This window comes from Actinomycetospora chlora, from assembly GCF_039542135.1.
Classification (GTDB): domain Bacteria; phylum Actinomycetota; class Actinomycetes; order Mycobacteriales; family Pseudonocardiaceae; genus Actinomycetospora; species Actinomycetospora chlora.
The window spans coordinates 1-54,684 of sequence record NZ_BAABHO010000031.1 but is presented as its reverse complement, the minus strand read 5'-3'; the positions used below and the strand labels follow the sequence as shown (position 1 = coordinate 54,684).

Below are 54,684 nucleotides of genomic sequence, written 5' to 3'. Positions count from 1 at the left end.
CGCGCGGCACGGCGCCCGCGCGGGACGAGGCGCTCGACGCGCGCCGGCAGGTACCAGCCCGCGCGGCGCTTGCCGAGCTGGACGATCCAGGGCCACACGACGTCGGGCTCGCGCGGGAGCGTGAACGCCCGGTCCATGACGACGTCGGCCGGCGTGACGAGGTGGTCGCCGCGGCGTGACTCGTGCTCCTCGGCCGGGGTGGCGGCGACGGCGTCGAGGAGTCCCACGGACCCATCCTCGCGCGGCCCGTGCGTCCACCCTGACACCGGATGTCAGGAACTCCCCCCGCTCGCCTTCCGGCGGGCGCGGTAGGCGGCGACGTTGGCGCGGTTGCCGCACAGGTCGGGCATGCAGTAGCGCCGCCGGCCGGGGCGGGTGGTGTCGATGAAGACGCCCGAGCACGTGTCCGAGGCGCAGTCGCGGAACCGTTCCGGGCCGAGCGCCCGCAGCGCCCCGAGCGCGCCGAGGCCGCCGAGCAGGGCGAGCCTGTCGGCCAGGGACGCGTCGGGACGCGGCCGTGCGCCCCACTGCAGCCGCCCCCGCCCGTCGGGGTCCAGGCCCACGGTCCCGAGCCCGCGGGCCACCAGCGCGGACGCGCCGGCGGCGAGGTCGCCGGCGTCGCGGTGGTCGAGGACGGCCCGGAGGCGGGCGCGCACGTCGTGGACCGCGGCGAGGTCGCCGGGGCCGACCTCGTCGGTGACGCCGTGCTCGGCGAGGAACGAGGCCAGCGCCGCGTCGTCGTCGAGCTGGTCCTCGCCGTGCCAGACGCCGGGCGCGGTGTTCACGAGCTCCGTCGCCAGCCCCGCCGCCGCCACGTAATCGTCAAACAAGGCTTGCATCCCTTACACGCCCTCTCCTACGGTAAGGCTCACAGCGATACTTTAGCCCTGTGGAGGAGGAGCTGTGCCGACCGACCTCGCGCGCTGGGCACTGCGCGACCGCGTGGCCCTGCCCACCGGCACGATCGCCGTCGACGTGCTCGGCGCCGACCGTCCCGGGACCCCCGTCGTCCTGACCCACGGCACGCCGTCGTGGTCCTACCTCTGGCGCCGCGTCGCACCCGCGCTCGCCACCGACCGCCCCGTCCACCTGTGGGACCTGCCGACCTACGGCGACTCCACCGGTACGGGCATCCCCTCGGTCGCCGGCCACGCCCGGACGCTCGCCGCGCTCGTCGAGCACTGGGGTCTCGACGCCCCGGTGCTGCTCGGCCACGACATCGGCGCCGCGACCGTGCTGCGCGCCCACCTGGTCCACGGCACGCCCGCGAGCGCCCTCGTGCTCGCCGACGCGGCGGTGCTCTCGCCGTGGGTGACCGCCACCGCCGCGCACGTGCAGGCGAACCTCGAGGTCTACCGGTCGATGCCGAACGGCCCGTTCACCGCGATGATCACTGCGCACCTGCGGACCACCGTCGCCGGCACCCTCGCCGACGACGCCGAGCGCGCCTACCTCGAGCGCTACGCCGGCCCCGAGGGGCAGCAGCGCTACCTCGACCAGGTGTCGGGGTTCAGCGAGCACGACACCCGCGACGTCGTCGCCCGCCTCGGCGAGATCACCGTGCCGACCGACGTGGTGTGGGGCGCCGAGGACACCTGGCTCCCGCCGAGCGCCGCGACCACCCTCGGCGAGACGATCCCCGGGGCCCGGCGACACACCGTCCCCGGCGCCGGCCACTTCCTCACCGAGGACGCGCCGGAGGCGTTCCTCGACGTGCTCGCGGAGGTGCTGCCGTGATCCACGGGGAGGTCAGGATCACAACCCCGAGCGGGAAACCGATCAACGTCACAGGCGTCTTCCTCTCTGTAACACCCACGTGTCGCCGGTCCAGCACGGCGACCGACCTGGAGCACTGCACGATGAGCTCGATCATCCGCCCCGCGCCCTCCGACACCACCGCCCCCGCCGCGCGACCGAGCTCCGAGGACCACGTCCTCGTCGTCGCCGCGCGCCCCGACTCCACCGGCCTCGCCGCCGCCCGGGTCCTCGCCGAGCGTCTGGGCGCCGACGCCACCCACGCCGGCGCCACCGGCCTCGACGCCGCGGTGCGCGAGGCGGCCGAGGTGATCGTGCTCGACCCGAGCCTGCGGGCCCGGCTCACGCGCGACCCGGCGTTCACGGCCAAGGCCGACCCGGCGTCGCGGCGCGACCTGCTCTCCCGCCTCGCGCCCTACCAGGACCGCGTGCGCTGGATGAGCCGCCCGGCGTAGCGCGGAGCGCACCTCACAGCCGGCGGTTGGCCAGCACCGGCAGGGCCTTCCGGACGTCGGGGATCTGCTCGGGGTCGACGTCGACCACGAGCAGCCCCGGCTCCGCGCCGAGCTCGTCGACCGTCACGCCGAACGGCGAGGCCGCGAGGCTGTGCCCGACGCCGCGGGGGGCCTTGCCGGCGTCGATGCCCCGGCTGGCCGGGTCGGCCTGGTCGGCCGCGAGGACGAACGTCGTCACGTCGAGCGCCCGGGCCCGCACGAGCAGCTGCCACTGCTCGACCTTCCCGGGCCCCGCACCCCAGCTCGCCGGCAGCAGCGTGATCGTCGCGCCCTGGTCGGCCAGGGCGCGGAACAGCTCGGGGAAGCGGATGTCGTAGCAGGTCGCGAGCCCGAGCGTGGTGCCGTCGACGTCGATCGTCAGCGGCTTGGTGCCGGGCGCGACCGTGTCGGACTCGGCGAAGCCGAACGCGTCGTAGAGGTGGATCTTGTCGTAGGCGGTGTCGACCCCGCGGCCGGTGACGAGCAGCGTGTTGGTGACGCGCCCGTCCTCGGTCGGGGTGAACATCCCCGCCACGACGAGGACGCCGTGCTGGGCGGCGATCCGCCGGACCTCGCTCGCCCACGGCCCGTCCAGCGGCTCGGCCACGGGCGTCAGCGACACCCCGAACCGGCACATGGTCGCCTCGGGGAACACCACGACCGTCGCGCCCTGCTGCGCGGCGAGCGCGGTGTGGTCCCGGACGATCTCCAGGTTGGCCGCCGGGTCGTCGGTGGCGAGGATCTGGGCCAGGGCGACGCGCATGACCCGTGTATACCGGGCGCGTGGACGCGACGGACTACCTGGCGCGGATCGGTGCCGCGGCCGACGACCCGCTCGAGGTGCTCACGGCCCGCCACCTCGAGGCGGTGCCGTTCGAGAACCTGTCGGTGCACGAGCGCGACCACGTGCCGCTGGACGACGAGGCGCTGGTCGCCAAGGTCGTCGACCGGCGCCGCGGCGGCTTCTGCTACGAGCTCAACGGCGCGTTCGCGTGGCTGCTGCGCGAGCTCGGGCACGACGTCACGTACTGCTCGGCCCGGGTGGCGACGCCCGACGGGTTCTCGTTCCCCGGCGACCACATGGCGCTCATCGCCGGCGGCCGCACCCTCGTCGACGTCGGGTTCGGACGCTTCGCCGTCGGCCCGCTCGACCTCGACTCCCGCGACGACCAGCCCGACCGCGCCGGGACGTTCACCGTCCGCGACGCCCCCGACGGCGAGCTCGACGTGGCCTGGGACGGCAGGGTCACCTACCGCCTCGACCCCCGCGCCCGCGCGCTGGCCGACTTCGTCCCGATGGCGTGGTGGCACCGCACGTCGTCGACGTCGCCGTTCACGCGGGAGGTCACCTGCTCCCGCCTGACGCCCACGAGCCGCGTCACGATCTCCGGTCCGCTGTTCATCGAGACCCCGGACGGCGGCGTACGCACCGAGCGGACCCTGTCCCCGGACGACCAGCTCGCGACCTACCGCGACGTCTTCGGCATCGCCCTCGACGCCGTCCCGGCGCCGCTGCACCCGCGGGAGTGATCAGCGCGCGGTGCGCACCCGCGCCAGGAGCCCGTACACCTCGCAGCCCAGGCAGAAGCCGAAGGCCGCGTTGAGGAACGCCGCGGCCAGCGCGAACGCGGTGGCGACGATCCCGAGCGCCGTCGCGCCCGACAGGTAGCCGACGGCGGCCACCACCGTGAACAGCAGCCCGACGGCCTGGGAGAAGCGCACCGGCGCCGCGTCCTCGCGGTCGCTGGGCGGGCCGAGGCGCGGCGCGATCAGGACGCGGTAGAGCGCGCCGTAGGGCGACCAGCGCATGCCGGCGACCACCGGTACCGCGAACACCAGCGCCTGCAGCGCGGCGAGCACGCCGCTGCCGGTCAGCAGCACGATCGCCAGCACGACCGTGGTGACGGCGGCGGCGAAGCGGACGCCGCGGGGGTCGAGTCGGTCGGTCACCGGGTCTCCTCGAGGGGCAGGGCGGCCAGCAGGTCGGCGCGCCGCGGGACGCCGCCGACCCGCAGCAGCTCGGTGCCGTGGCGATCGAACGCGACGGTGGTCGGCGTGCGCATGACGTGCAGGGCGCGGGCGACCTCGGGGCGCTCGGCGATGTCGACGTCGACGTGCCGGAGCCCGTCGTGCTCGTCGGCCAGTGCCGTGAGCTGCTCGCGGGTCCGGTCGCACGGCGTGCAGATCGGGGAGGAGAGCTGGAGGAGCAGGACGCGGTCGTCGGTCCCCGGGCCGACACCGGCGAGGTCCCACCCGGGCGCCGTCGACGGCGCCGTGCTCGCCCGGACGCGCCCGGCGCGGCGCTGCAGCACCAGCCCGATCGCCGTCGCGACGACGAGGACGACCACGAGCACGACGGCTCCCACGACGCTCACGGTCGCCGCAACCTCGCCGACACCCCCGGTTGTTCCCTGATCGCGCGCCTGCTGCTGTCCCGACCCACCCGCCCGGCCCGCCGCGGTCCTGCCCTACACTCGTCGCCACTGCCGCCTTAGCTCAGTCGGCCAGAGCAGCTCACTCGTAATGAGCAGGTCGTCGGTTCGATTCCGACAGGCGGCTCCGCAGGTCAGGGCCGGTTCGGACCACTCCGGGCCGGCCTTTTCCGTTCCCTCGGTGGGACCGTCGCCCACCGCCCCACCGACGATCTCATCCGCGACGGATGAGGTCCCGGGGTCGGTCGGACGCCAGCGTGGTGCGGGATGCGGTCGTCGCGGCGACCCACGCGCTCGGGTGATCGGGGGGAGATCGGGTGGAGGAACCGCGGCTCGGGGTCGTCTACGACATCGACGGCGTCCTGCGGGTCGCGCCCCTCTACCGGCAGTGGGGTCGCCTGCGGGTCCTCATGAGCCGGGGACCGCGGGACCGCCGCTCCTTGCTGGGGATGCAGCGTCTGCTGCAGACCGTGGCCGCCGACGGGCCGGCCGACGTCTCCTTCCTGACCGTCCTGCCGCCCGCGCTGTCCCGCCTGCTCCTGCGCGCCCTGCGCCACGACCACTACCCGCCCGGCACGCTGCTGACGGCCGGGCGCGCCCTGTTCTCGGGTTGGCTGGTCGGCGCGGGGCTGGCCCGCAAGCGCGCCGTGCTCGACCGGCTCGCCGCGGAGCGCCCCGGGACCTCGTGGGTGCTCGTCGGCGACGACGCCGGCCACGACCCGCAGCTGTTCGCCGGCTTCGCGCGGGACCACCCGGGCCGGGTTGCGGCGATCGCGATGCGCCGGCTGATCGACGTCGACCGGGTCGTCCGGCACCTGCACCCCGACGATCTCGCGTCCGGGGCGCCGCCGCTGGTCGAGGCCCCGAACGGCGAGGAGCTGCTGCCGCGGCTGCGGGCCGTGCTCGGCCTGCGCGCGGAGGCCGGGACGCCGCGACCCGAGGACTGGTTCCTCACCGCCGACGAACGCGGCAACCCGGCGACACGCCTGCGGCCGTGGACCGAGGGCAACGCGGTCCGCCTGCGGGTGCACGGCGGCGCCTACTACGCCGCGCTCGCCGACCGTCTGGCCCGCACCGGCGAGGGAGACCTGCTGCTCGTCGCGGGCTGGCGCGGTGACGGCGACCAGGATCTCGGTGACGACGGGCCGACGGTCTCCGAGGCGCTCGCCGCGACGGCGCGGCGCGGCGCCCGGCTGGCCGTGCTGCTGTGGCGCTCGCACCTGGAGGCCTTCGGCTACCACGTCGCCCAGAACCGCCGCCTCGCCGCGGACCTCCTCGGGGTCGGGGCCGAGGTGCTGCTCGACCAGCGGATCCGGCCGCTGGGCAGCCACCACCAGAAGCTCGTCGTCGTCCGCCGCGACACCGGGGCCGACGACGACGTCGCCTACGTCGGCGGCATCGACCTCGTCCTCGGCGCCCGCGACGACATCGTCCACCGCGGCGACCCCCAGTCGGCCGCGAACGCCGACGAGTACACCCGCAGCCCCCGCCACGACGCCATGGTCGAGCTGCACGGCCCGGTGGTCCGCGACCTCGAGCAGGTGTTCCGCGAGCGGTGGGAGGAGCCGACGCCGCTGGTCCGGCTGCCCTGGCACGTCGTGCCCGACCTCGTCCACCGCCTGCCCCGGCGCGGGTCGTCGCTCCCCGGGCCCGTGCCCGATCCCGCGCCGGCCGGGCGGTGCGCCGTCCAGGTGCCGCGCACCTATCCGCGCCGCCGGCCGCCGCACCCCTTCGCGCCGCGCGGGGAGCGCAGCATCGCCCGCGGACTGATCAAGGCGCTCGGCCGGGCCGAGCGGCTGGTCTACGTCGAGGACCAGTACCTGTGGTCCGCCGACGTCGCCCGGGTGTTCGCGGCGGCCCTGCGCCGCGCGCCGCGGCTGCACCTCATCGCCGTGGTGCCCCGGCCCGAGCGCGACGACCGGCCGGGCCCGGCCGTCCTCGGGCAGGGCGAGGCGCTCGCGATGGTGCACGAGGCCGGCGGTCCGCGGGTGCAGGTCCTCGACGTGGAGAACGAGGAGCAGCGCCCGGTGTACGTGCACGCCAAGGTCTGCGTGATCGACGACGTCTGGGCGACCGTGGGCAGCAACAACTTCAACAGCCGCTCCTGGACCCACGACTCCGAGCTGGTCGCGGCGATCCTCGACGAGGAGCGGGACGCCCGCGCACCGGCGGACCCGGCCGGTCTGGGCGACGGCGCCCGGGGCTTCGCCCGGCGCCTGCGCCTCGAGCTGATGCGCGAGCACCTCGACCTGCCCGACGACGCCGACCTGCTCGACCCCGACCACGCTGCCCGGACCGTGCGGGCGCGCGCGGCCGCGCTCGACGCCTGGCACGCCGGCGGCGCGCGGGGGCCGCGGCCGCCCGGTCGCCTCCGCCGCCACGTGCCCGGCCACGAGCAGGTCCGGCTGACCCTGCGTCGCCGGTGGCTGATCGACCCCGCGTACCGGAGGGTGCTGGACCCCGACGGCCGTCCCCTCGGCGCCAGGCTCCGCCGGATCTACTGAGCCGCCGCGCCCGGTCCACGCTCACGCTTGAGGATGCCGCGGGGGCATCGTTTCCCCTGTCCCCATGACCCGCTCTCCCGTCCGCCCCGAGCCCGTCCCGGCCGAGGAGCTGTTCGCGCCGCCCGACCACGCCCGCCCGTCGATCTCGCCCGACGGGCGGTGGCTCGCCTTCCTCGCGCCCTGGCGCCATCGGCTCAACGTCTGGGTGCTGTCGCTCGACGGCGACGAGCCCGACCTCGCGCGGGCCCGCCGCGTCACCGCCGACGACCGGCGCACCGTGCTCGACCACCGCTGGGCCGACGACCCCCGCTACCTGCTCTACCTGCAGGACGACGACGGCGACGAGAACCACCACGTCTACCGGGTCGACCTCGAGGACCCGGACGCGTCCGCCGTGGACCTCACGCCCTACCCGGGCGCGCGGGTGTGGGAGATGACCCGGGTGCCCGGCCTGGCCGGGTCGATCATGGTGAGCCTCAACCACCGCGTCCCCGGCCGGATCGACCTCTGCGAGATCGACGTCGCCACCGGCGAGCTCACCGTCCTCGCCGACGGGGCCGAGGGGATCTCCTGGTTCGCGACGAGCACGCGCGACGTGTACGGCGTCGCCGTCACCGAGCAGGGGTGGGAGCTGCGGCAACGGCTCCCGGACGGGGAGCAGCGCCGGGTCGCGGCGTTCGCCGGCGACGACTTCCCCTACGGCCCGCTGACCCGCCCGGCGCCGGACGGGCGCACCCTCTGGATCGGCACCTACGGCGACGGCGACCGCCTGCGGCCCGCCCGCCTCGACCTCGCCACCGGCGCGGTGATCGAGATCGACCGGCACCCGACGCACGACCTGGACACGACCTCGGTGGTGGCCCCGCTGCTGCCGTCGCCGTTCGTCACCGACGCGGGCACCGGCGAGCTGATCGGGGTGCGCTACTCCCGCGAGCGCCAGGTGGTCCGGCCGCTCACCGAGGGCTTCGCCGAGGTCCTGGCGGCCCTGGAGGGGCTGGCCGACGGCGACCTCGGCGGGGTGTCGTCCGACCGCACCGGACGGTTCTGGGTGGCGTCGTTCAACGACGACCGCGACCCGTCCTCGTGGCTCCACGACCGCGCCACCGGCCGGGCGCACCTGCTCTTCCGCCCGCTGGGACGGGTGGACCCCGGCACGCTGGCGCCGACCGTGCCCGTGTCGATCACGGCGCGCGACGGGCTCGAGCTCCCGTCCTACCTGCTCCTGCCGGTGGGCCACGACCCGGAGGAGCACGCCGCCCCGCCGCTGGTCCTCATGCCGCACGGCGGTCCCTGGGCCCGCGACGTCTGGGGTCTCGACCTCTACGCGCAGTACTTCACGACGCGCGGCTACGCGGTGCTGAAGCCGCAGTTCCGCGGCTCCACCGGCTTCGGCCGCGCCCACCTGCAGGCGGCGATCGGGGAGTTCGGGGGCGCGATGCACGACGACCTCGTCGACGCCGTCGAGTGGGCGGTCACCCATGGCCACGCGGACCCGGCACGCGTCGCGATCTTCGGCGGCTCGTACGGCGGCTACGCCGCCCTCGTCGGGGTCACGGCGACTCCGCACCTGTTCGCCGCGGCGGTGGACTACGTCGGCGTGTCCGACCTCGCGGCCACGATGCGCAGCTTCCCCGAGGCTGTGCGGCCCGGCCTGCGGCACAACTTCCACCGCTACGTCGGCGACCCCGACGTCCCGGAGCAGGAGGCCGACATGCGGGCCCGCTCACCGATCACGCACCTGGACCGGGTCGTCACCCCCCTGATGATCTTCCAAGGGGCGAACGACGTGCGGGTGCAGCGGTCGGAGTCCGACAACGTCGTGGCGACGCTGCGGGCCCGCGGGGTGGAGGTGGCCTACCGCGTCTTCGACGACGAGGGCCACGCGTTCCTCAACCCGGAGAACCTGGTGACGATGTTCCGGGAGGCGGGGGAGTTCCTGGCCCGGCACCTCGGGGGTCGGCCCTGACCCGGGCGCGGGTCTTCTCGCGCAGGCGCCGCAGGACGTCGAGCTGGGCGGGGTTGAACACCTCCGCCGACACCTGCTCGACGGTCCTGCGGTAGCGGCGGGGGTCGGCCGCGCCGAGGCGGTCGACCCCCGGGTAGCGCTCGCGGAGCCGGGCGAGGTCGTCCGCCATCCGCCCGGCCAGGTCGTCGCGGGTCGCGTCGTCGGCGTCGCCCGGCAGCGCGTCGAAGTCGTCGTCGGACGGCGAGCGCGCCTCGTCGGAGAGCAGCTCGGCGTAGATCTCCCGCTCGTCGTCGGTCAGCAGCCGTCCCATCACCGCTGCGAAGTGACGGTCGGGCCCGGAGAGCGCACTGCGCCCCACGACGGCGAACTCGCTGGGCAGGTCGGTGGGCAGGCGCTGCTCGAGGATGTCGGCGAGCTCCGCCCGGACGCGCTGCAGCCGCTCGATCTGCGCGGCCACGTCCGCGTCGAGGGCGCGCAGGGCTTCCTCGGGGTGCTCGTCCCGGTCGCCGAGCTCGGCGATCTGGGACAGGCCGAACCCGAGGTCCACCAGCCGCTTGATGCGCAGCAGGCGGATCAGGTGCTCCACGCCGTACTGCTTGTAGCCGTTCGACCGCCGCTCCGGCTCGGGCAGCAGCCCGACCTGGTGGTAGTGCCGCACGCTGCGCAGCGTCGTGCCGGCGAGGTCGGCGATCTCCCGGGTGCTCCAGGTCATCGCGGTCCCTTCGGGGCCGCCACCCGCGCCGGGGTGACGAGGCGAGTGGTGCTGCGGCGGAACGCCCAGAGGACCACGATCGCGACCAGTGCCGTCAAGGGGACGCCGAGGACGAGCCGGGCGAGCGCGAGCCCGGCGGTCGCGTCGAGCCACCACAGCCAGCCGGAGACCGCGGCGCGCGCCGCGAACATCGTCGCGGCCGCGACGGTCGCCACGACGTGCGCGCGCCGGGACGGGCGGTCCGCCCGCCACGGGTGCCCGCCGCCGTGGACCGCGTTCCAGGCCAGCGCCGTCACCGGCCGGCCGGCGGCCAGCGAGACCAGGCAGCCGACGAGGGCGAGCGTGGACGCGACGATGCCGACCAGGAAGTAGTCCGCGGCCGACCCGGTCCACAGCGCGATGCCGGCAGCCACCGCGACCCCGAGCACCCCGCCCAGCGCCGTCGACAGCGGCTCGCCCCGCCACCTCCGGGCCACCGCGAGGACCGCCGCGACGGCGAACGCGACGCCCGCCGTCACCGGCAGCGTCGTGACGTTCGACAGGAGGGCGAACACCACCTGCGGGACGCCGGTGCCCACCAGCCCCCAGGGGCCGCCGAGACGGTCCAGCAGGGTGAGCGGCGCCTCCGGTGCCGGGGTGGGCAGTGGGACGGTCGGGCTCTGCTCGACGGGGTCGTCCTGGTCGCGGTCCGCGCAACGCATCTCCGGTCCTCTCCGTGGATCGACGGCGAGGACACGCCATGACGCGGCGGCACACTCAAGCCCGGCGTCAGAGGTCGATGACGACCTTGCCGGGCACGTGCCGGCCAGGCGCCTGCTCGACCTGCTGATGGACGGCCTGCGCCCCGTCCCGTCCCCGGGCGCCGGTGGCACCCGGGGACGGGAGGGGTCGGTCTCGCGTTAGCTCTCCTGCTCGCCCTCGCCGTCGCGCTGCTCGACCTGGTGGGACAGCGCCACGCCGGACTCCGTGGACGGCGACGTCTCCGGGATGTCGGAGGCGTGCTGGCCGTCGTTGCCGCCGTGGCGGTGGTCGCGGCCCTGGTCCGTGCTCTTCTCGTCCGTCATGTCCTGCTCCTTGGTCCGGCATCCGCCGGGTCGTCGACGTCGGCGACGTCGTCGCAGACGGCCGACGTCCTCGTCGGCTGTGATCTGCGAACGGTGGGGCTAGCCGGTGGGGCGCGACCGGGAAACCCCGCCCCCACTTCTCAATGTTGACTACTTGGTTAGTATTGTGCGAGTCTCGGTCCGTGCGAGCGGTGCGGGTCATCGGGTTCGAGGGGCCGGCGGGTGTGGTCTGCCGGAACGTCGACGAGCCGGAGCCCGGCCCGGACGACGTGGTGGTCGAGGTGCGCGCGGCCGGGGTGGCGTTCCCCGACGTGCTGCACTCCCGCGGCGCGTACCAGGAGCGCCACGAGCCGCCGTTCACGCTCGGCGGCGAGTGCGCCGGGGTGGTGCGCAGCGCGCCCGCCTCGGCGCCACACCGGCCGGGCGACCGGGTCGCGGTGCTGCTCCCGATCGGCGCGTTCGCCGAGGTCGTGGCGGTGCCCGCGCACCTCGTCCTCCCGCTGCCCGACGCGGTCGGGTTCGACCAGGGCGCCTGCCTGCCGATCAACTACCTGACCGCGCACTTCGCCCTCGGCGAGCGGGGCGGGCTGCGCGCCGGCGAGACGGTGCTCGTGCACGGCGCGGCCGGCGGGGTCGGCACCGCGACGGTCCAGCTCGCGGCGGCGCTCGGCGCCCGCGTCGTCGCCGTGACGTCGACGCCGGAGAAGGCCGCGCTCGCGCGGGAGGTCGGCGCCCACGACGTGGTCGACGCGGCGACGTTCCGCGCGGAGGTCGCCGACCTGACCGGCGGGGTGGGCGTCGACGTCGTGGTCGACCCCGTCGGCGGTGACCGCTTCACCGACTCGCTGCGCTGCCTGCGCCACCGCGGCGGCCGGCTGCTCGTCGTCGGCTTCACCGCGGGCGACATCCCGACGGTGAAGGTCAACCGCCTGCTGCTGACCAACACCGACGTCCGCGGCGTCGGCTGGGCCAGGCCCGGGTTCGGCGAGCCCGGCTTCGTCGCCGCGCAGTGGGAGGACCTGCTGCCGCACCTGCGCTCGGGGGCGCTCGCCCCGCCGGTGTCGGGCACGTACCCGTTCGCGCGGGCCGCGGAGGCCCTCGTCGCGGTGGACGAGCGCCGGGTGCTCGGCAAGGTCGTCCTGCACCCCGACGAGAACTGAGGAGGAAGCGATGCGCTGGGGTGTCTCTGTCGCGTACTGGCCGTGGTTCACGTGGGACGAGCAGGTCGCGCTCGCCCGCCACGCGGACGCGGCGGGTGCCGACTCCGTCTGGGTCGCCGAGGGCTACGGGCAGGAGGCGGTCGCGCTGCTCGGGGCGCTGTCGGCGCTGACCGAGCGGGTCCGGCTGGGCTCGGGGATCCTGCAGATCCCCGCCCGGGCGCCCGCCGCCGCCGCGACCGCCGCGGCCACCCTCGACCGCATCTCCGGCGGGCGCCTGCTGCTGGGGCTCGGGCTGTCCGGGCCGCAGGTCTCCGAGGGCTGGTACGGCGTGCCGTTCACCGCGCCGCTGCGGCGCACCCGCGAGTACGTCGAGATCGTGCGCGCGGCGCTGTCGGGCGAGCGCCTGACCTACGCCGGGCGCGAGTGGACCCTCCCCACGCCGGAGGGGCGCGGCCTGGGCAAGCCGCTGAAGATGCTCGGCCCGGGCGCGGTGCAGCAGCGCGTGCCGATCTACCTCGGTGTCGGCGGGCCCCGGACGGTGGCGCAGTGCGGCGCGATCGCGGACGGGTGGATGCCGTTCCTGTTCAGCCCGGAGCACGCCGACGAGCTCACCGCGCCGCTGCGCGAGGGCATCGCGAGCGCCGGGCGCGCACCCGGCGACGTCGCGATCGCCCCGATGGTCCCCGTGGCCGTGGCCGACGACCTCGACGCCGCCCGCGACGCGCTCCGCCCGATCGTCGCGTTCTACCTCGGTGGCATGGGCGCGAAGGGCGCCAACTTCTACGTCGACCTCGCCGTGCGCTACGGCCACGGCCCGAGCGCGCTGGCGTGCCAGGACCGCTTCCTGGCCGGCGACCGCGACGGCGCCGCGGCCGCGCTCACCCCCGACCTGATCGACACGGTGACGGTCGCGGCGACCCCGGCGACGCTGGAGAAGCGCCTCGGCGCCTTCGCCGACGCCGGCGTCGACACGCTCGTCGCCACCCCGTTCGGCGACCGCCACCGGGTCCTCGACGCACTGGCAGGAGCACTCGCATGAGGGACGTCGTCATCGCCGGCGTGGGCAGCACCCGCTTCGGCCGCCACCTCGACCGCACGTTCACCTCGCTCGTCGGCGAGGCCGTGACGTCCGCGCTCGGCGACGCCGGGGCGCAGGCCGGGGACGCCGGTCTCGTGGTCTACGGCAACAGCGGCGCCGGCGTCGTCCAGGGCCAGGAGTCGGTGCGCGGGCAGCACGCGGTGCGCGGTTCGGGGCTCGACGGGATCCCTTTGGTCAACGTCGAGAACGCGTGCGCCACCGGTTCCACCGCGGTGAACCAGGCGTGGCTCGCGGTCGCCGCCGGGCAGGTGGACGTCGCGGTGGCGATCGGGGCGGAGAAGCTCAACCACCCCGACCGGTCGCGGGCGTTCGCCGTCATGACCGCGGCGCTCGACCAGGACCGCCTCTCCGAGATCCGCGACGACGTGGGTACGACGGGCAACGGCTCGGTGTTCATGGACCTCTACGCGCGCTGGACCCGCTGGTACGCCGAGCGCACCGACGCGTCGCCGGAGGACTTCGCCCGGGTCGCGGTGAAGAACCACGCCCACGGCGCGCTCAACCCCAAGGCCCAGTACGGCGCGCACCTCACCGTCGACGAGGTGCTCGCCGCGCGGCGGATCAGCGGCGACCTGACCCTGCCGATGTGCGCGCCGATGTCCGACGGCGCGGCGGCGGCCGTGATCACGACCCCGGAGATCGCCCGCCGCTGGGGCGCGACGCCGGTGCGGCTGCTGGCCACCGTCGTCGGCGGCGGCCACGCCGGCGTCTACGGCGAGCTCGTGCCGGCGACCGCCCGGCGGGCCTACGCGATGGCCGGTGTCGAGCCCGGCGACGTCGACGTCCTCGAGTGTCACGACGCCGCCTCGCCCGCCGAGCTCATCGTGCTGGAGGAGCTGGGGCTGGCCGCGGAGGGCGGGGCGGTCGGGCTGCTGCGCGACGGCGTCACGACGCTGGGCGGGCGGCTGCCGGTCAACCCGAGCGGTGGGCTGGGCAGCAAGGGCCACCCGATCGGCGCCACCGGCCTCGGCCAGCTCGTCGAGCTCACCGACCAGCTGCGCGGCCGCTGCGGCGACCGCCAGGTCTCCGGCGCCCGGATCGGGATGGCCGAGAACGCCGGCGGCTACCTCGGCCCGGACGCCGCGGCCGCGTCGGTGACGATCCTGGGTGCGGCGTGACGCCGGCACTGCGGATCGAGCGTGACGGGCCCGTCGCCCGGCTCGTGCTCGCCCGCCCCGAGCGGCACAACGCCCAGACCCCGCAGCTGTGGGCCGAGCTGCGCGCGGTCGGCGACGCCCTCGTCGCCGACGAGGGCGTGCGCGCCGCCGTCCTGTACGCGGACGGGCCGTCGTTCAGCTCCGGGCTCGACCTCGCCGAGCGGGAGCCGGGCGGCTTCCTGCACCGCGTCGCGCACGCCGATGACGAGGCGGCGCTCGCCGCGATCGCCGAGGCCCAGGCCGCGTTCGCGTGGATCGCCGCGGCGCCGTTCCCGGTGGTCGCCGCCGTGCGCGGCTACGCGATCGGGGCCGGCATCCAGCTCGCGCTGGCCTGCGACGTGCGGATCGTCGCCCCCGACGCGGTGCTCGCGGTCGCCGAGGTCGGGCTCGGCGCCGTGCCCGACCTGGGCGCGACGACGGAGCTGCCCCGGCTCGTCGGCCTCGAGCGGGCCCTGGACCTCGTGCTCACGGCCCGCCGGTTCGACGGCACCGAGGCGGTCGCGCTGGGCCTCGCCCTGCGCACCGCGACCGACGTCGACGCCGAGGCGCTCGCCTACGCCCACCGCCTCGCGGCGGCGCCGCGGGCCGCGCTCGCCGCCACGAAGGCCGCCACCCGCGAGCCCGACCCCGTCGCGGGCCTCGCGCTCGCGGCGCGTGGGCAGGTGGCGTGCGTGCGGGCGATGCTCAGGTCGTGACCTCGCTGGGCAGCAGCGCCCCGAGCAGCGACTCGATCTGCCGCGACAGCTCGTCGGGGCCCACCGGGCCGGCCGGGTCGTACCAGCGGAAGAGCGTGGAGAGCATCGAGAGCACCAGGTTGGCCGCGACCGTGGGGTCGAGCGGCGAGTCGGGCGGCAGGCACTCCTCGAGCAGGACGCGGAAGTCCTGGGTGCGGGCGTGCGCCCACGCGCGGAAGGCGGCCCGCCCGGCGTCGGAGAGCTCGACCTCCTCGGAGAAGACGATCGCGTAGAACGTGCGGTTGGCCGTCGCCGACCCGATGTGCGTCTTGATCATCTGGCGGAGGCGGACCTGCGGCGGCTCGCCGCTGTCCATGACCTCCTCGAGCTGGCGGCGCATGGTGCCGGTGACCTCGTCGACCATGAGGTCGAGCAGGTGCTGCTTGCTGCGCGTGTACTTGTAGACGGTCGGGCGCGAGATGCCCGCCGCCTCGGCGATGTCGTCGATCGTCGCGTTGCGGTAGCCCTTGCGACGGAACGCCTCGGCCGCCGCCGCGACCAGCGCCGCCGTGTCCGTCGCCCGTCCCCGCGCCATGACGCAATACTGCCTGGTCAGTCAGACGCGGGCAGCGACGCCAGCACCGCCGCGAGCGTGTCCCCGCCGACACCGGCCTCGCGGAGCACCTCCTCGGTGTGCTCGCCCAGCCCCGGCACGCCCCGCGCCGGTCCCGGGCCGTGCCCGTCGACGACCAGCGGCTGGCGCAGGAACGCCGTGCCGTCGACGCGGGGCAGCAGGCCGCGGGCCGCGATCTGCGGGTCGTCGAGCACCTCGCCGGGCCCGCGGACCGGCGCGACCGGCACCCCGGCGAGCACGTCCTCCCAGTGCGCGAGGTCGTGCGCGGCGATCCGCTCGGCGACCCGGCCGCGGAGCTCGACCTGGCGGGCGACGCGCTCGGCCCCCGGCACGCCGGCGAGGTCGGGCAGGTCGAGCGCCGCGCACAGCGCGCGCCAGAAGCGGTCCTCGAAGGCGATCGACAGCGCCAGCCACCGCCCGTCGGCGGTCGCGTAGACGCCGTAGCCCGGGTCCTCGCCGAGGCTGTCGGACGGCAGGCCGTTGGCGGCGGGGACGAGCCGGGTGGCCGCGAACGCCAGCAGCGCGTCGAGCATGGCGACGTCGTGGTGGCCGCCCCGCCCGTACGCCGCGCGGCCGGCCAGTCCCGCCAGGGCCGCGACGGTGGCGAACAGCCCGGCCGCGACGTCGGCCTGGGCCAGGCTCGGGACGGCGGGTGCCGCGGGGTCGAGCAGCCCGGCGAGGGCCTGGAAGGACAGGTCGTGGGCCGGACGGTCGCGGTGCGGCCCGTCCTGCCCGAAGCCCGAGATCGACACGACGACCAGGTCCGGGCGTGCGGCCGTGAGCGCGACCGGGTCGAGCCCGAGGCGGGCGAGCACGCCGGGCCGGAAGCCCTCGAGCAGCACGTCGGCGCGGTCGACCAGCGCCCGGCAGGCGGCGCGTCCCGCGTCGGTCTTGAGGTCGAGCGCGACCGAGCGCCGGCCCCGGCCGAGCGCGGCGAAGTGCCCCGGGAACGCCCGCGCCGGGTCGCCGCCCGCAGGGCGCTCGACGGCCACGACGTCGGCGCCGAGGTCGCCGAGCACCATCGCCGCGAACGGCCCCGGGTACTGCTCGGCGAGGCTGACGACCCGGTACCCCTCGAGCGGCCTCACGGGGTGATCGCGTAGCCGCCGTTGACCGGGTAGGTCTGCCCGGTGACCCAGGACGCCGCGTCCGAGGCGAGGAAGAGCACCGCGTTCGCGGCGTCCGACGGCTGGCCGAGCCGGCGTACGACGTAGCTGCGCAGCATCTTCTTCGCGACCTCGGGGTCGGCGATCGCGGGCGCGATCCCGGGCGTCTCCACCGTCGAGAGCGCCACGCAGTTGACCGTGACGCCGTGGCGCCCGACCGCCTTGGCCAGGCCGCGCGAGAACCCGGCCGCGCCCGCCTTGGCGCCCCCGTAGACCGCGAGGTTCGGCTCGCCGGTGCGCCCGGCGTCGGAGATGACGGTGACGATGCGCCCGTAGCCCCGCTCGACCATGCCGGGCAGCACCGCGCGCGAGGCGTTGAGCACGCCGTAGAAGTTGGTGGCGATCCAGGGCTCCCAGTCCTTCGGGCCGGTCTCCCAGAACGGCGGCGTGTGCGCCAGCGGGTCCTCGGCCGGGCCCGCGTTGCCGGCGTTGTTGACCAGCACGTCGACCGGGCCCACGGCGCGCGCGGCCTCGTCGAGCATCGCGGTGACGGCGTCGAGGTCGGTGACGTCGCAGCGCAGCCCGACGGCCGTCCCGCCGCCCCCGGTGATCTCGGCGGCGACGGCCTCGGCGCGGTCGGCGTGGAAGTCGTTGACCACCACCGCGGCGCCGTACGCGGCGCAGTGCAGCGCCACCTGGCGCCCGACGCCCTGCCCGGCGCCCGTGACGAGCACCGTGCGGCCGGTCATGTCGAGGATGTCCATGGTCACCTTCCGGGGAAGTCGGGCGTGCGCTTCTCGGCGAACGCGGTGATGCCCTCGCGCCAGTCGGCGCTGCGCTCGTGCTGGGCCGAGAGCTCCAGCTCGCGGGTCAGCGCCACGGGCTGCGGGGTGTCGTGCGCGGCGTTGGCCAGCCGCTTCATCGCGGCGAGTCCGACGGGGCTGCGGGCGGAGATGACGGCGGCCAGCTCGTCGACCGCGGCGGTGAGCGCGTCGTCGTCGACCACGTCGACGAGCAGGTCGGTGCCGGCGAACCGCTCGGCGGGGAACAGCGCGCCGGTGAACATGAGGTGCTTGGCGGTGGCCGCGCCGAGCCGGCGCACCAGCCGCACCGAGGCTCCGCCGCCGGGCACCTGCCCGTAGACGGCGTGCCCGTCGCCCAGGCGGGCCGACCGGGCGGCGATCGCCAGGTCGCACACCAGCACCAGCTCGAGTCCGCCGCCCACCGCGAGCCCGTTGACCGCGGCGATCACCGGTGTGCGGAACCCCTCGAGCCGGTCCAGCACGGCCCGCACGCGGTGCAGGAAGGCGTTGGTCGCGGTCGCCGCGCCGGCGGGCGGCGCGGCGTCGGCCAGGGAGCGGGCGTAGGCGAGGTCGGCGCCGGCGCAGAACGCCCGCCCGGCCGCGGCGACGACGACGGCGCGGACGTCCGGGTCCGCCTCGGCCGCGTCGAGGCCCGCCGTCAGGCCGTCGAGGACGTCCTGGTCCAGCCCGTTGAGGACGTCGGGGCGGTTCAGCGTGAGCCAGAGCGCGGTGCCACGGCGTTCCCGCAGCACCGCTTCGGTCGTGGGCATGGCGGAGAGGCTTGCAGAATACTAACCAAGCAGTCAACATTGCCGCCGACACCGGAACCGCACCGAGGGGAGAGCGCCGTGGCTCCCACCGTCACGCCGACACCGCCCTGGGCCGTCGGCCCGTCCTACGGCGACGTCGTCGTCGAGGCCCTCAGCCGCTACCCGCACCGCGACGCGTTCGTCCTCGGCGACCGCCGCGCGAGCTACGCGGAGATCGCCGACCTCGTCGGCCGCACGCAGACCGTCCTCGACGAGCTCGGCGTCCGGGTCGGCAGCGCGGTCGGGGTGCTGAGCCCGAACGCGCCCGAGGTCTTCGTCGTGCAGACCGCGACGGTGCTCAGCGGGGCCCGGTACACCGGGCTGCACCCGCTGAGCTCCCTGGAGGACCACGTCCTCCTCTGCGACGACGCGGAGATCGAGGTGCTCGTCGCGCACCCCGCCTACGCGGAGCGCGCGGCCGCCGTCGCGGAGCGGGCGGCGACCGTGCGCCACGTGCTCTCGCTCGGCCCCTCCGAGGCCGGGCCCGACCTGCTGGCGCGGTGCGCCACCACCGCGCCGCGGGCGCTGCGTCGGCCCGACCTCGACGAGGAGACCACCGCCTGGCTCCAGTACACCGGCGGCACCACCGGCACGCCGAAGGGCGCGATGATCCCGCACCGCGGGCTGGTGCAGCTCGCGCTGTCGGTGACCACGTCGTGGGGGCTGCCCGAGAGCCCGGTCTACCTGGCGGCCTCGCCGATCACGCACGCCGCGGTGCTGCCGGTGACGGCGACGCTGGCGCGCGGCGGCACCGTGGTGCTCCAGCAGGGCTTCGAGCCCGACGCGTGGCTCACCGCCGTGGAGACCGAGCGCGTCAACTTCGCCTTCGTCGTGCCGACGATGATCTACGCGATGCTCGAGAAGGCCGACCCGGCCACGCGGGACCTCTCCTCGATCGAGACGCTCTGCTACGGGGCGGCCCCGATGACGCCCCAGCGCCTGGTCGAGGCGCAGGAGGCGTTCGGCCCGGTGATGCTGCAGGGCTACGGGCAGAGCGAGTCGATCGGCATGGCCACCGCTCTGCGCAAGGACGAGCACGACCCGGTCGGGCGGCCGGACCTGCTGACCTCGTGCGGGCGCCCGGTGCTCGGGGTGCGGCTCGAGCTGCAGGCCGACGACGGCACCCCGGTGCCCGACGGTGAGGTCGGCGAGGTCTGCCTGCGCTCGCGGGCGGTGATGAACGGCTACTGGAAGCGCGAGCAGGAGTCGGCCGAGGCGCTGCGGGGCGGCTGGCTGCGCACCACCGATCTCGCGGTGCGCGACGCCGAGGGCTTCGTGCACCTCGTCGACCGCAAGAAGGACATGATCATCACCGGCGGGTTCAACGTGTACCCCCGCGAGATCGAGGACGTCCTCACCGGCCACGCCTCGGTGTCCCAGGCGGCGGTCGTCGGGGTGCCCGACGAGCGCTGGGGCGAGGCGGTCGCCGCCTTCGTCGTGGCGAAGGCGGGCGCCGACGTCGACGTTGCCGCCCTGACCGCGCTGGTCCGCGAGTGGAAGGGTCCGCACCAGGCCCCCAAGCGCGTCGAGGTCGTGCCCGAGCTGCCCACGACCGGCGTCGGCAAGATCGACAAGAAGGTGCTGCGGGCCGCCTACTGGGCCGGCGAGACGCGGAACGTGCACTGATGACGGCCCCGTTCGTCCTCGGCGAGGACCACCGCGCGTTCCGGCGCTCGGTGCGCGACCTCGCCCGTACCGAGTTCCTGCCCGGCTACCGCGAGCGCGCCGCGTGCGAGGAGTTCCCGCACGCGCAGGTGGCCCGCCTCGCCGCGGCCGGCCTGCTCGACCTCACGCTGGCCGAGGAGCACGGCGGCCAGGGCGGCGACCTCATCGCCCTGGGCCTCGCGTGCGAGGAGGTCGGCTACGCCGACCCGAACCTCGGCTACGTCCTGTTCGCCACCAACCTCACCGTGACGCTGCTCGCCGAGCACCCGGAGCCGGAGGTCCGCGGGTGGGCGGCCCGCATCGCCGCCGGCGAGGCGCTCGGCTGCTTCGCCGTCACCGAGCCCGGCGGCGGCTCGGACGCCGCGGCGGGGCGCACCCGCGCGGAGCGGGTCGACGGCGGCTGGCGCCTGACCGGCGAGAAGACGTCGGTGACGCAGGCCCCGCACGCCGACGTCGCGATCGTGCTCGCCCAGACCGAGCCCGGCAGCCGGGCCCGCGGCCTGGGCTGCTTCCTCGTCGAGACCGCCGACCCCACCGTCGGCTCGCAGCGCTTCGCCGACCCCGGCTTCCGGCCGCTCGGCCGCGGCTCGATCGCGATGGACGGCACGTTCGTGCCCGACGAGCGCGTGCTCGCCGAGCCGGGGCGCGGGCTGCAGCGCATCCTCGCCGAGTTCGACCTCTCCCGGACGCTCATCGCGCTGACCTGCGTCGGCGCCGCGCAGCGGGCGCTCGACCTGGCGGCGGTGCACGTCCGCGAGCGGGAGGCGTTCGGCCGCCCGCTCGCCGCGAACCAGGGCGTGTCGTTCCCGATCGCGGAACACATGACGTACCTGGAGGCCGTGCGCGCGCTGACCTGGACCACGCTCGGGCGGCGCATGGCCGGAGAGCCGCACACGACGCAGGCCGCGATGCTCAAGTGGTGGGCGCCGCGGGTCGCGTTCGCCGCGATCCAGGAGGCCGTCGTGCTCCACGGGCACCTCGGCTGGTCCGAGGAGATGCCGCTGCAGGCGCTGCTGCGCGACGTCTCGGGCTACCAGATCGGCGACGGCACCCCGCAGATCCAGAAGATCGTCATCGCGCGCGACGTCCTCGGGCGGGCGGTGTCCTGACCGGCGCTACGGGGCCAGCGCTCGGCCGACCTCGAGCCACGCGTCCCGGCGGTGCGCCACCCGCGCGGCGCGGATGTCCGGGTCCGGGGTGTGCAGCGCTCCCCGGCTGGGGTGGAAGGTGCGCACGACGAGCTGCGGGCGCCGGGCGACGTCGGGGTGACGCTTCGTCAGCCGGTCCCAGCTGCTGTGCGCCTCGTTGCCCTGCAGCAGCACCGCCACCAGCCGGGGCAGGAGCAGCAGGAGCCGCCGCAGCGGCTCGACCCCGGCCTCGAGCTGGGCGGCCCGCGGCGCGGCGTTGATGTACCAGGGGTAGGCGTTCCACGGCGTGACGTCGCCCGCGGCGACGCCGGCCTCGGCCATGAGCTCCATCTGGGTCTGGGCGGTCGGGTCGTCGTTCTCCACGCACAGGAACCCGCTGCCCACCCCGACCTGCGTCTTCGGGCCAGGGTCGCGCAGGACGGTCAGCACCCGCGCCTTGACGCCGCCGTGGACGGGCGCCACGTGCGGCATCCACGCGTCCCCGGAGCGGCACAGCTCGTCGACGAGCTCGTTGACCGGTCGTACGTGGGGGGCGTACCGACCCTGTTCCTGCTCGAGCCGGAACGAGGCCTCGGCCATGCGTCGCACCGGAGCATGATGTCGGATTCGTCCGGTCGGACGGCGCCCCGGGGGCGGACCACCGGGACGCCGAGGGTCTAGCGTGCGGCGACGCGGCGGGCGCCCTGCTGGGCGGCGGCGGTGCCGCTCCGGGCGCCGACCCCGAACAGGTGCAGCCCGCCGGCGACGACCACGCCGACGACGCGGCCCGTGACCCGCACCGGGTTGAGCGTCCGCGCGAGCTGGTCCAGCGGCGCGGCGAGGGCCTCGGTATAGGCGTGGATCTGCCGCCCGACGCTGTCCGAGGCGTCCTCGGCCTCCCGACCGACCCGGGCACCGAGGGTCGCGGTGCGGTCCGCGCCCGCGACGGCGTCCTCGGCGGCCCGGCGGGCGCCCTCGTCGACCCGCTCCGCGGCGCGCGGCCCGGCGGCCCGCGCCTCGGCGGCCACCTCGCGGGCGGTGCCCTCGGCGCGCTCGGCGATCTGCTCGCCGGTGGTCTGCGCGATGCTCGCCGCGTCCTGCGCGGCCGAGGACACGTCCTTGTCGCCCTCGCCCACGGCCCGGACCTGGTCGGCGATCCCTGACCCGGCGGCCGCGGCGGTCGCGCCGGCCTTCCGCGCCCCGGTCCGGGTGTGCCCGGCGGCCTTCTTCGCGGTGGTCGACGCGTCCCGGGCCACGTCCTCCGCGGTCTCCGCGGCGTCCTCGCCGACCGCCTCGACGGCGGCGCCGGCCTCCCGCGCGGCGGCGCGGGTGCTCGGCGCGAGGCCGTCGCCGGCGTCGACGTGGCGCCGGTCGACGACCTCGCCGTCCTCACCGTGCACCACGACCTCCCCGCCGCCGTGGTCGGAGACGATGGTGACGGCTCGCTCCACGGCCTCGACCTCGGTGGCGGTCCGTGCGGTCACCTGCTCGTCGCCGGGGACGGTGACGGTCCACTCGCCGTCGGACGGCTGCACGTGGCGGTCGGGCATGACCTGCTCCCTCGCTCGTCGGTACCCCAGGGGCTGCCCACCCTTGGGCCCGCGACCCACGCCCCCACGTCGGTCGTGACGTGACCTCGCCCTCGCCCCGGGCGATCGCCGCACCCGCCGTCGTCCGTCCGGGTGCACGACGGCGCGCACGGGCTCCCGTGCACTGCGCGCGGCCACCGTCCGCGGGACGCATCCGCGCTCACCGGCGGGCCCCCGGCACGGGCCGCTGGGCGCACGCCGTCGATCACACGTCGGTGATCGGAAACACCCGTCGTGCCCTTCCCGATGGCCGATCGACCCCCGGTCGGGGGCGAGCGAGGGGGGTGCGCGATGGCGCGACGACGGGGCCACGACGAGGTCGGTCCGGTGGTCGGGTGACGGTCGAGGAGACCCGGCCGCACCGACGGCACCGCCCCGCTCCGGACACCCGGACCGGCCCGATCGCGACCGACGGCGCCGCCGTCACCACCGGGCCCCGGCTGGTGCCCACCGAGGTGGCCCGCCTGCCGCGACCGCGACACGGCGGCCCCGGCGTCGCGACCGGGCCCCTGCGCGTCAGCGACGCCTCGCTCGCCGCCGCGGCGCCGACCAGCCCGACGGCGTTCGCGGCGATCTACCGGCGCTACGGCGACGCCCTCCACGACTTCTGCCTGGGCATGCTGCGCGACCGGGACGCGGCCGCGGACTGCGTCCAGGACGTCTTCTGCGTGGCGGCCACCCGGCTCGACCAGCTGCGCGAGCACGACAAGCTGCGGCCCTGGCTCTACGCCATCGCGCGCCACGAGGCCCTCGCCCGCCTGCGCCGCCGTCGCCGGGAGCAGCCCACCGACGCGATGCCCGACGGGCCGAGCGCCGGCGACGGCCCGGACGCGCTGGCCGCGCGCACCGAGCTCGCGGAGCTTGTGGCCGCGGCGGCGGGCGGCCTCGCCGACCGCGACCGCACGGTGCTCGAGCTGCACTACCGCCACGGCCTCGACGGCCCCGAGCTCGCCGACGCCCTCGGCGTCAGCGCGACCCACGCCAACACCCTCGTCGGACGGCTGCGCACGACCGTCGAGCGCTGCCTCGGAGCGCTGCTCGTCGCCCGCCACCGGCGGGCGGAGTGCGCCGAGCTCGACGCGCTCCTCGGCGGGTGGGACGGCGGCATGACCGTGCTGCTGCGCAAGCGCCTGAACCGCCACATCGAGGGCTGCGCGGGGTGCCGCGACGCCCGGGGGCGCCTCGTCTCCCCGACGGCCCTGCTGGCGTCCGCACCCGTGGCGGTGCCGGCGCCGGGCTGGCTGGGCGACAGCATCGCCCGGCACGCGACACCGATGCTCCAGCCCGGCGGCGGCAGCGCCGGCACGTCGGTGTCGTGGTGGCCCGCGGGCCTGGGCGGTGGCACCCACGCCTCCGCGGCGGTGCTCGCCCCGATCGTCGCGGCGGTCGTCGTCGCGCCGGTGCTCACCGTCGCCGTGCTCACGGCGGGCAGCACGGCGCCGGACGTGATCGCCGGCCCGGGCGCTCCGGCGCCCGCCCCGAGCGCGGTGTCCCCGACGGGGGCCGCGCCGACCGGCTCGTCGTCCCCGCCGTCCGGACGGTCGACCGGCCCGACGGCCTCGGTGCGACCCCAGCCGGGGGCACCGGGGACCCGGCCGGGCGTCCGGCCGGGGCAGCCCGCCGTGCCGCTGCCGAGGGCGCCGCTCGGGCCGTTCAGCCGCCCCCCGGCGCTGCCCGAGGCGCCGCCGGTCGTCCCGGAACCGCCCGACCCGCGGGACGACGAGCTGCCCTCCGGGCCCTGCGAGGCCTGCACCCGGGCGCCGACCCCGGGCCCCACCGGCTTCGCCGGTGGCGAGGGGGCGCCCGCTGGATCGTCGACCTGACCGGCACCGACGACCATGCCCGGGGAGACGCCCCCCGGGTCTCCCCGGGCACGGCCACGCGCCCGGGCCCGGCTCCTGCGGCAGGAGCCGGGCCCGGGTCGTCTCAGGACCGGATGAAGCGACCGCACGCGCTCAGCACCCGGGGCACGTACCAGCCGACCCCGGGGATCGACCGGAGGCGGTTGACCGAGGACCAGGTCTGCGGGGTGCGCGCGATGATGATGGCGACGCCCGCGGGGACGCCGATGCCCCAGATGCAGGCGTTCCAGTCGCGGAACCACCCCTGGTGGACGCCGGCTGCGGGAGCGACCTGCACGACGGCGGGGGCCGCCTGCGCCTCCCCGGCCACGGCCGTTGTGGCGGCGATGACGGCACAGGCGGCCAGGGTGGCGATCAGGATCGACAGACGTCGCATGGGAGCTCCTCGTGGGCCCGGCCCGCCGCCCGGTCGGGCCGCGGTGCACGGGTAGGAGCGGTGGCCCCTCCGCGGTCGCACACTTTTCCGCGGACTTTCTCTGGCTCTTCCTCAGTGCGGCGGCTGCTCCCACATCGTCGTGCGGAAGAGGTCGAGGAAGCCCAGGTCCCGGTACACGCCGTGCCCGTGGTCGCTGGCGATGAGCAGGGACGGGAGCTCGGGGGCGACGGCGACGGACGCCGCGGTGAGCGCGGCGCCGTAGCCGCGGCGGCGGGCGCTCGGGAGTGTCGCCACCCAGTCCACCTCGACGATGCCGTGGTGCACCGCGCAGCCGGCAGTGGCGACCGGCTCGCCGTCGGCGTGGCCGACGAGCAGGTGCAGCAGGTCGCGGGTGAGGGCGAGGTCGGCGATGGCGGGCGTGCCGACCGACTCGATCTCGAAGCCGCTGACGAGGACGTGCTCGAAGGCGGCCAGGTCGGCCTCGGTGCGGACCTCGCGGATCTCCAGGTCGGACGGCGCCGGCGGGGCGGGGGCGGGGGCGGGGGGACGCAGCATCAGCGGCGGGTGGCCGACGCGGACGAGACCGAGCTCGGTGAGGTCCGGGGTCGGCCAGAGCGAGAGGACGATCCACCACCGGTCGGGCGGGAAGAACTCCCGCGCGGCGGCGAGCAGCTCGGGCCAGCGCGCCGGCTCGGGCGGGCGGGTCAGCACCAGGGCGTTGTCGTAACCGAAGGGCGAGCCGAGGTCGACGAGCCGGGCGCCCTCGACGTCGCGCACCCGCCCGTCGATGCGGGCGGCCATCGCGGCGAGCCGGTCGGCGTAGGCGAAGACGAAGCGGCGGGCGAGGGTGTCGTCCACCGGGACGTCGGGCTCCCAGCCGGTACTCAGCGTCGCGTGGGTCGCGCCGTCGTCGGTCATCCGCTGATGGTGGGGCCCTCGGGCGAGGCGGTCCAGACCGTGAATTCGTAGTCCGCGTACCGCTCCCGGGAGGCGCCGGCGTCCTCCCAGGAGTAGCGGTACGAGCCGACGTGGCCGAGCTTGATCCGCGTGTCGGCGAGGATCGTGAAGCCGCTGCGGCGTGCCCGCTCGCAGAACGCGAAGTCCTCGCCGAGGTACCAGGTGCCGTCGCCGTCGGGGATGAGCAGCGGCAGGAAGTACGGGACGACGGGCGTCGAGAAGCGCTGGTTGCAGACGGGCAGCTGCTCGTGGCGGGCGATGCCGTCGTAGACCTCGCGGCGCGTCAGCAGGAAGCCCGTCGCCGCGTAGCGGATCTCGAGCAGCCCGCCGTGGGTGCCGAAGCGCACCGTTCGCGTGTCGGGGAGCAGGTGGCAGGACAGGGCCCGGGAGTTCTTCTTCGGGTAGATGCCGCAGACGATCGGGACGTCGTGCTCCCGCAGGCGGCGCACGTCGTCGACGTCGAAGACGACGTCGGAGTCGATCCACAGCAGCTCGTCGAAGCCGTCGGCCAGCGCGTCCGAGGCGATCTGGCTGCGGGCCTGGTCGATCGCGGCGTAGCCCTGGACGCGGCGCACCGGGTAGCCCGCCGCCTCGAGCCGCCGGAGCCCGGCCTCGCACTCGGGCTCGACGTGACCCCCGACCGGCACGAGCACCACGCAACGAGCAGGGTCCGCGCTCACGGGCGCCTCCTGGGGGAACGCCGACGGGCGACGGGGCGGGAGGCGCCACCGTAGCGGGCGCCTCGAGGAGGTCCGTCCGGCGTCGATCACCCTCCGTACCGCCGTCCGGACTCAGCGCTGTGCAGTAGCCGGTTACTGCTGACGGACCTCCGCTGAGCCCCCGATGATCGCGCCGTTGATGGCGCCGCCGTGGGGGGACGTATCCCGATGACCGAGTCGCAGCTGCAGGCGCTCATCGCGAGGATGGCGACGGACTCCGCCTTCGCCGGGGCCGTTCGCGAGCGTCCCGACGACGTGGCGGCCCAGTACGGCATCAGTGCGGCCGACCTGTCGGTGCTGACGGCGCTGAAGGTCGACACCGGCGTGCGGCCGCCGGCCTTGCTCGAGGAGCGGCTCTCGCGCTCGAGCCTGCTGTTCGGGGGCGAGTTCCACGCGGCGGGTGGTGACTCGGGCGGCGACTCGGGTGGGGACTCGGGTGGCGACTCGGGCGGCGACTCCGGTGGCGACTCTGGTGGTGGGCACAGCGACTCCGGCGACGCGCACAGCTCCTCCGACGACTCGTCCGACTCCGACTCCGACTCCGACTCCGACTCCGGCTCCGACTCCGGCTCCGACTCCGGCTCCGGCTCCGGCGACGAGCACGACTCCTCCGACACGGACGCCTCGACCGGCTCCGACTCCGGCTCCGGCTCCGGCGGCGAGGACGGCGACACCGGCGCGGCGTCCGACGCGGGGAGCTCGGGGGAGCACGCCTCGGAGTCGTCGGACGCGTCGAGCGACAGTGGCTCGCCGTCGGCGGAGCCGCACGCGGACGCCTCGCCCGACCAGCCGATGGCGACGACCGGGACCACCGCCGACGCCGGGTCGGGGGAACCGCACGCGGCCGCCGACACCACCCCGCCCGCCGGCAGCGCGCCCGTGGAGTCGACGGAGTCGGCCGAGGACGTCCAGCCCGTCGCCGCGGACGACGGGCCGCACACCGAGTCGCCCACCGAGCCGACGACCGACCCGGCGCCGGCCTGGCAGGGCCCGGTGTCGAGCGCGTCGTTCCAGCCCTCGACCCCGACCATGACGATGTCGTCCGCTGTCTCCGCTGGACAACCGGTCGCCGGCGACGGGGCCGGTGCGGACGCGGTGTCGGGCTCCGGTGCGGGCTCGGGTGCGGGGTCGGGTTCGGATGCGGGGTGGGGGACCGGGGGGTGGAACGGTTCGCGGCCGATCGGGGACTACGGGTCGAGCTCCGACGCCGGTTCGGGTTCCGACTCCGGGTCCGGTGGCGGCTCTGACGCTGCCTCGGGCTCGGGCTCGGCGAGCGATGCCGCCTCGGGCTCGGGCTCGGCGAGCGATGCCGGGTCGGGTTCGGGCTCGGCGAGCGATGCCGGGTCGGGTTCGTGTGCTGATGCCGGGTCGGGCTCGGGCGCCGGCTCGGGCGCGGGTGCGGGGTCGGGCTCGGATGCCGGGTGGGGGACCGGGGGGTGGAACGGTTCGCGGCCGATCGGGGACTACGGGTCGAGCTCCGACGCCGGTTCGGGTTCCGACTCCGGGTCCGGCGGCGGCTCTGACGCCGCCTCGGGCTCGGGCTCGGCGAGCGATGCCGGGTCGGGTTCGGGTTCCGCGGCGGACTCTGGTTCGGGTTCCGCGGCGGACGCGGGCTCGGGGTCCGGTGCCGATGCTGGGTCGGGCGTCGGAGCCGGCTCGGGTGCGGGCTCGGGATCGGATGCGGGGTGGGGGACTGGGGGGTGGAACGGTTCGCGGCCGATCGGGGACTACGGGTCGGGTCCCGAGGCCGGGTCGGGTTCGGGTTCTGACTCCGGGTCCGGTGGCGGCTCTGACGCCGGTTCGGGCTCGGGTGATGGCGTTGGCGCCGGGTCGGGTTCGGGTGATGGCGTTGGCGCCGGGTCGGGTTCGGGCACGGCGACCGAGGCCGGGTCCGGGTCGGGTGGCGGTTCGGACGCTGCTTCGGGGTCGGGTGGTGCGGCTGGTGCGGGTTCGGGGTCGGGCGCCGACCCCGGGTCCGGGTCCGGCGCCGTCCCCGAGGCCGCGTCCGGGGCCGGCGGGGGTGTCGACGCGGGGTCCGGCTCCGGTAGCGGAGGCGGCACGGGGAGCGGGGCGACCACGGGCGGTGGCCCGGCCGCTCCGGCCGCGCCCGACGGCGCCGCCGGTCCGGTCCTGGCGCCTCGGCCGGTCGGGCCCGCGGGAGTCGGACCGCTGGCCCAGCCGCTGCTCCCCCCGCGGGTGCTGACCGGCGCCGGGGTGCCGGCCGACACGGCAGCACTCGGACAGGGTCAGGTCCGCCGGATCACCGACGCCGGCTTCCGCATCCCCGGGCTGGATGCGGGGACCGGGCCGCGCCTGTCGGCGATCGGGGCCGCGTTGCACGTCGCGCAGCCCAGCCAGACGACCCACCACGCAGCCACCCCGAGCCCGGTCACCGGGCCAGGACGGACCGACCACGATGCGCCGCGGTACGCCGCCGACACCCGGGGCGCCGGCTCGGTGCGCGGCTCCGAGTTCCGGGACGCTGCCCTGCGCACCGGTCTGGCGTGGGCGAGCGTCGCCGGGGTTGCGGGCGCCCCCGGCAGCGTCATCCGTGACCCCGATGCCGTGCGCCGCGCTGCCGGGGACCTGTGGGGCCGGACCGCGACGCAGGCGGCGGCCGAGCGGGACCGCGCCGTCGGCCGTGTGAGCGCCCTGATCCCGTCGTGGCGCTACTCCGGCGGGGCCGCCGAGCACGGGGCCTGGTCGGCCAGGACCGAGGGCAGCTTCCGGATCGGTCCGTTCACCGGCACGACGGGCGCATCGTCGTGGGCGGGCTACCAGGTCGGAGCCCACGTCGGCGCCGAGGTCGGCAAGGGCGGCCTCAGGGCATCGGTCGGGGGCCAGGCGATCGGCGGCGCGGGAGCCGAGGCGCACGGCGAGGCGACCGCGGGGCCCGTCCACCTCGGCGGGCGGGTGCTCGTCGTGGTCGGCGCCGGGGCGGAGGGTCACGCCTCGGTCGAGATCGGCGGTCACGGCGGCGAGTTCTCCGTGGGGGGCCGCGCCGGGGCGATGATCGGGGTGGAGGCGGACGGCAGCATCTCCGCGGGCGACTTCGGCGAGGCACACGTCGGCGTCGCCGCCCTGGCGGGCTTCGCCGTCGTGTTCAACGTCGACATCGTCATCACGGGCAACAAGGTCGGCTTCAGCGTCACCGCGGGCGGCAGCGTGGTCGTCGGGGGCACCGTGACGGTTGGTGCCTCGTTCAACCCCTCGGCCGTCGGCAACGCCATCCTGACCAAGGTGACCGACGTGCTCGGCGGGGCACTCGCGAAGGTCGGCGGCTTCCTGGGCGACGCGTACAACAAGGTCGCCGACGCGGCCGGCGCCGTCCGCGACACCGTCGGCCACGCGGTCGACACCGTGCGCGACGCCATCGGCGGCGCGGTCGACGCGATCGGCGGCTTCGTCAAGGGCCTGGGCGGGGCCATCAGTTCGGCGGCCGAGAGCACGGGCGCCGCCATCGCCGACATCGCCGGCAAGGCCGGCGAGGCCGTCGGCTGGCTGTGGGACAAGATCTTCGGTTCGGAGAAGCCCGCCGAGGGCGGCGGCCAGCAGGGGCCGGGTGGCGGAACCGCCGGCGACGGCGGGCAGGGGCAGGGCAGCGGCTCCGGTGGCGACGCCGGCAGCGGGAGCGGCTCCGGGAGCGACGACTCCGACGACGACTCCGACGGCTCCGACGACGGTGGGGGCGGCGACGACGACCCCGAGAAGGACGGTTCCGGCGGCGAGGAGGCCAGCGAGTCCGGGGACGACGGCGGCGACGGCGACGGGAGCGGCGGACCGGGCGGGCCGATCATCGAGCTCGCCGGCGGCGACGCCTTCGACCGCGCGCTGCGCATCCTGCTGACCGCCGAGAACACCCCGGGCAGCCACGGGCCGGGCGGCGAGCAGGGGGACGGCGACGGCACCGGCGCGAGCGGCGACCGGCTGTCCGGCGTCCGGTGGGACCCGAGCCGCGGTGGGTCCGGCGGAGGCGACCAGGGCGACGGGGACGGCACCGGCCGCGCGCCGATCGACATCCTCGTCCGGCCGGGGGGCAACGGCTCCAACAACGAGGACCTCGGCGACGGCGTGGGCAACGGCAAGCAGCCGATGCCCGGGTTCCAGCAGGGGTGGCGTGACACCGCCCGCCTCGGGGCCGACCTCCGGCTCGACCTCTCCACCGCCGCGCTGCACCGGGAGATCCCCGAACTGAGGTGAACGCCGGGGTACCTCGGTAACAGACCGCGCGGTCCGGACGAATCCGCCACCACAGGATCGGTGTGGATCTCGTCGGGAGGGCTCGGTGCGCACGGCGTACAAGGTGTGGCTGGGGATCGCGGCGGTGGTGTTCCTGCTCGTCGCGGCCCGGGACCTCGGATCCGGTGCCCGGCCCGCGTCGTCGTCCACGCCGATCGCGAGCCCGGCCACCACGTCGACGACCACGTCCTCGACGAGCCGCGCCCCGGTCTCGAGTGCGGCGCCCACGACCTCGAGCGCGTCGGCCGAGGAGGGCGAACCGGCCACCGTCACCGACGTCGTCGACGGCGACACCCTGGAGATCGAGGGCGGCCGGCGGGTCCGGCTGCTCGGCATCGACGCGTGCGAGATGGGCACCCGCGGCGGTCGCGAGGCCAAGGACCTGCTCGAGACGTACGTCAGCAGCAGCCGGGTGCGGCTGATCGCCGACGGCCCGCGCGACACCGACCGCTACGGCCGCCTCCTGCGCCGCGTCGAGACGACCGGGTCGACGGACGTCGGTGCGCTCCTCGTGTCGTCGCCGAGCGTCGGGATCTACGAGGGGGGTCGGAACGACGCGAGCCCGGCCTACCTCGCCGAGCTCCGTGCCGCCGACCACGGCGATCGCGACTGCGCCGGGACGCCCGACACCGCGCCCACCGGCAGCGGGGGCGACGTCGACGTGGACGTGCACGTCGGGGACGGCGACAGCGGCCTGCCCGACGGCGCCCTCACCGGCGGCTACTGCGCGCGCAAGTGGTGGTGCTGACGTGGCGCGACGGTCCCAGGGGAGCCCGGCGGCCGCGGTCGTGGGCCTGCTGCTCGTGATCGGGCTCGTGCTCGTCGTCGTCAAGTGGCTGCTGATCACGGCGGCGATCCTCGCGGTGCCGTTCGGGCTGTGGTGGGTCTGGGACCGGACGCGGCAGCAGCGCGACCGGCGTGAGCGCGACGCAGTCGCCGCCCGGCGGCGGGACGTCGAGTCGCGGGCCGTGCTCGACGCCGCCGGCGGGTGCGGGTGGTGCGGCATGGCGACGGGGCACCGGGACCACCGCACCGGCGCCCGCGTCACCCCGCGCGCGTACCACCACCACGAGATCGAGCAGGCCCTCGCGGCACTGCCGGCGGGCTACAGCCCGTAGGCCTCCAGCAGCCGCAGCCAGACCTCGCTCATCGTCGGGAACGACGGGACGGCGTGCCAGAGACGCTCGAGCGGCACCTCGCCGACCACGGCGATGGTGGCCGCGTGGACCATGTCCGCCACGTCCTGCCCGACGAACGTCGCGCCGACGATCACGCCGCGGTCGGTGTCGACCACGATCGTCGCGAAGCCGTCGTACCCGTCGGCCTGCAGTGACCCGCCGGCGACGCTGCCGATCTCGTAGCTCACCGCCCGCACCGGCAGGCCCGCGTCGCGGGCGCCGGCCTCGGTGTAGCCGACGGCCGCGACCTGCGGGTCGGTGAAGATCACCTGCGGGACGGCGGTGTGCTCGGCCGTGGTGGCGTGGTGCGAGTACCGGCCGCCGAGCTCCTCGCCCCGCGACCGCGCCACGACCACGTCGCCGCAGATCCGCGCCTGGTACTTGCCCATGTGCGTCAGCTTCGCCCCGGTGCTGGCGTCGCCGACGGCGTAGAGCCAGTCGCCGAGCACCGTGGTCGTGTCGTCGGCCGGGAGCGGCTTGCCCGGCTCGAGCCCGACGGTGTCGACGCCGATGTCGGTGGTGGCGGGCTTGCGTCCGGCGGCCACGAGCAGCTCGGCCCCGCGCACCTCGGACCCGTCGTCCAGCGTGGCCACCACGTCGGGCCCGTCGCGCCGCACCGCCGTCATCGACGTCGAGAGCCGCACGTCGACGCCGTCGGCCTCGAGCGCGGCCTGCACCCGCCGGCCCGCCTCGGGCTCGGTCGTCGGCAGGATCCGGTCGCCGTGCTGGACCAGCGTCACCCGGGCGCCGAGACGCTGGAACGCGGTGGCCATCTCGGCGCCGACGACCCCGCCGCCGAGGATCAGCAGCGACGCCGGGATCTCCTTGACCTGCGTGGCCTCCTGGTTGGTCCAGGCGTTCACCTGGTCCAGGCCGTCGATCGGCGGCAGCGCGGGCGTCGAGCCGGTGGCGACGACGACGTACCGGGCCGCGACGGAGGTGGTCGTCCCGTCGTGGTGGGTGACCTCGGCCGCCCGCTCGCCGGTGAGGCGCCCGTGGCCGCGCAGCAGCGTGATGCCGGCGCCGGAGAGCCAGTCGGCCTGGGACGAGTCGTCCTCGCCGGCGAACTGGTCGCGCCGCGCGAGCACCGCGTCGACGTCGACGCCGCCGGTGATCGCCTCGGCCACCCCGGGCATGCGCTGCGTCGCGGCATAGAGGTCCACGGGCCGCAGCAGCGCCTTCGAGGGGATGCACGCGTAGTAGGAGCACTCGCCCCCGACCAGGCGCGACTCGACGATCGCCGCCGAGAGTCCCTGCTGGTGGGCGCGGTCCGCGACGTTCTCGCCGACCGGCCCGGCGCCGATCACCAGGACGTCGACGTCGAGGTCGCTCATCGGTCCTCCTACCTTCGTGTCCGTGACCGTGGTGATCGTCCCCCACCACCGGCCGGACCGGCATCAGGGAGACCCGGCCGGGTCCCCGCTCTCCCGATCGATGACGTCGAGCCGCGCGGTGAGGCCCAGCACGTCGAACACCCGGCGGGTGTGCCCGTGCCCGAGCCGCACCGCGAGGCGACGGCCCTGCTCGGTCGCGACGTGCTGGGCGAGCAGCACCAGCCGCACGCCGGAGCTGTCGACGTAGTCCAGCGGCGCGAGGTCGAGCACCAGCACGGGCGGGGCGTCCGCCTCGGCCGCCGCCACCTCGTCCCGCGCGGTCGGCAGGGTGTCGGTGGCGAGCTCGCCGTGCAGGACGAGCTCGGTCCGGTCGGGGTGGGTCGTGCGATCGACGCGCAGGACGCCGGTGGGGTCGCTGGACGCGCTCACGGGCCGGCCCGCACCACGAGGAGCGCGACGTCGTCCCGGAGCCGCCCGCGCTGGAAGTCGGTCACCGCCGCCAGGACGCCGTCCGCGACCTCCTCCGCCGAGGCGCCCGCGAGCGTCGCCACGAGCGCCGCGAGCCGGTCCGCACCGAACCAGCCCTCGGGGCCCCGGGCCTCGGTGACGCCGTCGGTGTAGAGCAGCAGGACGTCGCCGGGGCCGAGCCGGACCTCGACCTCGGCGAGGTCGAGGTCGGGGTAGACGCCGACGAGCGTGCCGGGGGCCTCGACCCACTCGGTGCGGCCGCCGCGCAGCACGAGGGGCGGGGGATGGCCGCCGTTGACCAGGGTGACGGTGGCGCCCGCCGGGTCGACGGTGAGGACGCCGTGGGCCAGCGTGGCGAAGCGGGCGCGCGCCGGCCCGTGGTGGCGCAGCACCGCCGCGTTGACCCGCCGCACGACCTCCGCGGGCGCGAGGCCGTGGCGCACCTCGGCGTGCACGGTGTGCCGGATCAGGGAGGTCATCGCCGCCGCTTCGGGGCCCTTGCCGCACACGTCGGCGACGGTGAGGCCCCACCGGTGACGGTCCTCGTCCTCGTGGACGTCGTAGAGGTCGCCGCCGACGTACACGTCGGTGAGGTCGGGGCTCGGCGGCCGGTAGCGGCCCGCGAGGGACAGGCCCGGGACCGTGGGCAGCTCGGCGGGCAGCAGCGCGGTCTGCAGGGTCCGCGCGACCAGGCGCTGCTGCTCGTAGAGGGCGGCGTTGTCGAGCGCCAGCGCGGCGAGGGCCGCGAGCCGGCCCACGAACACCAGGTCCTCCTCGCCGAAGCGCTCGCCGGACTCGGCGTGCACCAGCGTCAGCGCGCCGAGGGTCCGTCCGCGGACCTGCAGCGGGACGACGATCGCCGACCGCATCCCGAGGGCACGGATCAGCTCGAGGTGGGTCTCGTCGACCGCCGACGCCACGAGCATCTCGTCGGGGATGTCCGGCAGCACCACGGGTACGCCGGTCCGGGCGACCTCGACGGGCCCGCCGCGGGCGTCCGGGTCCGGCGGGTAGCGCCGCTCGAGACGGTCGACGAACGCGATCTTCGCCGGATCCAGGTGGGCCGTGGCGACCTTCTCGACGCGCGACCCGCGCAACAGGTGCACCGCCGACCAGTCGGCGATGCCCGTCACGCAGAGGTCGGCCAGCCCGCGGAGCCGCTCCTCCACCGACAGCGGCCCCTCCAGGAGCCGGCCCGCCCGGGCCAGGAACGCCATGCGGTCGCGCTCGCGCTCGGCGGCGGCGCGCGCGGCCTGCTCGGCGGCGAAGAGCCGGGCGCGGTCGAGCGCCTGGGCGCACAGCGCGGCGACGGCGAGGAGGAACTCCCGCTCGTCGTGGTCGAACGCGCGGGGCCGGTAGAAGCTGAAGATCACCGCGCCGAGGTCGCGGTCCTCGACGCGCAGCGGCAGGCACGCGCACGCCTGGTGGCCCTCGGACACGCCGAGCGGGGCCATCTCGGGGTAGCGGGCCCGCCACTGCTCGGCGTCCTCGAGCCAGACCGGACGCCCGCTCAGCACCGCGTCCGACATCGGGCGCCCGGCGTGCAGCGGGACCCGCAGGTAGCGCTCGGGCGCCGACCCGGCCCAGCCGTTGTGGTGCAGCGCCACGAGCTCGTCGGCGCCCTCCCCGCGGGCGTAGGCGGCGCAGGCGTCGGCGCCGATGAGCGTCGCGGCCGTGGTCGCGGTGAGCCGGCCGATGTCGCGGGGAGTGAGACCTCGTGAGAGCTGCTCGGTCAGCTGCTGGAAGCGCGCGGCTCGCGGCGCACCGGGGACTACTCCCGGTAGCTCTCGAGCCTCCGCAATCACCCGTAGGACACTATCGGTCGCCTTGCGCGCAGCGCACGGGTCCGAACGATGACGACGCGTGATCGGAACGGAGCACCCGGAATTCGTGGTCGGCGGCTGTCGATCGGCGTCCGCGCTGTTCGACCCGGGGGTGGAAAGGGTCCGGTGGCGGGCCCGGCGACCAGGGGAGAGACCGATGAAGTACATGCTGATCATGCGGGCGACCGACGAGGGCTGGGCGGCGGTCGCGGACGTCGACATGGACGAGATGCTCGAGGCGATGGGCCGCTTCCACGAGGAGATGATCCGGGCGGGCGTGCTGCTGGCCGCGGAGGGCCTGGACGACCCGGCCGACACCGTCGTGGTGGACCACTCGAGCGAGCCGCCCGTGGTCACCGACGGCCCCTACGGAGAGACCCACGAGCTCTTCGGCGGCTTCTACCTGCTCAACGTCGCGTCGAAGGAGGAGGCCGTCGAGTGGGCCAAGCGGGCGCCGGGCGTCCACGCCGGCTTCAAGACCGAGATCCGGCGGGTGGTCTCGATCGACGAGTTCCCGCAGGACAACGAGTGGATCCGGAAGGAGCGGGCGTGGCGCGAGGCGACGGGCCAGCTCTGAGCCACGACGCCGGACGGGAGGCCGTCGCCGCCGTGTGGCGGATCGACGCGCCACGGATCGTCGGCGCCCTCGCGCGCTACACCGGCGACTTCGCGCTCGCCGAGGACCTCGCGCAGGAGGCCCTCGCCGAGGCGCTGGTCGGCTGGCCGCGCGACGGCGTCCCGCAGAACCCGGCGGGCTGGCTGCTGACCACGGGCCGGCGGCGGGCGATCGACGCCTTCCGCCGGCGCGCGGCCCGCGACGAGCGCTACGCCGCCCTCGCCCGCGACCTGGGCGAGGGCGGCGCGGCCGCCGGGGCGGCACCCGACGGGGAGGGCGGTGACGACGTGCTGTGGGACCCGGACCGCATCGACGACGACGTCCTCGCGCTCGTCTTCGTCTCCTGCCACCCGGTGCTCGCGCGGGAGGCCCGCGTCGCGCTGACCCTGCGGGTGGTCGGCGGCCTGACCAGCGACGAGATCGCCCGCGCGTTCCTCGTCCCGACCGCGACGGTGCAGGCACGGATCACGCGGGCCAAGAAGGCGCTGGCGGCGGCCGGGGTGCCGTTCGCGGTGCCGCCGGCCGCCGAGCGCGCCGAGCGTCTCGGCACCGTCCTCAGCGTCGTCTACGTGATCTTCACCGAGGGGTCGTCGGCGACGTCGGGCGACCGGCTCGTGCGGCTCGACCTCGCCGCGGAGGCGCAGCGCCTGGCCCGCGTGCTCGCGCGTCTCGTGCCCGACGAGCCGGAGGTGCACGCGCTCGACGCGCTCCTCGAGCTGACCGCGGCGCGCTTCCCGGCGCGCACCGGGGCGGACGGGGAACCGGTGCTGCTCGAGGACCAGGACCGCCGGCGGTGGGACCGGGCGGCGATCACGCGGGGCCGCGCCGCCCTGGCCCGGGCGCACGCGGCCGGGCGGGGCCTCGGCGCCTACGGGCTGCAGGCCGCGATCGCCGAGTGCCACGCGGTCGCGCCCTCGGTCGCCGAGACCGACTGGCCACGGATCGTCGCGCTCTACACCGCTCTCGGCCGTCTCGGCCCGTCGGCCGTGGTCGACCTCAACCGCGCCGTGGCGGTGTCGATGGCCGAGGGCCCGGCCGCGGCGCTCCCGATCGTCGACGGGCTCGCCGCGGCGGACGCGCTGGCCGGGTCGCACCTGCTGCCGACCGTGCGCGGCGAGCTGCTCGCCCGCCTCGGGCGCCCCGACGAGGCCCGCCGGGAGCTCACGGTCGCGGCCGCGCGCTGCGGCAACGAGCGCGAGCGCGCGGTGCTGCAGCGCAAGATCGCCGACCTGCGCTGACCGTCAGGCGAAGTCGAGCAGCGGCTCGCGGTGTGCGGGCGGGTAGGGCGCCGGGCCCTGCCGGCGCGCCCGGGCCTCGAGCAGCGCCGTGTACTGCTCGCGCGGCGTCGGCCCGTGGACGGCGTACGCCTCGGCGGGGCGCGTCACGCCGGGGCGGCGCGACGGGGTGCGTCGCAGGACCGGCTCGAGCACCGGCACCGTGCGCGGCGAGGCCGCGCGCAGCACGGCGAGCTGCAGCGTCGTCGAGGCCGCGACCAGCCGGATCACCGGACGGGTGAGCGCGACGGCGAGGGCGTCCACGACGCCGGGCTGGGGCGTGCCGCCGAGGCGGCGCATCCAGCGGGGCAGCGTCGCGATCACCGCGCGCCGCGTGACGGCCGTGAACAGCCGCCGCAGCGGCGCCGGCAGCTCGGGCGGGAGCACGATCGCGTCGGCGTCGAGCAGGAAGTCCATCATGCTCTGCGCGGACTCCGAGGCGATGAGCCGCGGGCGGTAGGACGCGAAGTAGGCCCGGACGTCCGCGCGGGTGCGGGGGACGTCGGCGGGGTCGATCGTCTGGAACTCCGCGGCGCGGGCGCACTCCAGCCAGTACTGCTCCTCCTCGGCGGGCGTGAGCTTGCCCGGCCCGAACACCTCGTAGGTGTAGAGGATCGAGTGCCACGCCGTGAGGTGGATCCACAGCTGCGAGGCGGGGTCGTTGGCGTCGTACTCGCGGCCGGTGACCGGGTCGGTGCCGACGGCCCGTGCGTGGATCTTCATCAGGGTGTCGGCCGCGGCCAGGACCGACGCGGTGTCTCCGAACTTGATCGTCGCGAAGTACTGCATCGTGCGGTCGTAGCGCAGCCGCGGGCGGGCCTTGACCTGCCCGGACTGCTCGACCGAGGCCAGCAGGAACGGGTCGAGCTCCTCGACGACCACCGCGCGCAGGAACCCCAGCGCGGGGGACGTCGGGTACGACCAGACCTTCCACGTCACCGACCCGGGCCCGAAGAACCCGTCGTCGGCGTGCCGCGCTCCGCTGCGCCGCGACCGCACGATGCCCATGCCGGACCCCCTCCGTCGTGTCTGCGACGGAAGGTAACAGTTACCGGAGGTAGGAGATACGCCGTGTTCGGTGAATCTCCCGAGGACCACCGCGTCGGGCGATCCGTGCCCGGATCAGGCGGGGCGGGACGCCCCGGCGTCGCGCTCGCGCACCGCGATGGGCACGCCGGCCAGGTCCTCCTCGTTGCACAGGATCGTCAGGTCGAAGTACGGGGAGTCCTGCGTCTCGTCGTGGTCGAGGTGCACGGCGATGACGTCGGGGGCCTCACCCAGCCACTGCTCGACCTCGCGCAGCCACGTCGCCGCGCGCTCGAGAGCACTGGGCAGGTCGTCGTCGAGGAACTGCACCGGCCGGTAGGGGACGCCGAGGATCTGGTCCTTGCCGCCCGGGCGGGGCAGCGCCGAGGCGACGCCGAGGTCGTCGAGCTCCAGGGGAGTCATGCGCTCACTCACACGACGAAGTTTCCGACCCCGCCTTCCGCGGCCGCAAGCGGGGTGACCCGTCAGGACACCCCGCGGTCGCCGCGCGGCCAGTGCTCCGCGCGGAGCTCGCGCTTGAGGATCTTCCCGGCGCCCGAGACGGGCAGCGCGTCCCGCAGCTCCACGGTGCGCGGCGCCTTGTAGCCCGCGATCAGCCCCTTGACGTGCTCGCGCAGCTCGTCGGCCCCCGGGGCGGCGCCCGGCACCGGCACGACCACGGCGTGCACCCGCTCGCCCCACTCGTCGTCGGGCACGCCGATCACCGCGCAGGTCGCGACGTCCGGGTGCTTGGCCAGGGCGTTCTCGACCTCGACCGAGTACACGTTCTCGCCGCCGGAGACGATCATGTCCTTGATGCGGTCGACGACGTAGACGTAGCCCTCGTCGTCCATGGTCCCGCCGTCGCCGGTGTGCATCCAGCCGCCGCGCAGTGCCGTCGCGGTCTCCTCCGGGCGGTTCCAGTACCCGAGCATCACGTGCGGGCCGCGCGCGACGATCTCGCCGACCGTGCCGCGCGGGACCTCGCGGTCGTCCTCGTCGACGATGCGGACCTCCGAGTGCGGCGCCGCCCGGCCCGCCGAGCGTCGCAGCCGGTCGACGCCGTGGTCGGCCGGCAGCAGCAGCGTGGCGACCGGCGAGAGCTCGGTCATCCCGTACGCCTGGGTGAACTCGGCCGCGGGCAGGCGCTTGGCGGCCCGTTCCAGGACGGCCTCGGAGATCGGCGAGGCGCCGTAGAGCAGGTGACGCAGGCTCGAGAGGTCGGCGTCGGCGGCCTCGGGCGCGTCCACCAGCATCTGCACCATCGTCGGCACGAGCAGGACGTCGGTGACCTCGTGGCGGGCGATCGCCTCGGCCACGCCGGCGGGGGTGAACATCGGGACGATCACGTGCGTGCCGCCCACGACGTTGCGCGCCACCCAGGCCGCGCCGTCGGCGAGGTGGAACATCGGCGCCGCGTGCAGGTAGCGCCCGCCGGGGCTCGTGAAGGCGCCGGAGGCCGTGCTGCCCAGGGCCGACGCGAGCAGGTTGGCGTGCGAGAGGACGACGCCCTTGGGCGTCCCCGTCGTCCCGCCGGTGTAGTAGATGCCGTAGGGCTCGGCCCCGCCGCGGCGCGCGTCGTCGACCGGCTCGTGGCCGGCCACGAGCTCCTCGAACCCCACGGTGCCCTCGGGCGGGGCGCCGTCGCCGCAGTGGACGACCGTGCGGAGCACGGGCGCCGCGGCGCGGATCGCGGGCACGGCCGGCAGGAAGGTGTCGTCGACGAGCAGGACCGTCACGCCCGCGTCCTCGAGCGAGAAGGCGATCTCGGCCGGGCTCCAGCGGATGTTCACCGGCGTGACGACGCCGCCCGCCCACGGCACCGCGAACAGGTACTCGTGGAAGCGGTCGGAGTTCAGCGAGAGCATCGCGACGCGGTCGCCGTCGCCGATGCCCAGCCCCCGCAGCGCCGCGGCAAGGCGTGCGACGCGGTCGCCGCACTCCGCCCACGTGCGCACCCGGTCGCCGAGCACGGTCGCGGGCCGGTCCGGGGTCTGCTGGACGGCGCGGTGCAGCGCCTGGGTGATCTCCACCGATTGCCCCTCGGATGTGAACCGTGATTAGCTGGATCGCCGACAGTGAAGCACGTCATGTGGTCGCTGGGAAGGCGTGGACGAGGGGGCGAGCGGCGTGACGACCACGGGGCGCGAACAGACGTTCACGCGCCGTCGTCCGCGCGACCGGCGCCGGCAGATCCTCGCCGCCGCCGCGGCGCGGTTCTGGTCGCTGGGCTACCACCAGGTCGGCATGGCCGACGTGGCCACGGCCGTCGACATCGCCCCGAGCGCGCTCTACCGGCACGTCCGCGGCAAGCAGGAGCTGCTGCTCGCCGTCCTCGACGATCACCTGGTCCGCATCGAGGCGCTCGTGGCCGCGCCCGGCGGCGACCTCCTCGACGGGCTCGCCGCGCTCGCGCTCGAGCGGCGCGAGTTCGGGCTGCTCTGGGAGCGCGAGGCCGGGCACCTCCCCGACGACGAGCGCCGGGCGATCCGTCACCGGCTGCGGGCGGTGGCGGACGTCGTCGCGGCGCACGCGGGCGGGGACGCCGCCGACCTGCGGTCGTGGGCCGCGCTCTCGGTGCTCGACAGCCCGTCGCACCACCGCTTCCGGCTCGACGAGGGGCGCTTCGCGCCGCTGCTCGCGGGCGCCGCCCGGGCCGTCCTGACCGCGCCGCTGCCACCCGCGTCCGGTGGGACCGACGACGTCGCGCGCCCCGGCGTGCTCGCCCCCGCCGCGCGCCGCGAGGCGCTGCTCGCGGCGGCGACGCGCCTGTTCGGCGAGCGCGGCTACCCCGCGGTCGGTCTCACCGACATCGGTGCGGCGGCCGGCATCGCCGGCCCGAGCGTCTACCGGCACTTCGCGACCAAGACCGACCTGCTGCTGCGGGTGCTGCACCGCGGTGACGAGGCGCTGTGGCTGGGGCTGCACCACGCCCTGGCGCGCGGCGCCGACCCCGGCGACGCCCTCGCGCGGCTGGCCGCCGACTACACGGCCTTCGTCGCCGACAACCCGGAGATCGTCAGCGTCCTGATCTCCCAGGTCATCCACCTGCCCGACCCGGACCGCGCCGCGCTGCGGCGCTCCCAGCGCGACTACCTCGGCGAGTGGGTCGCGCTGCTGACCGCGGCCCGTCCCGGTCTGCCGCCGGACGAGGCGCGGGTGCTCGTCCACGCCGCGCTCGCGCTGGTCAACAGCGTGGCGCGGGTGCACCACCTGGCGCTGTGCCCCGGCGCCCGGGCCCGCACGGCCGCCCTGGCCGGCGCGGTGCTGGCGGCGGTCCCGGGCGCGTCAGGCCGCGCGTGACGTCGTCGCGAGCCCCGCGCCCAGCCCGATCATCGCCACCCCGCCGGCGCCCCCGAGCACCGCGAGACGCCGCGGCGAGCGGGCGAACCACGCCCGCGCCGTGCCCGCCCCGAGCGCCCAGGTGCTGTCGAAGAGCAGCCCGATCGACGTCATGACGACGCCGAGCACGACGACCTGCGGTCCGGTCGGCGTGGCGGGGTCGAGGAACTGCGGGAGGAAGGCGACGAGGAAGACCGCGCTCTTCGGGTTGAGCAGGCCGACGACGAGACCGTCGAGCAGCGAGCGCCACCAGCCCGGCAGCGGGCGCGCCGTGGCCGGGGCGGCCAGCGCGGCGGCCGTGTCGTGGCGGTGGCGGATCGCGCTGATCCCGAGCAGCACCAGGTACGCCGCGCCGGCCAGCTTGAGCACGGTGAACGCCGCGGCCGACCCGGCGAGCACGGCCCCGAGACCGACGCCGACGGCCATCACCTGCAGCCCGATGCCGATCGCGTTGCCGGCGACCGAGCACAGCGCCCGGCGGCGGCCGGCGACGAGGGCGCGGCCGACGGCGAACACGACGCTGGGGCCCGGGACGGCGATGACGACGACGCAGGCGACGACGAAGGCGAGCAGGTGCGCGGGCACGGCCCCGAGCCTCGCCGGACGCGCCCGCGAGGTCCAGCGGATTCCCCGCCCGGGCCGTGACGGGACCCACCGCCGCCCCGCCGGCCCCGACGGATGGGCCGGCGGGCCCGGGGCGTTGATCCTGGTACCGGCCCGGACGGGCCGGATCGTCACCGGACAACGAGGTCCGGGGAGGAGGGAGTCGTGACCCGTCACGACCAGCCGGTCCTGATCACCGGCGCGGCGGTGTCCCCCGCCGAGGAGTTCGCCGCCCGCCGCCGTCGTTACTCGCTCATCATGTCCCTGCGCATCCCGTGCCTGGTCGTGGCCGGGGTGCTGGCCCTCGGGTTCGGCTGGACCATCGCGGCCGCCGTGCTCGTCGTCGCGTCGGTACCGCTGCCGTGGGTGGCGGTGCTCATCGCCAACGACGGGCCGCCGCGCAAGGCCGAGCCCGTCGCCCGCTACCGCAGCGACCGCGTCCTCGAGACGCCGTCGCGGCCCGCGCTCGAGTCGGGCGTCGTGATCGACGCGCCGACCGACCGGGCGGCCTGACCCGTGGGCGGTGAGCAGGCCGGCTCCTGGGCGCAGATGGTCGCGCCCGGGCGCCGCGGCGCGGTGACGGTGCTCGCCGGCGGCACCCTGATGTTCGCCGTCGACACCTACGTCACCGCGAGCCTGCTGCCGTCCGCGGTCGCCGAGATCGGCGGGGCGGCGTTCTACGCCTGGCCGACCACGGTCTTCCTGCTCGCCGCCGTCGTGGCGTCGTCGCTGACCAGCCGCGTGCTGGCGGCCGTCCCGGCGGGGCGGGCCTACCTCGTCGCGCTCGGGGTGTTCGCGGCCGGCGCGCTGATCGACGCCGTCGCCCCGTCGATGCCGGTGCTGCTGGTCGGGCGGCTGGTGCAGGGCGCCGGCGGTGGGCTGCTCGCCGGCATGGGCTACGCCCTCATCCGCATCACGCTGCCCCGCTCGCTGTGGACGCGCGGCAGCGCGCTGATCGCCGCGATGTGGGGCGTCGCGCTGGTCGTCGGCCCCGGCCTCGGCGGGCTGCTCGCCGGGGCGGGGCAGTGGCGCTGGGCGTTCGGGGCCCTCGTGGTCGCCAGCCTGCTGATCGGCGCGATCGTCCCCTCGGCGCTGCACCGCGCCCGCGCCCGCACGTCGCCCGGGCCGTTCCCCCTGGGCTCGGTGCTCCTCGTCGGCGCCGCCGCGGCCGTGCTGAGCGTGGCGGGGCTGGCCGCCGACCTGCTCGTCGCGGGCGTCGGCCTGGCCGCCGCCGCCGTGCTGCTCGTCGGCTTCGTCGCCCACGAGCGCCGCACGGCCGCCGCCGTGCTCCCGCGCGCCACCTTCCGTCCCGGCTCGCCGCTGCGCTGGATCTACGGGCTGAGCGCGGTGCTCGTCGGCGTCTCGGGCGTGGAAGCGTTCGTCCCCCTGGCCGGGCAGCAGGTGGCCGGACTGGCGCCGGTCGCCGCCGGCTTCCTCGGCGTCGCGCTGGGCGCGGGCTGGGTCGCCGGCGAGATGATCAGCGCGTCCGCCCGGCGCCCGCGGTGGCGCGTGCTCGCCGGACCGGGTCTTCTCGCCGCCGGCACCGTCCTCGTCGCCGTCGGTGTGGTCGCCCTCGACGGGTCGGGCGCGGTGGCGGTGTGGGCCGTCGGCCTCGTCGCGGGCGGGTTCGGCATCGGCACCGCGTGGCCGCACCTGGCCGCGTCGGCGATCGGCGGCGCGGAGCCCGACCCCGACGGGGAGCAGGACGAGGGCGAGGCCGACAAGGCGTCCGCCGCGGTCACCACCGTGCAGATGCTCGCGGTCTCCGTCGGCACCGCCCTCGGCGGCGTGTCCCTCGCCCTCGGCGACGGCGACCCGCTGGCGTCGGCCCGCTGGCTGTTCGCGACGTTCGCCGTCGCGGCCGTGCTCGGCGCGCTCACCGCCCGCCCGGCGTCGCGCGGCGTGCCGGTGGAGATCTAGCGCAGGATCTCCACCAGCAGCACCCACGCGTTGACCAGGCCGGCGAGCAGCGCGGCCGCCACCGCGGCCGGGAGCCAGTACAACCCGCCGAGCGAGGTGGTGAGCAGGCCGACCGCGGCCAGGACGGGGGCGAGGACGACGATCGCGGTCGGCAGGACCGTCGCCAGCACCCACGAGATCACCGGCTGTTCCGCGGCCCGCGAGCCGGGCCGGGCGACCCGGACCAGGGAGGGTGCCGTGCCCACGGAGATGGCCAGGAGCTCGAGCGCCAGGGCGACGTCCGGCTGCCCGGGGACCAGCAGGGCGAGCGAGATGAACACGGGCAGCGCCAGCAGCACCAGCGCCTGGGCGCCGCGGCGGGTGATGCGGGGGTCGGCGAGGATCGTCCGGATGTTGATCGAGACGGCGACGAACAGCAGCCCGGCGAGCGCCGCCGCGGCCCCGGCCATCCCCGCGGCGAAGTCGGACCACGGCGCGCTGTCGTAGGCGGGGTCCACGGGATCCACGGGGTCAGCCGGTCAGGCGCTCGCGCATCGCCGCGGCCACGGCCTGCAGCGCCGAGAGCGGGCGGATCATCACCGTGAGCCGGTCGATGGCGCCGTCGGCGTCGTGGTGCAGGAGGTCGATGCCCTCGAGCTCGCGGTCGCCGACGTGGGCGCGGAAGACGAGCAGGTGATCGTCCCCGCCGTCGATCTCGCCGACGTACCGGAAGTCCTCGAACACCGTGACGACCGCCTGCAGGATCGGCGCGACGGCGTCGCGGCCGCGGTACGGCGAGTGCACGACCGGGCTGTGGAACTCGACGTCGTCGGCGAGCAGGGCGACGGCGGCCTCGATGTCACCGCTCTCGACGGCGTCGCGGAAGGTGGTCACGAGCGGCCCCGTGCCGGCGGATTGATCTCGGCGTCCACCGGGAACAGCCTACGGCCAGGACAGGTCGTGAGGGGGCGCGGTGGGCGAGGTCGACGAGGCGTTGCACCTCGAGGCGCCCGCGACCCCGGCCCACGTCGGGCGCCTCCGGCGTGCCGTTCGGCGATGGCTGCGCGCGGTGCTCGGCGAGGACGAGGACGCCGTCGACAACCTGACGCTGGCCGTGAGCGAGGCCCTCGAGAACTCGGCCGAGCACGCCTACGCCGGCCAGGACGAGGCGGGCACCATGACGCTCTCCGCGGAGCGGGACCCCGCGCGCAGGACGCTGGTGATCTCGGTGTCCGACACCGGATCGTGGCGCGCACCCACGGACTCCGGCGGCTACCGCGGCCGCGGGCTCGCGCTCATTGAGGAGCTGGCGGCCGCCCACACCGTGTCGCCCGGACCGACCGGGACGACGGTGACGCTGCGCCACCCCGCCTGACGACCGGCCGGTGTCAGGCCTGGGCCGGGCGCGGGGCGCGCACCATGCGGCGTGGCGCACGACGGTCGGCCGAGCGCGTCGTCACCGTCCCGCGGGTGGTCGACGGGCGCGGCGTCGGCACCGACGACGTCGCCCGCGGCTCGAGCAGCTCCAGGGCGGAGTCCGGGATGAGGGCCAGCTCCCGATTCGTGATCATGTCCGCTGCCCTTCCTGTGCGTGCCGGGCGTCCTGGGACCCGGGCGGCTTCCTCCAGTGAACGCGCTCACGTCCGATCCGGCTCCCTCGTGCGCCACCGGATCGATCAGGCGGCGGCCGATCGGCGGCCGGTGGTCAGCCCCGGGGGACGAGCGGCGGCGCGGCGAGGAGCGGTCGGCGTGTCCGGGAATGCTCGCCCGGGTACGTCAGTTGTGGACGATCACATCGCCCACGATGGAAGGACTGCGAGATGCCCACGCTCACCGTCGGGAACGAGAACGGCAGCCCGATCGACCTCTACTACGAGGACCACGGCGCGGGCCGCCCCGTGGTGCTCATCCACGGCTGGCCGCTCTCCGGTCGCTCGTGGGAGAAGCAGGTGCCCGCCCTCGTCGAGGCCGGCCACCGCGTCGTCACCTACGACCGCCGCGGCTTCGGCGCGTCGTCGCAGCCCTGGTCGGGCTACGACTACGACACCTTCGCCGCCGACCTGGACGCCCTGCTGCGCCACCTCGACCTCCGCGACGCGACGCTCGTCGGGTTCTCGATGGGCGGTGGCGAGGTCGCCCGCTACCTCGGCCGCTACGGCAGCGAGCGCGTGGCGCGCGCGGTGTTCGCCAGCGCGGTCCCGCCCTTCCTCCACCAGACCGACGACAACCCCGACGGCGGCCTCGACGACGCCACCATCCAGGGCTTCCTCGACGGCGTCACCGGCGACCGCGTGGCGTTCCTCGACGGGTTCGTGACGAACTTCTTCACCGCCGGCAACCGCTCGGACCTCATCAGCGAGCCCGCGCGGCTCTACCACCGCGAGATCGCCGAGTTCGCGTCGCCCCAGGGCACGCTCGAGTGCATCAAGGCCTTCAGCTACACCGACTTCCGCGACGACCTCGCCAGGATCGACGTGCCCACGCTCGTCATCCACGGCGACTCGGACGCCATCGTGCCGTTCGAGGTCTCCGGCAAGCGCACCGCCGAGATCGTGGAGGGCGCGACGACCGTCGTCGTGGAGGGCGGGCCGCACGGCGTCAACGCCACCCACGCCGAGGAGTTCAACCGCGCCCTGCTCGAGTTCCTCGGGTAGCCGTCGCTCAGGGGAGCACGGCCGTCGCCTCGACCTCGACGAGGAGGTCGGGCTCGCCGAGTGCGGTGACGCCGACCAGTGTGATGGCCGGCGTGACCTGCCCGAGGGCCATGGCCGCGCGCATCGCGCCCTCGCCGAAGGCGCCCATCTTCTCGGGCGTCAGGTCCACGACGTAGACGGTCATCTTGGCGACGTCGTGGAGGGTGCCGCCCACGCCCGCGAGGGCCGTGGCGACGTTGCGGTACGCCTGCTCGGTCTGGGTGGCGAGGTCGCCCGGGCCGACGGGCGTGCCGTCGGCGGTGCGCGCGACCTGGCCGGACACGAACACGGTGCGCGTCCCCGTGGCCACCGCGACCTGGCGGTAGACGTCGGGAGCGGGCAGGCCGGCGGGGTTGAGCAGCTCGACGGGCATGGCGTCCTCCGTGACGAATAGCGTTGTTATGTCTCGTGAGGTATAGCAGCGTTATGTCACACTCGGCAAGTGCCCCGCCCTCCCGACCCCGCCGTGCGCACCGCGCTCATCGAGCAGGCCGCCGCGATGCTCGTCGCCCGCGAGCCGGTGACCCTGCGCGGTCTCGCGACGCGGGTCGGCACCTCGACGATGGCGGTCTACACGCACTTCGACGGCATGCCGGGCCTGTGGGCGGCGGTGCGGCAGGAGGGCTTCGCCCGCCTCGCGCGCCGCCTCGCGGGCGTCGCCGCGACCGACGACCCGGTCCGCGACCTCGCCGCCCTCGGCGCCGCCTACGCGGCGAACGCCGTCGAGCACCCGGCGCTCTACCGCGCCATGTTCGACGCGGCCGCCGACCTCCCCGACCCGGAGGCGGCGGGCGCCGCGTTCACGGTGCTCGTCGAGGCTGCAGCCCGCGCCGTCGAGGCCGGCCGCTTCGTCGCCGCGGACCCGGTCGCGGTGGCCACGCGGCAGTGGGCGTCCGGGCACGGGCTGCTCCTGCTCGTGATCTCCGGGGTCCTGCCCGGCGCGGCGCTCGACGAGCACGCGCCCGCCGTCCTGACCGCCCTGTTCGCCGCGGCCGGCGACGACCCGGGGCGCTCCGCGGCGTCGGTCCGCGACGGCTGGCAGCGCTAGGTTCACCACCCGTGGACGCCGCCGCGCTCGTCGCCGACACCCCCCGCGCCCAGGTCGCCGCCCTGCGCCGCGGGGACGTCAGCGCCGTCGAGCTGGCCGCGGCCGCGGTCGCGGCGGCCCGCGCGCTCGACGCCCGGGTCAACGCCTTCGTCGCGATCGACGAGGACGCCGCGCACGCCGCCGCGCAGGAGGCCGACCGCCGGCGCGCCGCGGGCGAGGACGGCCCGCTGCTCGGCGTCCCGATCGCGCTCAAGGACGACCTCGACGCGGCCGGGCACGTCACGTCCTGGGGCACGCGGTCGCGGCGCACCCCGGCCCGCGCCGACGGCCCCGTCGTGACGACGCTGCGCGCGGCCGGCGCCGTCCCGGTCGGCCGCACGACCCTGCCCGAGCTCGCGCTCTACGGGTTCACCGAGTCCGAGCGCTTCGGGATCACCCGCAACCCGGTCGACCCCGGCCGCACGCCCGGCGGCTCGTCCGGCGGCTCCGCGGCCGCCGTCGCGGGCGGGGCCGTCGGCATCGCGACCGCCAGCGACGGCGCGGGCTCGATCCGCATCCCGGCCTCCTGCTGCGGGCTCGTGGGCATCAAGCCCGGCGCCGGCCGCACCCCCGGCGGCGGCTGGAACGGGCTGTCGGTCCAGGGCTGCCTGACCCGCCGGGTCGCCGACTCCGCGCTCTACCTCGACCTGCTCGGCGACTTCCCGGCACCGCTCGCGGCGGCGGCCGAGGCCGACCCCGGGCCGCTGCGGATCGGCGTCGACCTCACCTCGCCGGTGGCGCCCGCGCTGCCGCTCGACCCCGAGCTGGCCGCGGCCGTGCGGCGCACCGCCGACACCCTCGCGGACCTGGGCCACGACGTGCGCGAGGTCCGCACGCGCTGGGGCACCGCGCCGCTGGGCTTCGTCGCCCGCATGCTGCACGGCGTCGCCACCGCCGCCGCCGAGGTCGACGACCCCGGCCTGCTGGAGGCCCGCACCGCCGAGGTCGCGTGGATCGGGCGGCGGATCCCCGACGCCGCGATCGCCCCCGCGCGCCGGCAGGGCGAGGCGCGGGGGCGGCGCCTGCTCGCCGACCTCGACGTGGACGTCCTGCTCACCCCGCCCGCGCGGGGACCGGCGCCGGCGATCGGGCGGTGGGCGGGCCGGCGCGGGCTGCCCACGATGCTCGCGCTCGCCCGCTTCTACGCCCACACACCGGGGTTCAACCACACCGGCCTCCCCGCGGCCGTCGTCCCGGTCGCCCGCTCCCGCGGCGGGCTGCCGCTCACGGTCCAGATCGTCACCGGGCCCGGTGAGGACGCCCGGCTGGTGGCCCTCGCGGCGCAGGTGGAGCGGGCGGTGGCGACCGCGCCGGTGTGATCCCCGCCCGGCTCCGGGCACGGGTGAGGTCCCCGGGGTCCGGGTAGTCCCGGCGCGGTCCGCCCGGCCCCGACCCGGCGTCGCCCCCGGTGACGCCCGCCCGACCGTGCGCCCGGGGTACAGCCCTCCGCCCCGAGCCGCCGCACGCACCCCCACCTCCGCGCGGCCCGAGGAGAGCGATGACGCCGTTCGACGCGGTGCGGCCCGTGCTCGGGTCGTTCCGGACCGCACCGACACCCCGGGGCGTGGGCCGCACCCGGCACAACCTCGGTGTCCTCGCCGACGCCGCCGCGCGGGACCTGGACGTCGCCCGTCTCGCCGAGGCCCACCTCGACGCCGTCACGATCCTCGCCGAGCTCGGCGGCCCGGCCGTCCCTCCCGGCTCGTGCTGGGGCGTCTGGGCGTCCGAGCCGCCCGGGGTGGAGGTGCGGGCGCACCACGACGACGGCGCCTGGCGGCTGACGGGCCGCAAGCCGTTCTGCTCCGGCGCGGCCGGCCCCTGCACGCACGCGCTCGTCACCGCCCACGCCGACGACGGCCGTCGCCTCTTCGCGGTCGACCTCGCCGCGGACGGCCTCACCGTCACGACGGGGGAGTGGCGGGCCACGGGCATGCGCGGCAGCGCCGCGGCGACGGTGGACCTCGACGACGTGGCGGCCGTGGCGGTCGGGGGACCGGAGGCCTACCTCGACCGGCCGGGGTTCTGGCACGGCGCGGTCGCCGTGGCCGCGGCGTGGTTCGGCGGGGCCGTCGGCGTCGCCGCGCCGCTGCGCCGGGCCGGGCGCGAGGGCCGTCTCGACGACCACGGGCTGGCCCACCTCGGCGCCGTGGACGCCGGCCTCGACGCCGCCCGGTGCCTGCTGCGCGGCGCCGCGGTCAGCCTCGACACGGAGCCCGGCGAGCCGGTCGCCACGGCCCGCCTGCGCGCCCTGCGGGTGCGCGCGGTCGTCGAGGCCGCCGTGGACGCCACCCTGTGCCGGACCGGCCGCGCCCTCGGGCCCGGCCCGCTCGTGCGCGACGCCGAGCACGCGCGGCGCGTCGCCGACCTCGAGATCTATGTCCGGCAGAGCCACGCCGAGCGCGACCTGGCCACGCTCGGGGCCCTCGCCGGCGATGCGGACGTGACGCTGTGAGCGCGCCGTCGCTGACGGGGCACGGCACGCCCGAGGAGGCCTGGTGGGGGCCCGGCGGGCTGGACACCGTGCCCGCCCGGGACCCGTGGGAGATCCGCCCGCCCGGCCGCGTCGTCGTGGTCGCCCCGCACCCCGACGACGAGGTGCTCGGCGTCGGCGGCACGCTCGCGGTCTGGGCGGCGGCGGGCACCGAGGTGGCGGTCGTCGCCGTCACCGACGGCGAGGGCTCGCACCCCGGCAGCCCGACGACGACCCCCGCCGCGCTCGCGGCGCGGCGGGCCGAGGAGCGCCGCGACGCGCTCGCGGTGCTCGGGGTCGAGGCCGCGGTGGCCCGGCTGCGGCTGCCCGACAGCGCCGTCGCGGCCGGCGACGTCGCCGACGCCCTCGGCGACCTGCTCCGCGCCGGCGACACCGTCGTCGTGCCGGTGGACGGCGACGGCCACCCCGACCACGACGCCGTCGCCGCCGGCGGTGCCCGCGCGGCCGCCGACGCGGGGGTGGCCTGCTGGCGCTACCCGGTGTGGCTGTGGCACTGGGCGCGGCCGGGGGCGGTGTCGTTCGACGGCGCCCGCCGGCTGGTGCTGCCGGGCACCGCGGTGCGGGCCAAGGGCGTCGCGATCTCGCGGTTCACCAGCCAGATCGCGCCGCTGTCGGACGACCCCCGCGACGCGACCGTGCTGTCGGACGCCGTGCTGGCGCGGTTCCGTCGCGACAGCGAGATCCTCTGGGGGCCGCGGTGAGCCTGTCCCGGGAGTACTTCGACGGCCTCTACGCCCGCGACGCCGACCCGTGGGGCATCGAGCGTGGTTGGTACGAGGAGCGCAAGCGCGCGGTCGTGCTCGCCTCGCTCCCGCGGATGCGCTACGCCCGCGCGTTCGAGCCCGGCTGCGCCGGCGGCGCCCTGTCGGTCGGGCTCGCCGAGCGGTGCGACGCGCTCGTGTGCCGCGACCCCGCCGAGCGCGCCGTCGAGGCCACCCGCGCGCGGCTCGCGGGCCGCCCCGGGGTGGACGTGGCTCGCGGCGCCCTGCCCGCCGACGTCCCCGGGGGCACGTTCGACCTGGTCGTCGCCTCGGAGGTCGTCTACTACCTCGACGACGGCGACCGGGACGCGTTCTGGAACGCGGTCGAGGGACTCCTGCGCCCGGGCGGCCACCTGCTCGCGGTGCACTGGCTGCGCGAGGCGCCGGAGTACCCGGTCGAGGGCGGCGCGGTGCACGACGAGCTCGCCGGGCGGCCGGCCCTCGCGCGCACCGTGCGGCACGACGAGGCGGACTTCCGTCTCGAGGTGTTCGCGCGCGTCCCGCCGCCGGCCCGCTCGGTGGCGCAGGAGACGGGGCTGCGGTGAGGCCCTCGCAGCGACCCGTGGTGGGCGTCGTCGTGCCGGCGCACGACGAGCAGGAGCTGCTCGGCGCGTGCCTGCACGCGGTGCGCGCGGCGGCCGGCGTGGTGCGCGGGCGTGCCCGGGTCGTCGTCCTCGTGGTGGCCGACGCGTGCACCGACGACACCGCGGAGGTCGCCCGGCGGCACGGCGTGCGGGTGCTGCGCCTCGACGCCCGCAACGTCGGTCGTGCCCGGGCCACGGGGATGGCGGCGCTGCTCGCCCGACGGGAACCACCGGTCTGGCTCGCGACGACCGACGCGGACTCGGTGGTCCCCCGCGGGTGGCTCGCCGCCCAGCTCGACGCCCGCGACCGGGGCGCGGAGGGCTGGGTCGGGACCGTGGCGGTGACCGACTGGTCGGGCGTCCCGCGGCCGGTGCGCCTCCGCTACCGCGCGGCCTACGACCCGGACGCCGACCGCGGCGACCCGCACCGCCACGTCCACGGCGCCAGCCTCGGGGTCGCGGCCGCCGCCTACCGGGCCGTCGGCGGCTTCCCGCCGTACCCGACCGGGGAGGACGTCGCGCTCGTCGCGGCGCTCGACCGCGGCGGGCACCGGGTGGTGCGCGACCGCACCCGGCCCGTCACCACCAGCGCCCGCAGCGAGGGACGGGCCCCGGACGGGTTCGCCGGACATCTCCGGGCGCTCGGCACGCATGTGGTGCCGGTCTCACCGGGTACCCGGACGGTCAGCGACCACCCGAGCCCGCGGTGGGAGCGCGGGAGCGGACCGGCGACGCGCATCGGCTGAGGCGCCGGCCGGACCCTCCGGGACCGTTCGACACCGAGACCACACCGCTCGAGCCCGCGGCGGAGCGCAGATGCCTGCCGCGCGCCGCCGTCCGCGGTGCGCCCGTCCGGGGAGCCGCCCGATGGCCGTGCTGTTGTCCGTACTCCGCCGCGGGGCGACCCCGTGAGCGCCGGGTCCGCCGCGTGGCGCGCCCGCGTCGACGCCGCCGTCGACCCGCGGTTCGAGCGCGCGTTCGCGATCGTCGACGCGCTCCGGGCCGAGCGCCAGCGCCCCGACGCCGACCGCACGGTGGCGCGCATCCGGCAGCTGCGCGGCGAGCTCGCCCGGCTGCTCGCCGAGGTCGACGGGGTGGCCCCGCCGCGCGATCCGCGGGGCACCCGATGAGCCGTCCGGACGGTGAGCGGTGCGCTCGGCGGTAGCTGCGGGTAACCTGACGGTGACAGATCGGGCGGTTGAGACCTCCACGCCGCCACGGACGACGCGGTCCGTCCCCTCGTGGGCGGGCCGCCCGTGGCTGTCCGAGGAGGCCCGATGACCATCGACACCGAGGCTCCGGTCCGCATCCGGACCGACGAGCCCGCCCCGGTCGCCGACCCCGAGGACCTCGGCCGGCGCCGGCGTGCCGCCGTCGCCCAGGCCGTCGCCCAGGCCGACCCGGCCGCGTCCGGACACCACCGGGCCGCCGTCGGCGTCCGGCGCTACGCGCCCGGGAGCGTCGCGCTCGCCCTGCGCGGGCGCTTCGACCGCGTCGGCCGCGAACGCCTGCGCGCCCTCGCCGCCGACGTCGAGCGGCAGGCACGCACCGAGCTCGTGATCGACCTCTCCGGTCTCGAGCACTGCGACAGCGGCCTCGCCCGCGTGCTCGGGCGGCTGCGCATCCGCTGCCTGGCCCACGGCGCCCGCGTCGAGCTGACCGACCCGCCCGAGGCGCTGGCCGCCGAGCTCGGCCATCGCTCGTGACCGAGGAGTGCCCGTGACCGACCGCGACGACCTCCGCGTCCGCAAGGCCCTGCAGGGCATGGCCTTCCCCGCCGACCGCACCCAGGTGATCTCCTGGGCCACCGACCGCGGGGAGCGTGACGACCGCGTGCTGACCGCCCTGCACGCGCTGCCCGACCGCACCTTCTCGAGCACCGACGACGTCGTGATCTCGGTGCCGCAGCGCCCCGACCGGGCCTGAGTACGGTCGGCGCGTGCCGCTCACCGACGACGACCGTGCCCACCTGCGCCGCTGCGTGGAGCTGGCGACCGAGGCGCTCGAGGCCGGCGACGAGCCGTTCGGCTCGGTGCTGGTCGGGCCGACCGGCGCCGTGCGCCACGAGGACCGCAACCGCGTCGCCGGCGGCGACGCGACCCGGCACCCCGAGTTCGAGCTGGCCCGCTGGGCGGCCGCGGAGATGACGCCGGACGAGCGCGCGGCGAGCACCGTCTACACCTCGGGGGAGCACTGCCCGATGTGCGCGGCCGCGCACGCGTGGGTGGGGCTGGGCCCGATCCTCTACGCGAGCTCGTCGGAGCAGCTCGCGCGCTGGCGCTCCGAGCTCGGCGCGGCCCCGGCGCCGGTGCGCCCACTGCCGATCATCGAGGTCGCCCCGGCGCTGCGCGTCAACGGCCCGGTGTCCCCGTTCGACGACGAGGTCCGCGAGCTCCACCGCCGCCTCGTCCGGGGCTGACGCCGACGCCCGTGACGACGGACGGCCCGGTCCCGCGCCGTGGAGGTCGGCGGGGGTCCGGGCCGTGGGTCACCGAGTCCTTCGTGCGTGATCTTCCGAGCTATGGCTCAGAAGATCACGCACGTAGAGGTCAGGCGAAGCCGTTGTCGTCGTGGCTGACGGTCTCGTAGGTGCCGTCGTGGT

At 76.3% G+C, this 54,684-nt stretch carries 61 protein-coding genes and 1 tRNA gene (1 of these 62 only partly in view); 33 read left to right on the top strand and 29 right to left on the bottom strand.

Going from position 1 to position 54,684, the window contains the following annotated elements:
• Positions 1-227, bottom strand: the 5' portion of a protein-coding gene (locus tag ABD994_RS19045) for an SRPBCC family protein (RefSeq protein ID WP_345418479.1). The gene continues 322 nt to the left of window position 1, outside the view; only the first 227 of its 549 coding nucleotides appear in the window; its start codon is at positions 225-227; its stop codon lies off the left edge, out of view.
• Positions 228-272: 45 nt separating this feature from the next.
• The gene (locus ABD994_RS19040) at positions 273-839 is read right to left on the bottom strand and encodes a CGNR zinc finger domain-containing protein (RefSeq protein WP_345418476.1); all 567 of its coding nucleotides are present in this window, start codon (positions 837-839) and stop codon (positions 273-275) included.
• A 64-nt stretch (positions 840-903) separates the two neighbouring features.
• On the opposite strand from ABD994_RS19040, the gene ABD994_RS19035 reads away from it, so the two are divergent.
• Positions 904-1,737, top strand: a complete 834-nt coding sequence (locus ABD994_RS19035) for an alpha/beta fold hydrolase (protein WP_345418473.1) — start codon at positions 904-906, stop codon at positions 1,735-1,737.
• 122 nt (positions 1,738-1,859) lie between these two features.
• On the top strand, positions 1,860-2,210 hold the full coding sequence (locus ABD994_RS19030) for a hypothetical protein (RefSeq protein WP_345418470.1): 351 nt from the start codon (positions 1,860-1,862) through the stop codon (positions 2,208-2,210).
• 13 nt (positions 2,211-2,223) lie between these two features.
• Here ABD994_RS19030 and ABD994_RS19025 read toward each other — a convergent pair whose 3' ends face one another.
• Positions 2,224-3,012, bottom strand: a complete 789-nt coding sequence (locus ABD994_RS19025; RefSeq protein ID WP_345418467.1) for a carbon-nitrogen hydrolase family protein — start codon at positions 3,010-3,012, stop codon at positions 2,224-2,226.
• A 20-nt stretch (positions 3,013-3,032) separates the two neighbouring features.
• Between ABD994_RS19025 and ABD994_RS19020 the strand changes: the two genes are divergently transcribed.
• Positions 3,033-3,779, top strand: a complete 747-nt coding sequence (locus tag ABD994_RS19020; protein WP_345418464.1) for an arylamine N-acetyltransferase family protein — start codon at positions 3,033-3,035, stop codon at positions 3,777-3,779.
• Here the strand turns inward: ABD994_RS19020 and ABD994_RS19015 are convergent, their stop codons facing one another.
• Positions 3,780-4,199, bottom strand: coding sequence for a DUF4395 domain-containing protein (locus ABD994_RS19015; RefSeq protein ID WP_345418461.1), 420 nt, complete (start codon positions 4,197-4,199; stop codon positions 3,780-3,782).
• A complete protein-coding gene (locus ABD994_RS19010; RefSeq protein ID WP_345418458.1) occupies positions 4,196-4,624 on the bottom strand; it encodes a thioredoxin family protein in 429 nt (142 codons plus the stop codon). The genes ABD994_RS19015 and ABD994_RS19010 overlap by 4 nt, the downstream gene beginning before the upstream one ends.
• 110 nt (positions 4,625-4,734) lie before the next feature.
• On the opposite strand from ABD994_RS19010, the gene ABD994_RS19005 reads away from it, so the two are divergent.
• The 3 genes from ABD994_RS19005 (at position 4,735) to ABD994_RS18995 (ending at position 9,151) form a co-directional block, all read left to right on the top strand.
• Positions 4,735-4,808, top strand: a tRNA-Thr gene (locus ABD994_RS19005).
• Between the two features lie 190 nt (positions 4,809-4,998).
• The gene (locus ABD994_RS19000) at positions 4,999-7,185 is read left to right on the top strand and encodes a phosphatase domain-containing protein (protein ID WP_345418455.1); all 2,187 of its coding nucleotides are present in this window, start codon (positions 4,999-5,001) and stop codon (positions 7,183-7,185) included.
• A 64-nt stretch (positions 7,186-7,249) separates the two neighbouring features.
• The gene (locus ABD994_RS18995; RefSeq protein ID WP_345418452.1) at positions 7,250-9,151 is read left to right on the top strand and encodes a prolyl oligopeptidase family serine peptidase; all 1,902 of its coding nucleotides are present in this window, start codon (positions 7,250-7,252) and stop codon (positions 9,149-9,151) included.
• Here ABD994_RS18995 and ABD994_RS18990 read toward each other — a convergent pair.
• From ABD994_RS18990 to ABD994_RS18980, 3 genes are all read right to left on the bottom strand, one after another.
• Positions 9,075-9,863: a MerR family transcriptional regulator gene (locus ABD994_RS18990; protein WP_345418449.1), complete on the bottom strand. Its 789-nt coding sequence runs from the start codon at positions 9,861-9,863 to the stop codon at positions 9,075-9,077. The genes ABD994_RS18995 and ABD994_RS18990 overlap by 77 nt on opposite strands.
• Entirely contained in the window at positions 9,860-10,564 is a 705-nt protein-coding gene (locus ABD994_RS18985) for a DUF3159 domain-containing protein (RefSeq protein WP_345418446.1), read from the bottom strand. Before ABD994_RS18985 ends, ABD994_RS18990 begins: the two co-directional genes overlap by 4 nt.
• A gap of 198 nt (positions 10,565-10,762) precedes the next feature.
• Complete coding sequence (locus tag ABD994_RS18980) at positions 10,763-10,927, bottom strand: hypothetical protein (RefSeq protein WP_345418443.1); 165 nt, start codon at positions 10,925-10,927, stop codon at positions 10,763-10,765.
• A gap of 182 nt (positions 10,928-11,109) precedes the next feature.
• Here ABD994_RS18980 and ABD994_RS18975 point away from each other — a divergent pair, with 182 nt between their 5' ends.
• From ABD994_RS18975 to ABD994_RS18960, 4 genes are read left to right on the top strand one after another with little or no spacing between them, the layout of a single operon-like run.
• Positions 11,110-12,087, top strand: coding sequence for an NADPH:quinone oxidoreductase family protein (locus tag ABD994_RS18975; protein ID WP_345418440.1), 978 nt, complete (start codon positions 11,110-11,112; stop codon positions 12,085-12,087).
• A gap of 10 nt (positions 12,088-12,097) precedes the next feature.
• Positions 12,098-13,126, top strand: coding sequence for an LLM class flavin-dependent oxidoreductase (locus tag ABD994_RS18970; RefSeq protein WP_345418437.1), 1,029 nt, complete (start codon positions 12,098-12,100; stop codon positions 13,124-13,126).
• The gene (locus ABD994_RS18965; protein WP_345418434.1) at positions 13,123-14,304 is read left to right on the top strand and encodes a thiolase family protein; all 1,182 of its coding nucleotides are present in this window, start codon (positions 13,123-13,125) and stop codon (positions 14,302-14,304) included. Before ABD994_RS18970 ends, ABD994_RS18965 begins: the two co-directional genes overlap by 4 nt.
• A complete protein-coding gene (locus ABD994_RS18960; protein WP_345418431.1) occupies positions 14,301-15,038 on the top strand; it encodes an enoyl-CoA hydratase/isomerase family protein in 738 nt (245 codons plus the stop codon). Before ABD994_RS18965 ends, ABD994_RS18960 begins: the two co-directional genes overlap by 4 nt.
• On the opposite strand, the gene ABD994_RS18955 is transcribed toward ABD994_RS18960, so the two are convergent.
• The 4 genes from ABD994_RS18955 to ABD994_RS18940 are packed head-to-tail and all read right to left on the bottom strand — an operon-like array spanning position 15,028 to position 18,330.
• Positions 15,028-15,612, bottom strand: coding sequence for a TetR/AcrR family transcriptional regulator (locus tag ABD994_RS18955; RefSeq protein ID WP_345418428.1), 585 nt, complete (start codon positions 15,610-15,612; stop codon positions 15,028-15,030). The genes ABD994_RS18960 and ABD994_RS18955 overlap by 11 nt on opposite strands.
• Before the next feature lie 17 nt (positions 15,613-15,629).
• Positions 15,630-16,739 (bottom strand): CaiB/BaiF CoA transferase family protein, encoded by a 1,110-nt coding sequence (locus tag ABD994_RS18950; RefSeq protein ID WP_345418425.1) that lies wholly within the window; start codon positions 16,737-16,739, stop codon positions 15,630-15,632.
• Positions 16,736-17,521, bottom strand: a complete 786-nt coding sequence (locus ABD994_RS18945) for an SDR family NAD(P)-dependent oxidoreductase (RefSeq protein ID WP_345418423.1) — start codon at positions 17,519-17,521, stop codon at positions 16,736-16,738. The genes ABD994_RS18950 and ABD994_RS18945 overlap by 4 nt, the downstream gene beginning before the upstream one ends.
• Positions 17,522-17,523: 2 nt before the next feature.
• Complete coding sequence (locus ABD994_RS18940; RefSeq protein WP_345418420.1) at positions 17,524-18,330, bottom strand: enoyl-CoA hydratase/isomerase family protein; 807 nt, start codon at positions 18,328-18,330, stop codon at positions 17,524-17,526.
• Between the two features lie 78 nt (positions 18,331-18,408).
• On the opposite strand from ABD994_RS18940, the gene ABD994_RS18935 reads away from it, so the two are divergent.
• Both ABD994_RS18935 and ABD994_RS18930 read left to right on the top strand, forming a co-directional pair.
• Positions 18,409-19,995, top strand: coding sequence for an AMP-binding protein (locus ABD994_RS18935; protein ID WP_345418417.1), 1,587 nt, complete (start codon positions 18,409-18,411; stop codon positions 19,993-19,995).
• Positions 19,995-21,143 (top strand): acyl-CoA dehydrogenase family protein, encoded by a 1,149-nt coding sequence (locus ABD994_RS18930; protein WP_345418414.1) that lies wholly within the window; start codon positions 19,995-19,997, stop codon positions 21,141-21,143. Before ABD994_RS18935 ends, ABD994_RS18930 begins: the two co-directional genes overlap by 1 nt.
• Before the next feature lie 6 nt (positions 21,144-21,149).
• Here the strand turns inward: ABD994_RS18930 and ABD994_RS18925 are convergent, their stop codons facing one another.
• Both ABD994_RS18925 and ABD994_RS18920 read right to left on the bottom strand, forming a co-directional pair.
• The gene (locus ABD994_RS18925; RefSeq protein ID WP_345418411.1) at positions 21,150-21,770 is read right to left on the bottom strand and encodes a uracil-DNA glycosylase family protein; all 621 of its coding nucleotides are present in this window, start codon (positions 21,768-21,770) and stop codon (positions 21,150-21,152) included.
• Positions 21,771-21,838: 68 nt separating this feature from the next.
• Entirely contained in the window at positions 21,839-22,711 is an 873-nt protein-coding gene (locus ABD994_RS18920; RefSeq protein ID WP_345418408.1) for a DUF2188 domain-containing protein, read from the bottom strand.
• A 374-nt stretch (positions 22,712-23,085) separates the two neighbouring features.
• Here ABD994_RS18920 and ABD994_RS18915 point away from each other — a divergent pair, with 374 nt between their 5' ends.
• A complete protein-coding gene (locus tag ABD994_RS18915; RefSeq protein ID WP_345418405.1) occupies positions 23,086-24,573 on the top strand; it encodes an RNA polymerase sigma factor in 1,488 nt (495 codons plus the stop codon).
• Positions 24,574-24,676: 103 nt separating this feature from the next.
• On the opposite strand, the gene ABD994_RS18910 is transcribed toward ABD994_RS18915, so the two are convergent.
• The 4 genes from ABD994_RS18910 to ABD994_RS18895 form a co-directional block, all read right to left on the bottom strand.
• Entirely contained in the window at positions 24,677-24,988 is a 312-nt protein-coding gene (locus ABD994_RS18910; protein WP_345418402.1) for a hypothetical protein, read from the bottom strand.
• A gap of 111 nt (positions 24,989-25,099) precedes the next feature.
• Positions 25,100-25,906, bottom strand: coding sequence for a GNAT family N-acetyltransferase (locus ABD994_RS18905; RefSeq protein ID WP_345418399.1), 807 nt, complete (start codon positions 25,904-25,906; stop codon positions 25,100-25,102).
• A complete protein-coding gene (locus tag ABD994_RS18900) occupies positions 25,903-26,625 on the bottom strand; it encodes a hypothetical protein (protein WP_345418396.1) in 723 nt (240 codons plus the stop codon). The genes ABD994_RS18905 and ABD994_RS18900 overlap by 4 nt, the downstream gene beginning before the upstream one ends.
• An 86-nt stretch (positions 26,626-26,711) precedes the next feature.
• Positions 26,712-27,695, bottom strand: coding sequence for a hypothetical protein (locus ABD994_RS18895; RefSeq protein ID WP_345418393.1), 984 nt, complete (start codon positions 27,693-27,695; stop codon positions 26,712-26,714).
• Between the two features lie 1,183 nt (positions 27,696-28,878).
• On the opposite strand from ABD994_RS18895, the gene ABD994_RS18890 reads away from it, so the two are divergent.
• From ABD994_RS18890 to ABD994_RS18880, 3 genes are all read left to right on the top strand, one after another.
• The gene (locus tag ABD994_RS18890) at positions 28,879-30,864 is read left to right on the top strand and encodes a hypothetical protein (protein ID WP_345418391.1); all 1,986 of its coding nucleotides are present in this window, start codon (positions 28,879-28,881) and stop codon (positions 30,862-30,864) included.
• Positions 30,865-30,949: 85 nt separating this feature from the next.
• Positions 30,950-31,651, top strand: coding sequence for a thermonuclease family protein (locus ABD994_RS18885; protein ID WP_345418388.1), 702 nt, complete (start codon positions 30,950-30,952; stop codon positions 31,649-31,651).
• Position 31,652: 1 nt separating this feature from the next.
• Complete coding sequence (locus ABD994_RS18880) at positions 31,653-32,021, top strand: hypothetical protein (protein WP_345418385.1); 369 nt, start codon at positions 31,653-31,655, stop codon at positions 32,019-32,021.
• On the opposite strand, the gene ABD994_RS18875 is transcribed toward ABD994_RS18880, so the two are convergent.
• From ABD994_RS18875 to ABD994_RS18865, 3 genes are all read right to left on the bottom strand, one after another.
• A complete protein-coding gene (locus tag ABD994_RS18875) occupies positions 32,009-33,415 on the bottom strand; it encodes a dihydrolipoyl dehydrogenase family protein (RefSeq protein ID WP_345418382.1) in 1,407 nt (468 codons plus the stop codon). The genes ABD994_RS18880 and ABD994_RS18875 overlap by 13 nt on opposite strands.
• Positions 33,416-33,478: 63 nt before the next feature.
• Positions 33,479-33,844: an STAS domain-containing protein gene (locus ABD994_RS18870; RefSeq protein WP_345418379.1), complete on the bottom strand. Its 366-nt coding sequence runs from the start codon at positions 33,842-33,844 to the stop codon at positions 33,479-33,481.
• A complete protein-coding gene (locus tag ABD994_RS18865; RefSeq protein WP_345418376.1) occupies positions 33,841-35,688 on the bottom strand; it encodes a GAF domain-containing SpoIIE family protein phosphatase in 1,848 nt (615 codons plus the stop codon). The genes ABD994_RS18870 and ABD994_RS18865 overlap by 4 nt, the downstream gene beginning before the upstream one ends.
• A gap of 175 nt (positions 35,689-35,863) precedes the next feature.
• Between ABD994_RS18865 and ABD994_RS18860 the strand changes: the two genes are divergently transcribed.
• A complete protein-coding gene (locus tag ABD994_RS18860; RefSeq protein WP_345418373.1) occupies positions 35,864-36,283 on the top strand; it encodes a YciI family protein in 420 nt (139 codons plus the stop codon).
• On the top strand, positions 36,256-37,560 hold the full coding sequence (locus tag ABD994_RS18855; protein WP_425550080.1) for an RNA polymerase sigma factor: 1,305 nt from the start codon (positions 36,256-36,258) through the stop codon (positions 37,558-37,560). The genes ABD994_RS18860 and ABD994_RS18855 overlap by 28 nt, the downstream gene beginning before the upstream one ends.
• A gap of 3 nt (positions 37,561-37,563) precedes the next feature.
• Here ABD994_RS18855 and ABD994_RS18850 read toward each other — a convergent pair whose 3' ends face one another.
• From ABD994_RS18850 to ABD994_RS18840, 3 genes are all read right to left on the bottom strand, one after another.
• Positions 37,564-38,604 carry an oxygenase MpaB family protein gene (locus ABD994_RS18850; protein WP_345418370.1) on the bottom strand — a complete coding sequence of 347 codons (1,041 nt, stop codon included), beginning with the start codon at positions 38,602-38,604 and terminating at the stop codon, positions 37,564-37,566.
• Between the two features lie 114 nt (positions 38,605-38,718).
• Complete coding sequence (locus ABD994_RS18845) at positions 38,719-39,045, bottom strand: hypothetical protein (RefSeq protein WP_345418367.1); 327 nt, start codon at positions 39,043-39,045, stop codon at positions 38,719-38,721.
• A 62-nt stretch (positions 39,046-39,107) separates the two neighbouring features.
• Complete coding sequence (locus ABD994_RS18840; RefSeq protein WP_345418363.1) at positions 39,108-40,655, bottom strand: acyl-CoA synthetase; 1,548 nt, start codon at positions 40,653-40,655, stop codon at positions 39,108-39,110.
• A gap of 97 nt (positions 40,656-40,752) precedes the next feature.
• Here ABD994_RS18840 and ABD994_RS18835 point away from each other — a divergent pair, with 97 nt between their 5' ends.
• Positions 40,753-41,925 carry a TetR/AcrR family transcriptional regulator gene (locus ABD994_RS18835; RefSeq protein WP_345418360.1) on the top strand — a complete coding sequence of 391 codons (1,173 nt, stop codon included), beginning with the start codon at positions 40,753-40,755 and terminating at the stop codon, positions 41,923-41,925.
• On the opposite strand, the gene ABD994_RS18830 is transcribed toward ABD994_RS18835, so the two are convergent.
• Complete coding sequence (locus ABD994_RS18830; protein WP_345418357.1) at positions 41,911-42,549, bottom strand: LysE family translocator; 639 nt, start codon at positions 42,547-42,549, stop codon at positions 41,911-41,913. The two genes, ABD994_RS18835 and ABD994_RS18830, sit on opposite strands and share 15 nt — an antisense overlap.
• 183 nt (positions 42,550-42,732) lie before the next feature.
• Here ABD994_RS18830 and ABD994_RS18825 point away from each other — a divergent pair, with 183 nt between their 5' ends.
• Together ABD994_RS18825 and ABD994_RS18820 are read left to right on the top strand one after the other, a co-directional pair.
• A complete protein-coding gene (locus ABD994_RS18825; protein ID WP_345418354.1) occupies positions 42,733-43,080 on the top strand; it encodes a DUF3099 domain-containing protein in 348 nt (115 codons plus the stop codon).
• Positions 43,081-43,083: 3 nt separating this feature from the next.
• Positions 43,084-44,487: an MFS transporter gene (locus ABD994_RS18820; protein ID WP_345418351.1), complete on the top strand. Its 1,404-nt coding sequence runs from the start codon at positions 43,084-43,086 to the stop codon at positions 44,485-44,487.
• Here the strand turns inward: ABD994_RS18820 and ABD994_RS18815 are convergent.
• A complete protein-coding gene (locus ABD994_RS18815; RefSeq protein ID WP_345418348.1) occupies positions 44,484-44,984 on the bottom strand; it encodes a hypothetical protein in 501 nt (166 codons plus the stop codon). The two genes, ABD994_RS18820 and ABD994_RS18815, sit on opposite strands and share 4 nt — an antisense overlap.
• A gap of 13 nt (positions 44,985-44,997) precedes the next feature.
• Positions 44,998-45,360, bottom strand: coding sequence for a nuclear transport factor 2 family protein (locus ABD994_RS18810; protein WP_345418346.1), 363 nt, complete (start codon positions 45,358-45,360; stop codon positions 44,998-45,000).
• A 79-nt stretch (positions 45,361-45,439) separates the two neighbouring features.
• On the opposite strand from ABD994_RS18810, the gene ABD994_RS18805 reads away from it, so the two are divergent.
• Entirely contained in the window at positions 45,440-45,841 is a 402-nt protein-coding gene (locus ABD994_RS18805; RefSeq protein WP_345418343.1) for an ATP-binding protein, read from the top strand.
• A gap of 13 nt (positions 45,842-45,854) precedes the next feature.
• On the opposite strand, the gene ABD994_RS18800 is transcribed toward ABD994_RS18805, so the two are convergent.
• Positions 45,855-46,037: a hypothetical protein gene (locus ABD994_RS18800; protein WP_345418340.1), complete on the bottom strand. Its 183-nt coding sequence runs from the start codon at positions 46,035-46,037 to the stop codon at positions 45,855-45,857.
• A gap of 249 nt (positions 46,038-46,286) precedes the next feature.
• Between ABD994_RS18800 and ABD994_RS18795 the strand changes: the two genes are divergently transcribed.
• Complete coding sequence (locus ABD994_RS18795) at positions 46,287-47,120, top strand: alpha/beta fold hydrolase (protein WP_345418337.1); 834 nt, start codon at positions 46,287-46,289, stop codon at positions 47,118-47,120.
• Between the two features lie 7 nt (positions 47,121-47,127).
• Here ABD994_RS18795 and ABD994_RS18790 read toward each other — a convergent pair whose 3' ends face one another.
• On the bottom strand, positions 47,128-47,532 hold the full coding sequence (locus ABD994_RS18790; RefSeq protein WP_345418334.1) for a RidA family protein: 405 nt from the start codon (positions 47,530-47,532) through the stop codon (positions 47,128-47,130).
• A 69-nt stretch (positions 47,533-47,601) separates the two neighbouring features.
• Here ABD994_RS18790 and ABD994_RS18785 point away from each other — a divergent pair, with 69 nt between their 5' ends.
• From ABD994_RS18785 to ABD994_RS18740, 10 genes are all read left to right on the top strand, one after another.
• On the top strand, positions 47,602-48,207 hold the full coding sequence (locus ABD994_RS18785; RefSeq protein WP_345418331.1) for a TetR/AcrR family transcriptional regulator: 606 nt from the start codon (positions 47,602-47,604) through the stop codon (positions 48,205-48,207).
• Between the two features lie 11 nt (positions 48,208-48,218).
• Positions 48,219-49,565, top strand: a complete 1,347-nt coding sequence (locus ABD994_RS18780; protein ID WP_345418328.1) for an amidase — start codon at positions 48,219-48,221, stop codon at positions 49,563-49,565.
• Positions 49,566-49,744: 179 nt separating this feature from the next.
• Entirely contained in the window at positions 49,745-50,698 is a 954-nt protein-coding gene (locus tag ABD994_RS18775; RefSeq protein ID WP_345418325.1) for an acyl-CoA dehydrogenase family protein, read from the top strand.
• Positions 50,695-51,438 (top strand): PIG-L deacetylase family protein, encoded by a 744-nt coding sequence (locus tag ABD994_RS18770; protein ID WP_345418322.1) that lies wholly within the window; start codon positions 50,695-50,697, stop codon positions 51,436-51,438. The genes ABD994_RS18775 and ABD994_RS18770 overlap by 4 nt, the downstream gene beginning before the upstream one ends.
• The gene (locus tag ABD994_RS18765; RefSeq protein ID WP_345418319.1) at positions 51,435-52,043 is read left to right on the top strand and encodes a class I SAM-dependent methyltransferase; all 609 of its coding nucleotides are present in this window, start codon (positions 51,435-51,437) and stop codon (positions 52,041-52,043) included. The genes ABD994_RS18770 and ABD994_RS18765 overlap by 4 nt, the downstream gene beginning before the upstream one ends.
• Positions 52,040-52,828 (top strand): glycosyltransferase family 2 protein, encoded by a 789-nt coding sequence (locus tag ABD994_RS18760; protein ID WP_345418316.1) that lies wholly within the window; start codon positions 52,040-52,042, stop codon positions 52,826-52,828. Before ABD994_RS18765 ends, ABD994_RS18760 begins: the two co-directional genes overlap by 4 nt.
• 162 nt (positions 52,829-52,990) lie before the next feature.
• Positions 52,991-53,212 (top strand): hypothetical protein, encoded by a 222-nt coding sequence (locus ABD994_RS18755; protein ID WP_345418313.1) that lies wholly within the window; start codon positions 52,991-52,993, stop codon positions 53,210-53,212.
• 147 nt (positions 53,213-53,359) lie between these two features.
• Complete coding sequence (locus ABD994_RS18750; RefSeq protein ID WP_345418310.1) at positions 53,360-53,788, top strand: STAS domain-containing protein; 429 nt, start codon at positions 53,360-53,362, stop codon at positions 53,786-53,788.
• A gap of 13 nt (positions 53,789-53,801) precedes the next feature.
• On the top strand, positions 53,802-54,008 hold the full coding sequence (locus ABD994_RS18745; RefSeq protein WP_345418307.1) for a DUF2795 domain-containing protein: 207 nt from the start codon (positions 53,802-53,804) through the stop codon (positions 54,006-54,008).
• A gap of 13 nt (positions 54,009-54,021) precedes the next feature.
• Entirely contained in the window at positions 54,022-54,501 is a 480-nt protein-coding gene (locus tag ABD994_RS18740; protein WP_345418304.1) for a nucleoside deaminase, read from the top strand.
• The last annotated feature ends 183 nt before the right edge of the window (positions 54,502-54,684 follow it).

What these genes read in the sequence shown, in the direction of transcription:
- ABD994_RS19040 (WP_345418476.1), bottom strand. Translation starts at nt 839, where the DNA reads ATGCAAGCCTTGTTTGACGATTACGTGGCGGCGGCGGGGCTGGCGACG.
- ABD994_RS19030 (WP_345418470.1), top strand. Translation starts at nt 1,860, where the DNA reads ATGAGCTCGATCATCCGCCCCGCGCCCTCCGACACCACCGCCCCCGCC.
- ABD994_RS19025 (WP_345418467.1), bottom strand. Translation starts at nt 3,012, where the DNA reads ATGCGCGTCGCCCTGGCCCAGATCCTCGCCACCGACGACCCGGCGGCC.
- ABD994_RS18995 (WP_345418452.1), top strand. Translation starts at nt 7,250, where the DNA reads ATGACCCGCTCTCCCGTCCGCCCCGAGCCCGTCCCGGCCGAGGAGCTG.
- ABD994_RS18990 (WP_345418449.1), bottom strand. Translation starts at nt 9,863, where the DNA reads ATGACCTGGAGCACCCGGGAGATCGCCGACCTCGCCGGCACGACGCTG.
- ABD994_RS18985 (WP_345418446.1), bottom strand. Translation starts at nt 10,564, where the DNA reads ATGCGTTGCGCGGACCGCGACCAGGACGACCCCGTCGAGCAGAGCCCG.
- ABD994_RS18980 (WP_345418443.1), bottom strand. Translation starts at nt 10,927, where the DNA reads ATGACGGACGAGAAGAGCACGGACCAGGGCCGCGACCACCGCCACGGC.
- ABD994_RS18970 (WP_345418437.1), top strand. Translation starts at nt 12,098, where the DNA reads ATGCGCTGGGGTGTCTCTGTCGCGTACTGGCCGTGGTTCACGTGGGAC.
- ABD994_RS18965 (WP_345418434.1), top strand. Translation starts at nt 13,123, where the DNA reads ATGAGGGACGTCGTCATCGCCGGCGTGGGCAGCACCCGCTTCGGCCGC.
- ABD994_RS18955 (WP_345418428.1), bottom strand. Translation starts at nt 15,612, where the DNA reads ATGGCGCGGGGACGGGCGACGGACACGGCGGCGCTGGTCGCGGCGGCG.
- ABD994_RS18945 (WP_345418423.1), bottom strand. Translation starts at nt 17,521, where the DNA reads ATGGACATCCTCGACATGACCGGCCGCACGGTGCTCGTCACGGGCGCC.
- ABD994_RS18940 (WP_345418420.1), bottom strand. Translation starts at nt 18,330, where the DNA reads ATGCCCACGACCGAAGCGGTGCTGCGGGAACGCCGTGGCACCGCGCTC.
- ABD994_RS18930 (WP_345418414.1), top strand. Translation starts at nt 19,995, where the DNA reads ATGACGGCCCCGTTCGTCCTCGGCGAGGACCACCGCGCGTTCCGGCGC.
- ABD994_RS18920 (WP_345418408.1), bottom strand. Translation starts at nt 22,711, where the DNA reads ATGCCCGACCGCCACGTGCAGCCGTCCGACGGCGAGTGGACCGTCACC.
- ABD994_RS18910 (WP_345418402.1), bottom strand. Translation starts at nt 24,988, where the DNA reads ATGCGACGTCTGTCGATCCTGATCGCCACCCTGGCCGCCTGTGCCGTC.
- ABD994_RS18905 (WP_345418399.1), bottom strand. Translation starts at nt 25,906, where the DNA reads ATGACCGACGACGGCGCGACCCACGCGACGCTGAGTACCGGCTGGGAG.
- ABD994_RS18895 (WP_345418393.1), bottom strand. Translation starts at nt 27,695, where the DNA reads ATGGTCGGGGTCGAGGGCTGGAACGACGCGCTCGACACCGGGCCCTGC.
- ABD994_RS18875 (WP_345418382.1), bottom strand. Translation starts at nt 33,415, where the DNA reads ATGAGCGACCTCGACGTCGACGTCCTGGTGATCGGCGCCGGGCCGGTC.
- ABD994_RS18860 (WP_345418373.1), top strand. Translation starts at nt 35,864, where the DNA reads ATGAAGTACATGCTGATCATGCGGGCGACCGACGAGGGCTGGGCGGCG.
- ABD994_RS18850 (WP_345418370.1), bottom strand. Translation starts at nt 38,604, where the DNA reads ATGGGCATCGTGCGGTCGCGGCGCAGCGGAGCGCGGCACGCCGACGAC.
- ABD994_RS18845 (WP_345418367.1), bottom strand. Translation starts at nt 39,045, where the DNA reads ATGACTCCCCTGGAGCTCGACGACCTCGGCGTCGCCTCGGCGCTGCCC.
- ABD994_RS18800 (WP_345418340.1), bottom strand. Translation starts at nt 46,037, where the DNA reads ATGATCACGAATCGGGAGCTGGCCCTCATCCCGGACTCCGCCCTGGAG.
- ABD994_RS18795 (WP_345418337.1), top strand. Translation starts at nt 46,287, where the DNA reads ATGCCCACGCTCACCGTCGGGAACGAGAACGGCAGCCCGATCGACCTC.
- ABD994_RS18790 (WP_345418334.1), bottom strand. Translation starts at nt 47,532, where the DNA reads ATGCCCGTCGAGCTGCTCAACCCCGCCGGCCTGCCCGCTCCCGACGTC.
- ABD994_RS18775 (WP_345418325.1), top strand. Translation starts at nt 49,745, where the DNA reads ATGACGCCGTTCGACGCGGTGCGGCCCGTGCTCGGGTCGTTCCGGACC.
- ABD994_RS18750 (WP_345418310.1), top strand. Translation starts at nt 53,360, where the DNA reads ATGACCATCGACACCGAGGCTCCGGTCCGCATCCGGACCGACGAGCCC.